At 32.4% G+C, this 57,671-nt stretch carries 57 protein-coding genes and 1 pseudogene (1 of these 58 running past the window's edge); 34 read left to right on the top strand and 24 right to left on the bottom strand.

Annotation, left to right across the window (positions count from 1 at the left end; genetic code table 11):
• The 4 genes from FLV_RS10020 to FLV_RS10035 form a co-directional block, all read left to right on the top strand.
• Positions 1-1,709 (top strand): gliding motility-associated C-terminal domain-containing protein (locus tag FLV_RS10020; RefSeq protein ID WP_243233462.1); only part of this gene is annotated, 1,709 nt, incomplete at its 5' end.
• Between the two features lie 147 nt (positions 1,710-1,856).
• A complete protein-coding gene (locus FLV_RS10025) occupies positions 1,857-2,774 on the top strand; it encodes a type IX secretion system membrane protein PorP/SprF (RefSeq protein ID WP_243233463.1) in 918 nt (305 codons plus the stop codon).
• Between the two features lie 18 nt (positions 2,775-2,792).
• Entirely contained in the window at positions 2,793-4,658 is a 1,866-nt protein-coding gene (locus FLV_RS10030; RefSeq protein ID WP_243233471.1) for an OmpA family protein, read from the top strand.
• A 360-nt stretch (positions 4,659-5,018) separates the two neighbouring features.
• Positions 5,019-5,870: a thymidylate synthase gene (locus FLV_RS10035; protein WP_243233482.1), complete on the top strand. Its 852-nt coding sequence runs from the start codon at positions 5,019-5,021 to the stop codon at positions 5,868-5,870.
• A 50-nt stretch (positions 5,871-5,920) separates the two neighbouring features.
• Here FLV_RS10035 and FLV_RS10040 read toward each other — a convergent pair whose 3' ends face one another.
• Complete coding sequence (locus tag FLV_RS10040; protein ID WP_243233483.1) at positions 5,921-6,217, bottom strand: isoamylase early set domain-containing protein; 297 nt, start codon at positions 6,215-6,217, stop codon at positions 5,921-5,923.
• A gap of 238 nt (positions 6,218-6,455) precedes the next feature.
• Between FLV_RS10040 and FLV_RS10045 the strand changes: the two genes are divergently transcribed.
• The 4 genes from FLV_RS10045 to FLV_RS10060 all read left to right on the top strand — a co-directional run bounded on the left by FLV_RS10045 (position 6,456) and on the right by FLV_RS10060 (position 9,302).
• On the top strand, positions 6,456-6,800 hold the full coding sequence (locus FLV_RS10045; RefSeq protein ID WP_243233485.1) for a 2TM domain-containing protein: 345 nt from the start codon (positions 6,456-6,458) through the stop codon (positions 6,798-6,800).
• A gap of 11 nt (positions 6,801-6,811) precedes the next feature.
• A complete protein-coding gene (locus FLV_RS10050) occupies positions 6,812-7,294 on the top strand; it encodes a dihydrofolate reductase (RefSeq protein WP_243233487.1) in 483 nt (160 codons plus the stop codon).
• A 555-nt stretch (positions 7,295-7,849) separates the two neighbouring features.
• Positions 7,850-8,581, top strand: coding sequence for a bifunctional demethylmenaquinone methyltransferase/2-methoxy-6-polyprenyl-1,4-benzoquinol methylase UbiE (gene ubiE / locus FLV_RS10055; RefSeq protein ID WP_243233497.1), 732 nt, complete (start codon positions 7,850-7,852; stop codon positions 8,579-8,581).
• A 1-nt stretch (position 8,582) separates the two neighbouring features.
• Positions 8,583-9,302: a porin family protein gene (locus tag FLV_RS10060; protein ID WP_243233501.1), complete on the top strand. Its 720-nt coding sequence runs from the start codon at positions 8,583-8,585 to the stop codon at positions 9,300-9,302.
• 9 nt (positions 9,303-9,311) lie between these two features.
• On the opposite strand, the gene FLV_RS10065 is transcribed toward FLV_RS10060, so the two are convergent.
• The gene (locus FLV_RS10065) at positions 9,312-10,040 is read right to left on the bottom strand and encodes a TrmH family RNA methyltransferase (protein ID WP_243233503.1); all 729 of its coding nucleotides are present in this window, start codon (positions 10,038-10,040) and stop codon (positions 9,312-9,314) included.
• A gap of 37 nt (positions 10,041-10,077) precedes the next feature.
• Here FLV_RS10065 and FLV_RS10070 point away from each other — a divergent pair, with 37 nt between their 5' ends.
• The 4 genes from FLV_RS10070 to FLV_RS10085 all read left to right on the top strand — a co-directional run bounded on the left by FLV_RS10070 (position 10,078) and on the right by FLV_RS10085 (position 15,407).
• The gene (locus FLV_RS10070) at positions 10,078-12,633 is read left to right on the top strand and encodes a BamA/TamA family outer membrane protein (protein WP_243233505.1); all 2,556 of its coding nucleotides are present in this window, start codon (positions 10,078-10,080) and stop codon (positions 12,631-12,633) included.
• 59 nt (positions 12,634-12,692) lie between these two features.
• Positions 12,693-13,760, top strand: coding sequence for a class II fructose-bisphosphate aldolase (gene fbaA, locus FLV_RS10075; RefSeq protein ID WP_243233516.1), 1,068 nt, complete (start codon positions 12,693-12,695; stop codon positions 13,758-13,760).
• Positions 13,761-13,841: 81 nt separating this feature from the next.
• Positions 13,842-14,696: an acetyl-CoA carboxylase, carboxyltransferase subunit beta gene (gene accD / locus FLV_RS10080; RefSeq protein ID WP_110346843.1), complete on the top strand. Its 855-nt coding sequence runs from the start codon at positions 13,842-13,844 to the stop codon at positions 14,694-14,696.
• A gap of 84 nt (positions 14,697-14,780) precedes the next feature.
• A complete protein-coding gene (locus FLV_RS10085) occupies positions 14,781-15,407 on the top strand; it encodes a hypothetical protein (RefSeq protein ID WP_243233528.1) in 627 nt (208 codons plus the stop codon).
• Between the two features lie 21 nt (positions 15,408-15,428).
• On the opposite strand, the gene FLV_RS10090 is transcribed toward FLV_RS10085, so the two are convergent.
• Positions 15,429-16,676: an ABC transporter permease gene (locus FLV_RS10090; protein ID WP_243233530.1), complete on the bottom strand. Its 1,248-nt coding sequence runs from the start codon at positions 16,674-16,676 to the stop codon at positions 15,429-15,431.
• Positions 16,677-16,841: 165 nt separating this feature from the next.
• Here FLV_RS10090 and purH point away from each other — a divergent pair, with 165 nt between their 5' ends.
• From purH to rodA, 6 genes are all read left to right on the top strand, one after another.
• On the top strand, positions 16,842-18,368 hold the full coding sequence (purH, locus tag FLV_RS10095; RefSeq protein ID WP_243233540.1) for a bifunctional phosphoribosylaminoimidazolecarboxamide formyltransferase/IMP cyclohydrolase: 1,527 nt from the start codon (positions 16,842-16,844) through the stop codon (positions 18,366-18,368).
• A gap of 55 nt (positions 18,369-18,423) precedes the next feature.
• The gene (locus FLV_RS10100; protein ID WP_007804822.1) at positions 18,424-19,452 is read left to right on the top strand and encodes a rod shape-determining protein; all 1,029 of its coding nucleotides are present in this window, start codon (positions 18,424-18,426) and stop codon (positions 19,450-19,452) included.
• Between the two features lie 105 nt (positions 19,453-19,557).
• The gene (gene mreC / locus FLV_RS10105; RefSeq protein ID WP_243233541.1) at positions 19,558-20,388 is read left to right on the top strand and encodes a rod shape-determining protein MreC; all 831 of its coding nucleotides are present in this window, start codon (positions 19,558-19,560) and stop codon (positions 20,386-20,388) included.
• Complete coding sequence (locus FLV_RS10110) at positions 20,381-20,887, top strand: rod shape-determining protein MreD (protein ID WP_243233542.1); 507 nt, start codon at positions 20,381-20,383, stop codon at positions 20,885-20,887. The genes mreC and FLV_RS10110 overlap by 8 nt, the downstream gene beginning before the upstream one ends.
• On the top strand, positions 20,884-22,863 hold the full coding sequence (mrdA, locus tag FLV_RS10115; RefSeq protein WP_243233544.1) for a penicillin-binding protein 2: 1,980 nt from the start codon (positions 20,884-20,886) through the stop codon (positions 22,861-22,863). The genes FLV_RS10110 and mrdA overlap by 4 nt, the downstream gene beginning before the upstream one ends.
• A gap of 17 nt (positions 22,864-22,880) precedes the next feature.
• Positions 22,881-24,116 carry a rod shape-determining protein RodA gene (gene rodA, locus FLV_RS10120; protein WP_243233549.1) on the top strand — a complete coding sequence of 412 codons (1,236 nt, stop codon included), beginning with the start codon at positions 22,881-22,883 and terminating at the stop codon, positions 24,114-24,116.
• Between the two features lie 57 nt (positions 24,117-24,173).
• On the opposite strand, the gene FLV_RS10125 is transcribed toward rodA, so the two are convergent.
• From FLV_RS10125 to ruvC, 8 genes and pseudogenes are all read right to left on the bottom strand, one after another.
• A complete protein-coding gene (locus FLV_RS10125; RefSeq protein ID WP_243233550.1) occupies positions 24,174-24,881 on the bottom strand; it encodes a PH domain-containing protein in 708 nt (235 codons plus the stop codon).
• Positions 24,882-24,986: 105 nt separating this feature from the next.
• Positions 24,987-25,355, bottom strand: coding sequence for an MmcQ/YjbR family DNA-binding protein (locus tag FLV_RS10130; RefSeq protein ID WP_243233551.1), 369 nt, complete (start codon positions 25,353-25,355; stop codon positions 24,987-24,989).
• A gap of 11 nt (positions 25,356-25,366) precedes the next feature.
• Positions 25,367-25,774 carry a GNAT family N-acetyltransferase gene (locus FLV_RS10135; RefSeq protein ID WP_243233992.1) on the bottom strand — a complete coding sequence of 136 codons (408 nt, stop codon included), beginning with the start codon at positions 25,772-25,774 and terminating at the stop codon, positions 25,367-25,369.
• Positions 25,775-25,806: 32 nt separating this feature from the next.
• Positions 25,807-26,871, bottom strand: a complete 1,065-nt coding sequence (locus FLV_RS10140; protein WP_243233553.1) for a DUF4421 family protein — start codon at positions 26,869-26,871, stop codon at positions 25,807-25,809.
• Between the two features lie 47 nt (positions 26,872-26,918).
• Entirely contained in the window at positions 26,919-27,695 is a 777-nt protein-coding gene (locus FLV_RS10145; protein ID WP_243233564.1) for a cyclase family protein, read from the bottom strand.
• A 55-nt stretch (positions 27,696-27,750) separates the two neighbouring features.
• Positions 27,751-28,128 (bottom strand): annotated as a pseudogene (locus FLV_RS10150) (GxxExxY protein).
• A 116-nt stretch (positions 28,129-28,244) separates the two neighbouring features.
• Complete coding sequence (gene hemW, locus FLV_RS10155) at positions 28,245-29,381, bottom strand: radical SAM family heme chaperone HemW (RefSeq protein WP_243233568.1); 1,137 nt, start codon at positions 29,379-29,381, stop codon at positions 28,245-28,247.
• 92 nt (positions 29,382-29,473) lie between these two features.
• On the bottom strand, positions 29,474-30,028 hold the full coding sequence (gene ruvC / locus FLV_RS10160; protein WP_243233570.1) for a crossover junction endodeoxyribonuclease RuvC: 555 nt from the start codon (positions 30,026-30,028) through the stop codon (positions 29,474-29,476).
• A gap of 111 nt (positions 30,029-30,139) precedes the next feature.
• On the opposite strand from ruvC, the gene FLV_RS10165 reads away from it, so the two are divergent.
• Positions 30,140-31,087 (top strand): lysylphosphatidylglycerol synthase domain-containing protein, encoded by a 948-nt coding sequence (locus FLV_RS10165; protein WP_243233993.1) that lies wholly within the window; start codon positions 30,140-30,142, stop codon positions 31,085-31,087.
• Positions 31,084-32,187, top strand: a complete 1,104-nt coding sequence (locus FLV_RS10170) for a glycosyltransferase family 2 protein (RefSeq protein ID WP_243233572.1) — start codon at positions 31,084-31,086, stop codon at positions 32,185-32,187. The genes FLV_RS10165 and FLV_RS10170 overlap by 4 nt, the downstream gene beginning before the upstream one ends.
• A 104-nt stretch (positions 32,188-32,291) precedes the next feature.
• Here FLV_RS10170 and FLV_RS10175 read toward each other — a convergent pair whose 3' ends face one another.
• Positions 32,292-32,777 (bottom strand): hypothetical protein, encoded by a 486-nt coding sequence (locus tag FLV_RS10175; RefSeq protein ID WP_243233573.1) that lies wholly within the window; start codon positions 32,775-32,777, stop codon positions 32,292-32,294.
• Between the two features lie 176 nt (positions 32,778-32,953).
• On the opposite strand from FLV_RS10175, the gene FLV_RS10180 reads away from it, so the two are divergent.
• Together FLV_RS10180 and FLV_RS10185 are read left to right on the top strand one after the other, a co-directional pair.
• The gene (locus tag FLV_RS10180; RefSeq protein ID WP_243233575.1) at positions 32,954-33,454 is read left to right on the top strand and encodes a DUF456 domain-containing protein; all 501 of its coding nucleotides are present in this window, start codon (positions 32,954-32,956) and stop codon (positions 33,452-33,454) included.
• 281 nt (positions 33,455-33,735) lie between these two features.
• The gene (locus FLV_RS10185; RefSeq protein WP_243233577.1) at positions 33,736-34,323 is read left to right on the top strand and encodes a DUF937 domain-containing protein; all 588 of its coding nucleotides are present in this window, start codon (positions 33,736-33,738) and stop codon (positions 34,321-34,323) included.
• An 18-nt stretch (positions 34,324-34,341) separates the two neighbouring features.
• Here FLV_RS10185 and FLV_RS10190 read toward each other — a convergent pair whose 3' ends face one another.
• The 6 genes from FLV_RS10190 to xrtF all read right to left on the bottom strand — a co-directional run bounded on the left by FLV_RS10190 (position 34,342) and on the right by xrtF (position 39,115).
• Positions 34,342-35,022, bottom strand: a complete 681-nt coding sequence (locus FLV_RS10190; protein WP_243233579.1) for a DedA family protein — start codon at positions 35,020-35,022, stop codon at positions 34,342-34,344.
• A 137-nt stretch (positions 35,023-35,159) separates the two neighbouring features.
• Positions 35,160-35,504: a heavy-metal-associated domain-containing protein gene (locus FLV_RS10195; protein WP_243233581.1), complete on the bottom strand. Its 345-nt coding sequence runs from the start codon at positions 35,502-35,504 to the stop codon at positions 35,160-35,162.
• A gap of 78 nt (positions 35,505-35,582) precedes the next feature.
• Positions 35,583-37,589, bottom strand: coding sequence for a TonB-dependent receptor plug domain-containing protein (locus tag FLV_RS10200; RefSeq protein ID WP_243233583.1), 2,007 nt, complete (start codon positions 37,587-37,589; stop codon positions 35,583-35,585).
• A 109-nt stretch (positions 37,590-37,698) separates the two neighbouring features.
• A complete protein-coding gene (locus FLV_RS10205) occupies positions 37,699-38,097 on the bottom strand; it encodes an HYC_CC_PP family protein (protein ID WP_243233584.1) in 399 nt (132 codons plus the stop codon).
• A gap of 45 nt (positions 38,098-38,142) precedes the next feature.
• Entirely contained in the window at positions 38,143-38,589 is a 447-nt protein-coding gene (locus FLV_RS10210; RefSeq protein ID WP_243233585.1) for an exosortase F system-associated membrane protein, read from the bottom strand.
• Entirely contained in the window at positions 38,579-39,115 is a 537-nt protein-coding gene (gene xrtF, locus FLV_RS10215) for an exosortase family protein XrtF (RefSeq protein WP_243233588.1), read from the bottom strand. Before xrtF ends, FLV_RS10210 begins: the two co-directional genes overlap by 11 nt.
• A 72-nt stretch (positions 39,116-39,187) precedes the next feature.
• Between xrtF and FLV_RS10220 the strand changes: the two genes are divergently transcribed.
• The 7 genes from FLV_RS10220 to rpe all read left to right on the top strand — a co-directional run bounded on the left by FLV_RS10220 (position 39,188) and on the right by rpe (position 46,270).
• A complete protein-coding gene (locus tag FLV_RS10220) occupies positions 39,188-39,643 on the top strand; it encodes a GAF domain-containing protein (protein ID WP_243233591.1) in 456 nt (151 codons plus the stop codon).
• Between the two features lie 104 nt (positions 39,644-39,747).
• Positions 39,748-40,371: a hypothetical protein gene (locus tag FLV_RS10225; RefSeq protein ID WP_243233592.1), complete on the top strand. Its 624-nt coding sequence runs from the start codon at positions 39,748-39,750 to the stop codon at positions 40,369-40,371.
• A 96-nt stretch (positions 40,372-40,467) separates the two neighbouring features.
• Positions 40,468-41,421: an energy transducer TonB gene (locus FLV_RS10230; protein WP_243233594.1), complete on the top strand. Its 954-nt coding sequence runs from the start codon at positions 40,468-40,470 to the stop codon at positions 41,419-41,421.
• A 123-nt stretch (positions 41,422-41,544) separates the two neighbouring features.
• The gene (gene rpsO, locus FLV_RS10235) at positions 41,545-41,811 is read left to right on the top strand and encodes a 30S ribosomal protein S15 (RefSeq protein WP_099710550.1); all 267 of its coding nucleotides are present in this window, start codon (positions 41,545-41,547) and stop codon (positions 41,809-41,811) included.
• A 160-nt stretch (positions 41,812-41,971) separates the two neighbouring features.
• Positions 41,972-44,107 carry a polyribonucleotide nucleotidyltransferase gene (locus FLV_RS10240; protein ID WP_243233597.1) on the top strand — a complete coding sequence of 712 codons (2,136 nt, stop codon included), beginning with the start codon at positions 41,972-41,974 and terminating at the stop codon, positions 44,105-44,107.
• A gap of 408 nt (positions 44,108-44,515) precedes the next feature.
• Complete coding sequence (locus tag FLV_RS10245) at positions 44,516-45,379, top strand: RNA polymerase sigma factor RpoD/SigA (RefSeq protein ID WP_007804760.1); 864 nt, start codon at positions 44,516-44,518, stop codon at positions 45,377-45,379.
• A 228-nt stretch (positions 45,380-45,607) separates the two neighbouring features.
• Positions 45,608-46,270: a ribulose-phosphate 3-epimerase gene (rpe, locus tag FLV_RS10250; protein ID WP_243233598.1), complete on the top strand. Its 663-nt coding sequence runs from the start codon at positions 45,608-45,610 to the stop codon at positions 46,268-46,270.
• On the opposite strand, the gene FLV_RS10255 is transcribed toward rpe, so the two are convergent.
• Both FLV_RS10255 and FLV_RS10260 read right to left on the bottom strand, forming a co-directional pair.
• On the bottom strand, positions 46,247-47,029 hold the full coding sequence (locus FLV_RS10255) for a DNA/RNA non-specific endonuclease (RefSeq protein ID WP_243233599.1): 783 nt from the start codon (positions 47,027-47,029) through the stop codon (positions 46,247-46,249). The two genes, rpe and FLV_RS10255, sit on opposite strands and share 24 nt — an antisense overlap.
• 81 nt (positions 47,030-47,110) lie before the next feature.
• Positions 47,111-49,297 (bottom strand): carboxy terminal-processing peptidase, encoded by a 2,187-nt coding sequence (locus FLV_RS10260; RefSeq protein ID WP_243233601.1) that lies wholly within the window; start codon positions 49,295-49,297, stop codon positions 47,111-47,113.
• A 202-nt stretch (positions 49,298-49,499) separates the two neighbouring features.
• On the opposite strand from FLV_RS10260, the gene surE reads away from it, so the two are divergent.
• The 5 genes from surE (at position 49,500) to FLV_RS10285 (ending at position 54,383) form a co-directional block, all read left to right on the top strand.
• A complete protein-coding gene (gene surE / locus FLV_RS10265; RefSeq protein WP_243233603.1) occupies positions 49,500-50,279 on the top strand; it encodes a 5'/3'-nucleotidase SurE in 780 nt (259 codons plus the stop codon).
• Positions 50,272-50,544, top strand: coding sequence for a hypothetical protein (locus FLV_RS10270; protein ID WP_243233605.1), 273 nt, complete (start codon positions 50,272-50,274; stop codon positions 50,542-50,544). The genes surE and FLV_RS10270 overlap by 8 nt, the downstream gene beginning before the upstream one ends.
• A 135-nt stretch (positions 50,545-50,679) precedes the next feature.
• On the top strand, positions 50,680-51,798 hold the full coding sequence (gene lpxB / locus FLV_RS10275; protein WP_243233606.1) for a lipid-A-disaccharide synthase: 1,119 nt from the start codon (positions 50,680-50,682) through the stop codon (positions 51,796-51,798).
• An 11-nt stretch (positions 51,799-51,809) separates the two neighbouring features.
• Complete coding sequence (locus FLV_RS10280) at positions 51,810-52,292, top strand: C40 family peptidase (RefSeq protein WP_243233607.1); 483 nt, start codon at positions 51,810-51,812, stop codon at positions 52,290-52,292.
• Between the two features lie 51 nt (positions 52,293-52,343).
• Positions 52,344-54,383, top strand: coding sequence for a ComEC/Rec2 family competence protein (locus FLV_RS10285; RefSeq protein ID WP_243233608.1), 2,040 nt, complete (start codon positions 52,344-52,346; stop codon positions 54,381-54,383).
• A 3-nt stretch (positions 54,384-54,386) separates the two neighbouring features.
• Here the strand turns inward: FLV_RS10285 and FLV_RS10290 are convergent, their stop codons facing one another.
• From FLV_RS10290 to FLV_RS10305, 4 genes are all read right to left on the bottom strand, one after another.
• A complete protein-coding gene (locus FLV_RS10290; RefSeq protein ID WP_243233609.1) occupies positions 54,387-54,839 on the bottom strand; it encodes a thioredoxin family protein in 453 nt (150 codons plus the stop codon).
• 225 nt (positions 54,840-55,064) lie between these two features.
• Positions 55,065-55,541 (bottom strand): thioredoxin family protein, encoded by a 477-nt coding sequence (locus FLV_RS10295; RefSeq protein ID WP_243233610.1) that lies wholly within the window; start codon positions 55,539-55,541, stop codon positions 55,065-55,067.
• A gap of 45 nt (positions 55,542-55,586) precedes the next feature.
• Positions 55,587-57,392: a peptide MFS transporter gene (locus tag FLV_RS10300; protein ID WP_243233612.1), complete on the bottom strand. Its 1,806-nt coding sequence runs from the start codon at positions 57,390-57,392 to the stop codon at positions 55,587-55,589.
• A 5-nt stretch (positions 57,393-57,397) separates the two neighbouring features.
• Positions 57,398-57,671, bottom strand: partial view of a peptide MFS transporter gene (locus tag FLV_RS10305; RefSeq protein WP_243233613.1) — the end only. The gene runs 1,271 nt beyond the window's last position; 274 of the gene's 1,545 nt are visible here — the last part of the coding sequence; its start codon lies off the right edge, out of view; its stop codon occupies positions 57,398-57,400.

The following is a 57,671-nucleotide window of genomic DNA, read 5'->3' on the forward strand; positions in this document are numbered from 1 at the left end:
TTGTACAGCCTACTTGCGCCATTCCAACAGGAACAATTACCATTGCTTCTCAAACCGGAATGGAATATAGCCTGAACGGAACAACTTATCAAACCTCAAATATATTTGCAGGACTTGCTCCAAATAATTACACCCTGTATGTTCGAAATAACCTCGACGGAACTTGCGCCACTAATTCAGGAGCAACAACTGTAAAAATCAGTACGGTACCAACTGCTCCGTCAATCCCAACAACCTTAAATGTTGTACAGCCTACTTGCGCCATTCCAACAGGAACAATTACCATTGCTTCTCAAACCGGAATGGAATATAGCCTGAACGGAACAACTTATCAAACCTCAAATATATTTGCAGGACTTGCTCCAAATAACTATACATTATATGTTAGAAATACTCTGGACGGAACTTGCGCTACTAATTCCGGAACAACAACTGTAAAAATCAATCCGGTACCAACTGCTCCATCAATCCCAACAACTTCAAGTGTTGTACAGCCTACTTGTGCCATCCCAACAGGAACAATTACCATTGCTTCTCAAACCGGAATGGAATATAGTTTGAACGGAACAACTTATCAAACCTCAAATATATTTGCAGGACTTGCTCCAAACAACTATACATTATATATTAGAAATACTCTGGACGGAACTTGTGCTACTAATTCCGGAGCAACAACTGTAAAAATCAATCCGGTACCAACTGCTCCATCAATCCCAACAGCTTCAAATGTTGTACAGCCTACTTGTGCCATTCCAACAGGAACAATTACCATTGCTTCCCAAACCGGAATGGAGTATAGTTTGAATGGGACAACTTATCAAACCTCAAATGTGTTTGCCGGACTTACACCAAACAACTACACCCTATATGTTCGAAATACTCTGGACGGAACTTGTTCAATTACATCAACAGGCGCAACCACTATAAATACAAATCCTTTATTACCTGTTAATCCAACTGTTTTAAATGTAATTCAGCCTACTTGTAACATTCCTTTTGGAACAATAGAAATCGTAAGTATGCCTGATGTAGAATATAGCATTGGCAATGGTTATCAGAACAATCCAGTATTTTCAAATTTGGTACCAGCCAACTATAAGATAAGTGTTCGAAACAAGAATAATATTACTTGTGAAACTTTTGGTTCTGATCAATTAATAAATGTAATACCATCAGATATTCAATTTGAATCGTCTTGGACTTGTCAATCTAACAAATATGAAATAACTGCTAGTCCGTTATCAAATTCATATGACCCTACTAATGTTGAATATATCTGGAAAGATAAAAACGAAAACATCATCGGAACCAATTCAAAAGTTTTAAATGTAACTGATGTTGTAAACGCTACCGCCGAAACAGAAACTTTTCCATTAGTGTATAACCTTACCATAAAATCAAATACAACTGGTTGTGAAACGACTTCAGGAATCACGATAGAATCTATTTACTGTGAAATTCAAAAAGGAATTTCTCCAGATGGAAACGGTTTAAATGATTTTTTTGATTTAAGATTAATGGAAGTAAAAAAGTTGGAAATATTTAATCGGTACGGAATTCGAGTATACAATCAATCTAATTATACTGATCAATGGAATGGGCAATCGAATAATGGTGAAGCACTTCCAAGCGCCACGTATTATTATGTTATAGAATTTAACAATGGTGAATCAAAAACAGGCTGGATTTATTTAATTAGAGACAATTAATAAACCCATTTTAAGATTAGGCTTCCTTTTTTTTAGAAAAACTGCTATAAGTAAAATCTCAATTAATAATGGTTTTACTTATGCAAACACCAATAAACATTAAGGTGGTAATTTAATACAACCACTAAAAAATAAATTTTACTGACTATGAATAAAATTTTACTGACTACCATATTGTTTTTAGTTCTTATTATTGATCTTAAGGCACAACAAGATCCACAATATACACAATACATGTATAATATGAATGTTATTAACCCTGCTTATGCAGGAACAAAAGAGCATCTTACCTTTGGACTACTATATAGGAAACAATGGATGAATATTGAAGACGCACCAACTTCTTTTACTTTTTACGGAGAAGGGGCTGCTGGAAAAAATATTGGACTTGGGTTATCAATTATTGCTGATGAAATTGGGCCAATAACTGAGCAAAATGTTTATGGAGATTTTGCCTATAAATTAAGATTAGGTGAAAATAGTAATTTATCGTTTGGAATTAAAGCAGGAGCGACATTTCAAAAAGTTGATTTCTCCAAAATCATTCCAACGTTACCAGATCCTTCAGAAGGGATTTTTGGCAAAAACAGTAATGATGTGACCTTAAATATAGGAACTGGTGTATTTTATTACACCGACAAATATTATGTTTCATTTTCAGTGCCTAATTTAATAAAATCAGCTCACCTGGATTATGATGGTAAAAAATATGGTTCAGATGTATCTCATTATTTTTTGACTGGAGGTTATGTTTTTGATCTGAATCCAAATCTAAAATTTAAACCATCTTTCTTATTAAAATCAGCATTTAATGTTCCCGCTTCACTGGATGTTTCTTCTAATTTTTTATATCAGGAAAAAGTTGAATTTGGCGCAACTTATAGACTGCAAGATAGCTTTGGTTTGCTAGTCAATTTTAACGTTACTCGCGATTTAAGAATAGGGTATGCTTATGACCACATTATTTCAGACTTAAACATTTCTGCCTCTTCATCTCATGAGATAATTCTATTGTATGACTTTTTACCTGTCAAAAAAGTTTCACGATCTCCTAGATTTTTCTAATATCATATTCTAATCAAAATGAAAAAAATCAATATACTATTATTTTTTATACTCTCAGGTTTTTCACTTTGGGCACAAAACAAATTCACAAAAGTTGCCGATAATTTATTTGAAAGGTTTGAATATGTTAAAGCCGCTAAAGAATACTCTCTTTTAGTCGAAAAAGGAAAGTCTGATGGCTATGTTTACAAGCAATTGGGAGAGTGTTATTATAATATGTTTAATACCGTTGAATCTGCTAAATGGTATGCTATGGCTATAAAAACAGAGCAAGATGCAGAAACGTATTTTAATTATGCGCAAATGCTAAAAGCAAATATTAAGTACGAAGAAGCCAATACTCAAATGAAGGTTTTTGCAGCAAAAGCTCCAACTGATCAACGAGCTATAGCATTTAATAAAAATCCAGATTATTTACCAAGTCTAATTGAAAAAGACAAACTTTTTGAAGTAAAATTTTTAGATATAAATTCTGAAAAATCTGATTTTGGAGCCGCACTTTATGGTGATGCTTTATATTTTTCTAGTGCACGAAAGGATAGTGGAAAAAAATACGGTTGGAATGAAGAGGTGTTTTTAGATATTTACCAATCAAATTTGAAAGCTGATGGAAGTTTTTCTGAACCTACGCCTGTTTCAGAGCTGAATACCACATATCATGAAGGACCTGTAAGTATAACATCAGATGGGAATACTATTTATTTTTCCAGCGAAAGTTTTAATTCTAAACTATATGAAAAAAATAATGCTAAACGGTTAAAGTTTGGACAAGTCCATTTATTTAAAGCTACAAAAAAAAATGAAAAATGGGATGCAATAACCGCAATGCCCTTTAATGATAAAAAATACTCAACCAGCAATCCATCAATTGACAAAGAGGGCAAAACTTTATATTTTTCATCTAATATGCCAGGTTCAATAGGCGGGACAGATATTTGGAAAGTACAAGTAAATAACGATGGAACGTATGGGACTCCCGAGAACTTAGGAGATAAAATTAATACTCCCGGAGATGAAAATTTCCCTTTTATAACAGATGATAATGTACTGTATTTTGCTTCCAATGGGTTAACCGGTTTTGGAGGATTGGATGTATTTATTGTGGATTTGAAAAAAAATGATTTCCCAATCAACGCAGGGAAACCAGTAAATACTGAAAAAGACGATTTTGCATTGACATATAATACAACCCGGAAGTTAGGTTATCTTTCCAGCAACAGATCTGGCGAAGATCATATTTATTCCTCAATACCAATTTGCAAAGGCAAAATAAAAGTTGTGGTTAAGAATTTGAATGACGACTCACTTTTACCAAATTCAAAAGTGCTTATTTTGGATGAAAACAATAACGTAATCGGAACTCAGGTAACCAATGAAAATGGTGAGGTAATTTATGATGTTGACTGCGAAAAAATATACATAATTGAAGCCTATAAAGATGGTTATGTTACAGCCAAAACTTCTTTAGAAAAATTAACCGGAGGCACTATTGTTGTTAATATTTCTATTAAGCCTATTGATGTCATTATTACCGAAACTGAAATTATTTTAAATCCAATTTATTTTGATTTTGATAAAAGTAACATCACCAAACAGGGAGCCGAGGAACTTGACAAGCTAGTTTATGTCATGTCACAAAATGATACGTTAAAGATTTATGTAAAATCGCATACAGACTCAAGAGGAGATGATAAATACAATTTAAACCTTTCAGATAAGAGAGCTAAATCGACCGTTCAATACGTAATTTCAAAAGGAATAGATGCATCTCGCATTTCAGGTAAAGGATTTGGAGAAACTGAACTCAAAATAGATTGTAAAAATAATTGTACAGAAGAACAAAATGCTATAAATAGAAGGTCTGAGTTTCTATTGGTGAAGTAATAAACGATTACAAAGCATTATTTTAAAAATAACAAAGCATTCCTTAATTATTTAGTCTCTGCAAACTTTTCAAAACTATAGCTTTTTCATAAAAAATTATAATCTTGAAAAGTAACTAATATATTAGTTTTCAATACAATATACAAAAACCACTTTGCTAAAAAACCAATAAAATACGGCAATAAAAAACTTAAAAATAAGAACATCTTTCAATACAATTAAAAAAGGACATAAGTTAAAACCTGAAATATTTAAAATAATACCAAGTGAATTTAAAAACAATATCCTAAATTTGAATTTAAATTAACTCGCATCAAAACGTTGTAAAACTCGACAGTTAAACAACTACACGAATAAGCTATGAAACAATACTTGGATTTAGTAAAACACGTTTTAGAAAACGGAAACCAAAAAGGAGACCGAACAGGAACAGGAACAAAAAGTGTTTTTGGTTACCAGATGCGTTTTGATTTAAGTGAAGGATTTCCAATGGTTACAACCAAAAAACTACATTTAAAATCTATCATTTACGAATTACTTTGGTTTTTAAAAGGTGATACCAATATAAAATATCTTCAGGAAAACGGAGTGAAAATTTGGGATGCATGGGCTGATTCAAATGGTGATTTAGGACCTGTCTACGGACATCAATGGCGAAATTGGAATAGCGAAGAAATCGACCAGATTTCTGAATTGATTACAGAACTAAAAACAAACCCTAATAGCCGAAGAATGTTGGTTTCAGCATGGAACCCTTCTGTTTTACCGGACACAAAAAAAACTTTTGAAGAAAATGTTGCTAATAACAAAGCCGCTTTACCACCTTGTCACGCTTTTTTTCAGTTTTATGTTACAAGTCCAGATATTGAAAAAGGCGAAACAAAAGGAAAACTTTCCTGTCAGTTATACCAGCGAAGTGCAGATATCTTTTTAGGCGTTCCTTTTAACATTGCTTCTTATGCATTATTGACTATGATGATTGCCCAGGTTTGCGATTTAGAATATGGTGAATTCATTCATACCTTTGGCGACGCACACATTTACAACAATCATTTTGAGCAATTGGAATTACAATTAACCCGTGAGCCAAAACCATTACCAAAAATGATTTTAAATCCTGAAATCAAAAATATCTTTGATTTTGACTATAATGACTTTACGCTTTTAGATTACGAACCTCATGCAGGGATAAAAGGAAGTGTTGCCGTATAATTAATAAAAAAAATCGCTTGAAAATTTCAAGCGATTTTTTTTATTAATTTTTATACTACTATCACACTATTTTCACTTCCTGCAAAATCGTTCCATTTATAAGAATCTGCTTCAGGTTCGTTAACATAGAGTCCGTCTACTACATATTTAAACTCATAAATAGCATCTTTTACCAAATCATAAGTAGCTTTAAAAGTTCCATTTTTTAGCTTACTGAGAGTTCCTTCTTCTATGTTCCAATTATTAAAATCTCCTACTACTGCTACTGAATCAGCGTCTTTGGCATCAATTGAAAAAGTAACTTTAACAACTGGCTTCGTTTTTATAAATTGCTTTTTTAAAGACATAACTATTTAACTTTTAGGTTTATACATCAAAGTTCGCAAAATCATTTGAGTAAACAATGCTTCTTAATATGATTTACGATAATAGCAATTACAAACATTATTTTTATAGTATTACTATTTTTAAGCTTCTAAATTTATTTTTTCGGATTTTCAGCCAATTTCGAAACAAATATTATTTATCCAAAATAGCGTGTTTTCAAAATAAATTATAACTTTATAACCTTATTTTGAAATAATTATGGAAAAAGAAGCGCATGAACAATACGAGTACGCTCGTAAAAGAATCAGACAAAAAAAGATACTATATTTTCATTTTGTTCTTTTTCTGTTAGGGAGTTTATTTTTATTTGTGGCTAATAGATTTTTTGGTTTTAGCATTGGAACAGAGCAAAATTGGTGCATTTGGATTATTACTTTATGGTTTTTTATCTTTATTTTGCACTTCATAAAAATCTATATTACGGATAGATTTATGAACAAGAAATGGGAAAGAGAGCAGATTGACCGATTAATTGCTCTTCAACAAAAGAGAATCAATCAATTAGAATCCTCTATCAACGACAATCCTGAAAATAAAATCTAGTTTAATACACTATGCTTATAATGATAGCGGCTGTTGCCGAAAACAATGCCCTGGGGAAAAAAAACAAATTAGTTTGGCATCTCCCAAATGATTTCAAAAGATTTAAATCTCTTACTACCAATCACCACATCATAATGGGAAGAAAAACTTTTGAAAGCTTTCCAAAACCTTTACCTAACAGAACCCACATTGTAATATCCCGCCAGGAGAACTATAACCCGGGAGGTTGTACAGTTGTTGACAATATTGAAAAAGCGATTGCACTTTGCCCGGAAAATGAAGATTCTTATATTATAGGAGGTGGAGAAATTTATACCTTAGGATTACAATATGCTGACATAATTGAAATAACACGCGTACATCATGCTTTTGACGCTGATGCATTTTTTCCTAAAATCAATGAAAGAGAATGGCAGTTAGTAGAATCTGAAGAAAATCTCAAAGACGAAACCCATCTTTATGATTATACTTATGAAACATACATTAAAAAATAAAAAAACATCCTCAATTGCTTGAGGATGTTTTTATTTTAATCCAATGATTAGAGCAATGACCTACTCCAGAAACAATATTTGATAACATAAAATAAAAATTACAAATATTAAAAATACTCCTGAGAGGAATATGATAACATTTGATATTTTTTGAGAGTACATCTCAAAAAAACCCTTAATACCAAATACCACGAAGGTACTAAAGGCAAAGAAAATTAAAATTTCCAAAAACAAATTTAATCCTAAGAACGTATTTTGCACTTTAAATATAATACTGCTCTCAAAAACAGCACTTTCAAAACAGCTTACAAGAACAAACGAGATGCTAAGCACAAGAAGCACCCATTTGATTTGGGTCATTGTATCTCTATTTATCATTGAAAAAATATTAACATTTTTACAGATGCTAAATTGACCAATAAATACTTCACCTACAATACCCACTTTTAGTGATTTTACAAAATAATCCCTAATATCTAAAAAACATTTTCTATCCTAATTAAGAAACACAATTGCAGTTAAATACTTTATGTTATATTTGCGTAAATAAAAAAAATGTCTGAAAAAATAACTCCGTACAAAAACTCAACATTAGGCAAAAAAGAACAAGTTGCACAAATGTTTGATACTATATCAGGAAACTACGATAATTTAAACCGTGTAATTTCGTTTGGAATAGATGTAAAATGGCGTAAAAAAGTTTTGAAAATAGTTTCTGATTCGAAACCAAAAATCATACTTGACATTGCTACCGGAACCGGAGATTTGGCAATTTTGATGGCACAAAGCAATGCCGAAAAAATTATTGGTTTAGATATTTCTGCCGGAATGCTGGAAGTTGGAAGAAAAAAAGTAGAAGAAAAAAAACTTTCAGACATTATTGAGTTAATCATCGGCGATTCTGAAAACATGCCTTTTGAGGATAATTATTTTGACGCTATAACAGTTGGATTTGGCGTTAGAAATTTTGAAAATTTAGAAAAAGGCTTTGCTGAAATTTTAAGAGTTTTAAAACCAAACGGTGTATTTGTAATTTTAGAAACTTCTGTTCCTGTGAAAACACCTTATAAACAAGGATATCGTTTTTATTCTAAAAACATACTCCCAATTATAGGAAAATTATTCTCGAAAGATAATTCTGCTTACGGATATTTATCAGAATCTGCAGCAGCTTTTCCGTATGGAGAAGCCCTGAACAATATTTTAAGAAAAATTGGGTTTATAGATGTTGTGGCAATGCCTCAAACTTTTGGAGTTGCAACCATATATTCTGCTTCTAAAAAATAGTATGAAAAAAACAGTAGTCTTAATTTTATTAGTATTATCGACACAAGGATACTCACAATTTGCTAAAAGCATGTTTAGCAAAGATCCTATTATTAACCTGGAAAACTGGCAAAAGCAACGCCTGTACTTTGGGTATTATTTAGGTTTTAACAGTTTTGACTTCAAATTTGATTATAAAGAAGTTGCACAGGATATTCAGGTAAAAAAAACAACAGGATTTAATGTTGGGGTTGTTGCAGATTTAAGGCTGCAGGAATATATCAACTTACGTTTCGAACCTGGTTTATACTACACAAAACGAGATTTACACTTTCCGGGAGTCGGAAATTCGGAAAATGATTATTTAAGAGAAGTCAATAGTACTTATATTCATTTTCCGTTACTATTGAAGTTTTCAGCTTTGCGTACCGGAAATATTCGTCCTTATTTAACCGGTGGGCTTTCAACCACTTTAAATTTATCGAGTAATTCAAAATCTAAGGATGATAATTTTGAAGGCACGTTTAGAACTAAATCATGGAGCTCTGCTTATGAAATCGGTTTTGGTATTGATATTTTTTCAGAATATTTTATTTTTTCACCTTCTATCAGAGGCATGTTTGGCATAACTGATGAATTAATTCGTGATAATAAAACACCTGAAAACCCAAATAGTCCTTGGACAGACAATATAGATTCAATGAAATCGAGAGCAATTTTAATAAATTTCACTTTCCACTAAAACAAAAACCTAACTATTTCGTTTAAACTCACTAAGAACAATAGCGGTAGCGGTGGCTACATTTAAACTTTCGGTTTTTTGCAGCTTACCAAATCTTGGAATTGTGAGTCGGCTTGTTACTATTTTTTCAATCTCTGCCGAAATACCATTGGCTTCATTCCCCATTATAATGATTCCGTTTTGAGGTAATGCAGATTGATAAATATTTTCACCATTCATAAAAGTTCCAAATACAGGCAATTTTGCGTTTGTTATAAAAGATTTCAAATCAACATAATTCACATTTACTCTGGCAATAGATCCCATTGTGGCCTGAACGACTTTTGGATTGTAAATATCTACAGTTTCTTTTGAACAGATAATTTGCTGGATTCCAAACCAATCGCAAAGCCTTAAAATGGTTCCTAAATTTCCAGGGTCCCGTATATCGTCTAGAGCTACAATTAAGCCTGAGTCGATTATAGGATTTTCGGCAGGGATTTTGAATACAGCTAAACATGTATTTGGAGTTGACAAAGCACTTATTTTTTTAAGATCTTGCTCTGTAATAAGAATACGTTTTGAAAATTCAACCGTTTCGAAATCATTTTGCGTGGTAAATAAATATTCTAATTCAAAATTGGACTGCAACAATTCCTGAATTACTTTTATTCCTTCGGCAAAAAATAATTGATTAGCAAAACGTTGCTTTTTTTGATGTAAACCTGATATAAGTTTTATTTGGTTTTTACTAATCATAAAATAATGTACTTTTGAATTAAATATTTAAAAACACTTGAAAAAGATTTTTACAAAAATAACAGCATTTATCCTAATAGCAATACTTATTTGCGCTTGTAATGCTGTGAAAAGAGTTCCAGACGGAAAAAACTTACTTACAAAAAATGATATTATTGTAAACGGCAAATCTACAAATGATGAAATTGCTTCTAATCAGATGTATCAAAAGCCAAACAATAATTTATTAGGATATCCCCTGCGCTTAAATTTATACAATCTGGCAAAATTAAATCCTGATTCTACCTATCAGGCAAAATTTAAAAACAATCCGGGCAAATATGAGCGTCAATCCAAAATATTATCTGCCAAACAAGTAGATCGTCTTGGACAATCTTTTTTATATAAAGGAATTCATGAATTCTTAAAAAAAACCGGCGAAGCTCCTGTAATTATTGATACTTCAAAAACTAAAAAAACCTTACTTCGTTTAAAATCTTATTACTTCAATAATGGATATTTTAATGTAGCTACCAATTACGACATTGACAGTATAGGTTATAAAAGGGCAAAAATCAATTATAATATTACAACAGGGCCTGTTTATACTCTGGATTCCATCAAACATAGTATTAGTACACCCGCACTGGATTCATTACATAAAACAAATCCGGAACCTTCTATATTAAAATCAGGAAATCAATTTAAAACCAGCGATTTTGAAGATGAAAAAAACCGTATTACTACCTATTTCAGAAATCACGGTGCTTACTATTTTCAGCCTACGTATGTTACTTTTGATGTTGATACCATTGGCAAAAAAAACAAAGCCGATATCAATTTAATCATTAAAGACAACAGCATACAAGAAAAGGATTCCAGCAGAACAGAACCTTTTAAATTGTATAAAATAAGCGATGTTAATATTTATACCGATTATTCTCCTGCCCGTGCAAAAAGCCAAATTAAGGACAGTACGACTTACAACAACTTTAATTTGTATAGTTACGATAGATTAAAATACAAACCACGTGCAATTACAGATGCTATTTTTATAACAAAAGGAGCCACTTATGCCGATTTTAGAACGACTCTTTCATCGCGTTATTTAAACAATCTGAAAATTTTTAATTATCCATCCATACAATATGAAGTTGACAAACGAGATTCAACAGCTCAATCGTTAATTGCAAAAGTTTATTTAACACCAAGAAAAAAATATAGTTTTGGTGCCACTTTAGATTTGACCCATTCTAATATTCAGGATTTTGGAATTGGAGCCAGTATTTCACAAACGATTCGAAATGTATTTAACAGGGCTGAAACTCTCGAAATTTCCGCACGAGTAAACGTGGGGTCTTCAAAAGATATGGCCAATCCTAATGATAATTTCTTTAATGTTTCAGAATACGGGGTTGACATGAAGCTAAATTTTCCCAGAATTTTAATGCCTTTTGGTACTGAAAAAATCATCCCGAAAAGTATGATTCCATCAACATCCATAGCAGCTGGTTTTTCTAAACAAAGAAACATCGGACTGGACAAAGAAAACTTTACAGGAGGCCTGTCCTATCTTTGGTCACCAAAAAGATACAATTCGGCAAAATTAGACTTACTTAATGCACAATATGTTCGCAACCTAAACCCTGATAATTATTTTAGGGTCTATACTTCGTCTTATGACGAATTAAACAATATTGCAAACGTGTATAATGTTACGGCATCTAATGTTGACAATAACGGAAATTTGAAAATAAATGAGGGAACAACAGGTTTCACAAATGATGTTATAAATAAAAGAACAGCATTAACACCATCAGATTCAGAATATAAAAATGTTGAAAGCATTGAAGAAAGAAGAGTTCGACTTACCGAAAATGACTTTATTTTGTCCACAAGTTATACCTTTACTAAAACGACTAAAAAAGATTTAGCAGATAATACTTTTTATCAGTTTAAAACTAAAATCGAGTCAGCCGGAACTTTATTATCTGCCATTTCAAGCGTGGGAAATTTGTCTAAAAACTCCAGAGGTAATTACGATATCTTTAATCTGGAATATTCAGAATACATAAAAACCGAATTTGACTACATCAAACACTGGGATTTTGGAAAAGAAAAAGTATTAGCGGTAAGAAGCTTTTTTGGAATCGCAATTCCTTTTGGAAACTCAGATTATATTCCTTTTTCGCGAAGTTACTATTCAGGAGGATCAAATGACAATCGTGCGTGGCAGCCTTACGCCTTAGGTCCCGGAAGCACAAATGCTGTAAATGATTTTAATGAGGCCAATATGAAACTTGCCCTTAGCGGTGAATTTAGGTTTAAAATTTTCGGAGATGTTAAGGGTGCGATTTTTGCAGATGCCGGAAATATCTGGAATGTGCTCGATAATGTAACTGACGAGAAGGCAAAATTCTCTGGCGTAAACGATTTAGTTGAAATTGCTTTGGGTTCCGGATTTGGTTTACGATACGATTTAAGTTTTTTTGTTATTCGTTTAGATTTAGGCTTTAAGACTTATAATCCGGCGCATGAGCCGGGTAATCGCTGGTTTAGAGAGTACAATTTTGGGCACTCGGTTTTAAATTTTGGGATAAATTATCCGTTCTAATGCTAATTAATTCTTATTTTTGCAACCTAAAAACCTAAAAACAACTAAAAAAAATTACAATGGCACACAATATTAAACCAGGAGTGGCAACAGGAGATCAGGTACAGGAAATCTTTAATTATGCTAAAGAAAAAGGATTTGCCCTTCCGGCAGTAAACGTTACCGGATCCAGTACAATTAATGGAGTTCTTGAAACTGCTGCAAAACTTAATGCTCCGGTTATCATTCAGTTTTCTAACGGAGGAGCACAATTCAACGCTGGAAAAGGATTATCTAATGCAGGTGAAAAAGCAGCAATCGCGGGAGGAATCGCAGGAGCAAAACACATTCATACTTTAGCGGAAGCTTACGGTGCAACTGTAATTTTACATACTGACCACTGTGCAAAAAAATTATTACCTTGGATCGATGGTTTGTTAGATGCATCTGAAAAACATTTTGCAGAAACAGGAAAACCATTATTCAGTTCTCACATGATCGATTTGTCTGAGGAGCCAATCGAAGAAAATATTGAGATCTGTAAAGAATATTTGGCCAGAATGAGTAAAATGGGCATGACATTAGAAATCGAGCTTGGTATTACAGGTGGTGAGGAAGATGGTGTTGATAACTCTGATGTAGACAGTTCAAAATTATACACTCAGCCAGAAGAAGTAGCTTATGCTTACGAAGAATTATCTAAAGTAAGCCCTAAATTTACAATTGCTGCTGCATTTGGAAACGTTCACGGTGTTTACAAACCAGGAAACGTAAAATTGACTCCAAAAATCTTAAAAAATTCTCAGGATTTCGTTCAAAACAAATTCAACACAGGTCATAACCCTGTAGATTTCGTTTTCCACGGAGGTTCAGGTTCTACACTTGAAGAAATCAGAGAAGGAATTAGCTACGGAGTTATCAAAATGAACATTGATACCGATTTACAATTTGCATATACTGAAGGAATCCGTGATTATATGGTTAAAAATCTTGAGTATTTGAAATCTCAAATTGGTAATCCGGAAGGAGCTGATGTTCCTAACAAAAAATATTATGACCCAAGAAGATGGGTTCGTGAAAGCGAAGTAACATTCAACGCAAGACTTGAACAAGCTTTTGCAGATTTGAATAACGTAAATACATTATAATAAAAAGTTGAAAGTTTCAGGTTTCAAGTTTCAGGTTTTCCAACTTGAAACCTGAAACTTAAAACAAAAAAAACATTCAATATGGCTTGGTTTAAAAGACAGGAAAAAGGGATTACGACCGCTACAGAAGACAAAATGGACGTTCCGAAAGGATTGTGGTACAAATCTCCTACCGGAAAAATTATTGATGCTGACGAATTAGCGAGAAATTTATTTGTTAGCCCTGAAGATGATTTTCATGTTCGAATTGGAAGCGCAATCTATTTTGAAATTTTATTTGACAACAACGAATTTGTTGAGTTAGATAAAAACATGACATCAAAAGATCCTTTGCATTTTGTCGATACAAAAAAATACGCAGAGCGATTAAAAGATGTAATGGAAAAAACACATCTTAAAGACGCTGTTCGTACCGGAGTAGGAAAATCAAAAGGAAAAGAACTTGTTGTTTGTGCGATGGATTTCGCCTTTATTGGAGGTTCTATGGGAGCTGTTGTGGGTGAAAAAATCGCAAGAGGTATTGATCATGCGATCAAAAACAAACTGCCTTTTGTAATGATTTCTAAATCTGGTGGAGCACGTATGATGGAAGCTGCTTACTCTTTAATGCAGTTGGCTAAAACGTCTGTAAAATTGGCACAGCTTGCCGAAGCCGGCTTACCGTACATCTCTTTGTGTACTGATCCAACTACCGGAGGGACAACTGCATCTTACGCTATGTTGGGAGATATCAACATCTCTGAGCCGGGTGCTTTGATTGGTTTTGCAGGTCCGCGTGTGGTTCGCGATACTACAGGAAAAGATTTACCTGAAGGTTTTCAAACAGCTGAGTTTCTTTTAGAGCACGGTTTCCTCGATTTTATTACACCAAGAAAAGATTTGAAAGATAAAATTAACTTGTATATTGATTTGATTCAGAATAATACAATTAGATAGTTTTAAAAAATATTAAAGTATTAAAATCTCATCCGCTTAATTGCAGGTGGGATTTTTTTATATCTTTATTTTAAATCTTAGTGTATGAAAAGAGTTTTTATTGGTTTTGTAATTTGTTTGTTCCTTAATTGCTCCAAAAAGGAAAATACAATTAGCAATACTACATATGTAATATCCAAAAAAGATATTATCACTAATATTTCCAACAAACCAAAAGACAAAAATATCCCTCCACCTCCCCCTATTCCAGGCTGGCTGTTTTACGGCACCAATACTTTTATTATTGATAAAGATTCAAAAATTTATTATTTTCAAAGAGAAAAAATTGGACGAATCTGTGGACATAAGTTTGATGATACAATTCCTCATTTCATAAATTTACAGCCAAAAGATTTAATAGAAATACCAAATAATATGATTTCCGATTTTATAAAATTAAATTATAAGGATAATTTTCGAAATATAACTTTTATAGCATCCTCATTAGACACTTTAAAAACTCAAAATTATTTTGATTTAATAAATGCCATTGAATCTTCATTAAACCAAGATGATTTATATTTCATAAGAAGAACAACTCAAGAGGAGGATACTGTTTTTAAGTATAAGAAAAACAATGATTATTACAATTCAGAAAACATTAAATGGGATGAAAAAAGAATTAGATTTCCTTTCATAAAACCAAAATTACAGAAAACGAACTTGCAATAATTAGACTAAAATCTTCAAAAACTACATTCCAGTTCGAATCGCTTCAACCGGATCTAAATTAGCTGCCGAAATTGCAGGCAAAATACCTGAAATTAACCCAATAAGACCCGCTAAAGAAGTTCCTAACATTATATTTCCAAAACTTAAAACAAATTCAAAATCGAGTGCTTTTGTTAAAACAAACGCAATTCCCCAAACCATCAATAAGCCAATGATTCCTCCAATTACAGAAAGAATTATGGCTTCGAATAAAAACTGAAATAAGATAAATCGGTTTTTAGCACCCAGCGATTTTTGAATTCCGATTAAATTGGTTCTTTCTTTTACAGAAACGAACATAATATTCGCAATTCCGAAACCTCCAACTAAAAGAGAAAACCCACTGATAATCCATCCCACAACATTCATCTGACCTAAAATTCCATCAATAAAATCAGTAAATCCGGAAAGCACATTGATAAAAAAGTTATCCATCTCCCCTGCTTTCATTCCACGAATAGCTCTAAGTTTTTGTGTCACTTCTGCCTTATAAGCCTCCATATCTACTCCTTTTTCCGGTTTCAAAATTATCATTGGTGTCATTGAATCACTATCACCATACATCCTGCGTAAAAAATTCGCCGGTAAGTAAACTGATGTATCATTACTATCTCCAAAAAAACCAGCTCCCTGTTTTGCAATAACTCCAATTACTGTAAAACGCTGCCCGTATAACCGAATATTTTTACCAATGGGATCACTTGAACCAAAAAGTCCATCGGCAATATCATATCCTAAAACTATAACTGCTGTTCCCGAATTCGATTCAGATTCATTATAAAATCTTCCTTTATCAAAACTCAAACCATCAATATCTCCCATCTCAAATGAAGATGGATTAACCTTCACATCTGCCACCGTCTTTGAATCATATTTTAAAGTTTCTTTATTCACCCAAAGCTGATACCCTACCTGATTTGTATTATTAAGAGAATTTTTCAAACTAATATACTCATCGTATTTCACATTTGGAAACTGCTCTCTTTTCCATTGTGGAATTTCAGAGGGTCCAAAGCTGAACTTCATTAGATAAATCGTATTTTTATCTAAACTGCTCAAATCTTTAGAAATCTTTCTATCAAGAGAATCCACAGCAGCAAGTACAGCAATGATCGAAAAAATACCAATGGTAACACCCAATAACGACAATAGCGTACGTAATTTATTATTTCGTAAAGCATTAATGGCAAAGCTCAGACTTTCTTTTAACAACCTAAGATAAAGTAGCATATTTTCATTTTTTTCGACAAAGTAAAATTCAATAAATTTAAATCAAAAACCTAATAAAAGGTAACTAACTCATCAGTAGTTTTTTTTAATATAATGTTACAAGAATTCCTTTAAATATATTATCAAAAAAAACTACTTTTGCAGTCTGAAAATTATAACTACACAATGAGCACAACTAAAACAATACAATCAGCATTAATTTCTGTTTTTTCGAAAGATGGATTAGAGCCTATCGTTAGAAAATTACATGAGCAAAACGTAACACTTTACTCAACTGGAGGAACTGAAGATTTTATTAAGAATCTTGGAATTCCGGTAGTTCCTGTTGAAGATATTACTTCATTCCCGGAAATCCTTGGCGGAAGAGTAAAAACGTTGCACCCGAAAATTTTTGGTGGAATTTTAAATCGTCAGGATAATGAAAGTGACGTTCAGCAAATGAAAGAATTTGATATTCCTCAGATTGATTTGGTAATTGTTGACTTGTATCCTTTTGAAAAAACAGTTGCTTCAGGCGCAAGCGAACAAGATATCATTGAAAAAATTGATATTGGAGGAATTTCATTAATCCGTGCTGGTGCAAAAAACTTCAAAGACACAGTAATTGTAGCTTCAGTAAACGAATACAGCTTGCTTTTAGATTTGATTACAGAACAAAACGGAGCAACAACTCTTGAAAACAGAAGATTGTTGGCTACAAAAGCATTCCACGTTTCTTCTCACTATGATGGTGCCATTTTTAACTATTTCAACACAGACGAAACCATTTACAAAGAAAGTATTGCAGATGGTCAAGTTTTAAGATACGGTGAAAACCCTCATCAAAAAGGATTTTTCTTTGGGGATTTTGACGCTATGTTCAAAAAAGTTCACGGAAAAGAATTGTCATACAACAACTTATTAGATGTTGACGCTGCAGTAAATTTAATTGCCGAATTTAAAACTGACGGACCAACATTCGCTATTTTAAAACACAATAACGCTTGTGGATTAGCTTCAAGAAAAACAATCAGCGAGGCTTATTTAGCCGCTTTAGCTTGTGATCCAACTTCTGCTTTTGGAGGTGTTTTGATTTCAAATACTAAAATTGATTTAGCTACAGCTCAGGAAATTAATAAATTATTTTGTGAAGTTGTTATTGCTCCAAGTTATGACGACGAAGCAATTGTAGTTTTACAAGAAAAGAAAAACAGAATCATTTTAGTTCAAAATGATGTTGAATTACCATCCCGCCAAGTAAGAACATGTCTTAATGGTTTGTTAATTCAGGACAGAAATAATATTACAGATACTAAAGAGCATTTAAAAACCGTTACAATTACAGAACCTACTGCTTCTGAAATTGAAGATTTGATTTTTGCTTCTAAAATCTGTAAAAACACGAAATCAAACACGATTGTGTTTGCAAAAAACGGAACATTAATTTCGTCAGGAACTGGCCAGACTTCAAGAGTTGACGCTTTGGTTCAGGCTGTTGATAAAGCAAAAGCTTTTGGATTTGATTTAACAGGAGCTTCCATGGCGAGCGATGCATTTTTCCCTTTTCCGGACTGTGTAGAATTAGCCAAAAAAGCAGGAATAACGGCAGTAATTCAGCCTGGAGGTTCGATAAAAGATGAATTAAGCATAAATTATTGCAACGAAAATAATCTTGCAATGGTATTTACAGGAACACGTCATTTTAAACATTAATTTGTTTAACTTTGTTCGATAATTATTTATAACATTTTAAACCCCTAAAAAACTTATGGGATTTTTTGATTTCATGACCGAGGATATTGCGATAGACCTTGGTACCGCAAACACTTTAATCATACATAATGATAAAGTTGTTATTGATAGCCCATCTATCGTTGCACGCGATAGAATTTCTGGCAAAATCATTGCTGTTGGTAAAGAAGCCAACATGATGCAAGGTAAAACACATGAAAACATCAAGACCATAAGGCCTTTGAAGGATGGTGTAATTGCCGATTTTGATGCTTCAGAAAAAATGATCAATATGTTCATTAAAAGCATTCCAGCTTTAAAGAAAAGAATGTTTACGCCAGCTTTAAGAATGGTTGTTTGTATTCCGTCTGGGATTACTGAAGTTGAGATGCGTGCAGTAAAAGAATCTTGTGAAAGAGTAAACGGAAAAGAAGTTTACCTGATTCATGAACCAATGGCAGCCGCAATTGGTATTGGTATCGATATCATGCAGCCAAAAGGAAACATGATTGTAGATATTGGTGGAGGCACAACAGAAATTGCTGTTATCGCTTTAGGCGGAATTGTGTGCGACAAATCTGTAAAAATTGCGGGGGATGTTTTTACAAATGATATCGTTTATTACATGCGTACACAACACAACCTTTTTGTTGGAGAAAGTACTGCAGAGAAAATAAAAATTCAGATTGGAGCTGCTATCGAAGATTTAGACGGACCTCCTGAAGATATGTCTGTTCAGGGTAGAGATTTACTTACCGGAAAACCAAAACAAGTAGATGTTTCTTACCGTGAGATTGCTAAAGCATTAGACAAATCGATTCAGCGTATTGAAGATGCTGTAATGGAAACTTTATCTCAAACACCTCCTGAATTAGCTGCAGATATTTATAATACAGGTATTTATCTTGCTGGTGGAGGATCAATGTTGAGAGGTCTTGATAAGCGTATTTCGCAAAAAACAGATTTACCTGTTTATATTGCTGAAGATCCATTAAGAGCAGTTGTGCGTGGAACTGGGATGGCACTAAAAAATATTGCAAAATTCAAAAGTATCTTAATCAAATAAGATAAAAACAATCAATACATTCTTAATTAGAGCCAAATTGAATCATTTGGCTCTAATAAAATTGGACCCAAAAGCATATCCTGAAACAAAATAACCGAACAAGAAATGCAGCAAATTTTTAATTTCATTATAAGAAACAGTAATCGATTGCTGTTTTTGCTGCTTTTAGGTATTTCGTTGGCACTCACAATCCAATCTCACTCTTTTCACAGAAGCAGAATGATTAGCTCTGCTAACTTTATTAGCGGCGGTGTTTATGAAAAAATAAACAACGTAAATGAGTATTTGAATTTGAGAACTGAAAATGACGAACTGGTACTTGAAAACGCAAGATTAAAAAGCCTTTTATTCAATATAGAAGACACCACCAAAGCACCAATGATTGACAGTATTAAAGGCGTCAAACCAGCTGACATCATTGTTTCTAAAGTAATTCACAACTCATACAGCACACACGAAAATTATCTGACTTTAAATTCCGGATCAAAAGAAGGCGTTAAACAAGATATGGGTGTAATTAACAGTTTAGGTATTATTGGTATCGTAGACAATACATCTCCAAATTACTCAACTGTGGTTAGTATTTTAAATATGAAATCACAGATTAATGCCAAAATAAAAAAATCAAATCACTTTGGTTCGCTTACTTGGAATGGAAAAAGCACTGGCTTCGTACAGTTGACAGATGTACCGAGACTGGCTTCCGTTAGAAAAGGAGATACGATTGTTACAGGAGGTCAATCAGTAATTTTTCCTGAAAACATTAATATCGGAACAGTTGATAAAATTTATACCGATAAAAAAACTACTTTCTATACCATCAATGTTAAGTTATTTAACGACATGACTAATTTGGGACATGTTTATATTATTAAAAGTAAGGACAGAGAAGAACTTATTAATTTAGAAAACAAAAACAAGGAAAAAGATGAATAGCGCATTGTTAGTCAATATTTTTCGATTTATTATGTTACTGGCAATTCAGATTGTTATTTTCAACAATATGAATTTCTTAGGATACATAAGTCCTTTTCCGTATATCTTATATATTATTTTATATCCTGTAAACAGTAATCGATCCGGTTTAATATTTTCTAGTTTTTTACTGGGCCTTACAATGGATATGTTTTGTAATTCAGGAGGAATTCATGCAGCAGCTTGTGTAATTTTATCGTACTATAGACCTTATATCTTTAAGTTTTCTTTTGGGTTAAGTTATGAATATCAAACTATAAAATTAAACGAATCCTTAACACCTGAGCGCTTCTCATTTATTTTGGTTTCCGTTTTATTACATCACATAGTCTTGTTTATTCTGGAAGCTTTTCAATTTAAATTCATTTGGGATATCTTACTCCGAACTTTATTCAGTTCTGTTTTTACCATACTCATTTCTATAATAATCATATATCTTATTAAGCCAAATAAACGATGAGAAAAGTCCTGCTGCCCACTTTAATTATTATTGCAGCATCTTTGCTAGTGATCAGGATATTTTATTTGCAGATTATTGATGATTCTTTCAAATTAAAATCAGAAAATAACGCCATCAAAATAAAATATGATTATCCTGAACGCGGATATATTTACGACAGATACGGAAAACTACTTGTCGCAAATCAGTCATCTTATGACATCATGGTAATTCCAAGAGATGTTAAAGAAGATCTTAATATTACCGAATTCTGCGAACTATTAAACATTACAAAAGAAGATTACGAGAAAAGAATAGCAAAAGCAAAAGTTTACAGTCCAAGACTCCCTTCTGTTTTTTTGCCACAACTTAACAAGACGGAATTTGCTGCTTTTCAGGAAAAAATACGAAAGTATGAAGGCTTTTATTTTCAAAAACGTTCTCTTCGTGATTATGAAGTAGATTATGGTGCTAATATTTTTGGAGGTGTTACTCAGGTAAACGAAAGCCAGATTGCAAAAAACCCTTACTACAACAGTGGTGATTTAATTGGAAAACAAGGAGTTGAAGAAAGTTATGAAGAAGTTCTAAGAGGTATAAAAGGTGTAAAATACATCCAAAAAGACAAATATAATCGTGAGATTGGTTCTTATAAAGATGGAAAATACGACACTATTGCTGTACAGGGAGAAGATATTACCTTAACGATTGATGCTGAACTTCAAAAATATGGCGAAGAATTAATGATTAATAAACGAGGCGGGATTGTAGCAATTGAACCTAAAACAGGCGAAATATTAGCACTTGTTACCGCTCCATCATACGATCCTGGAATTTTAGTTGGAAGACAGCGTTCTAAAAACTATACACTCTTATATCATGACTCCATAGCAAAACCTTTATACGACAGAGGGCTTCTGGCAGAATACCCACCGGGATCACCTTTTAAAATTTTAACAGGTCTAGTAGCACTACAAGAAGGTGTTATAGATGAAAACACTTCTGTTGCCTGTCATCACGGTTTTAGTTATGGTAGAGGCCGTTTTATGAGATGTCACTGTCAGGGTGGTCAATTACAGTTACACAGAGGTATTTATCAATCATGTAACTCCTATTTTGCAACAGCATACATGAAGACTATTAATAAATATACCAAACCTGCGGCTGCTGTAGATGTATGGAGTAATCACCTTAAAACTTTTGGATTAGGTCAATTTATGGGTTATGATTTACCAACAGGTAAAAGAGGAAAAATTCCGACGTCTAAAACCTATAAACGAATGTACCCAAATGGAGGCTGGAGAAGTACTGCAATCGTTTCTAATGCTATTGGTCAGGGAGAAGTTTTAATGACACCTATTCAACTGGCAAATATGATGGCAACAATTGCGAATCAGGGATATTATTACACTCCTCATATCATAAAAAAAATTGAGGGTAAAAAAATCGATTCAAAATTTACAACAAAGCATACGACATCAATTGATAAAAAATATTTCCCTCCTATCATAAGCGGTTTATTTGATGTTTACAACATGGGGACAGCCAGCAGACTAAAAGTAGAAGGAATTGATATCTGCGGAAAAACCGGTACAGCTGAAAATTTTGCTAAAATTGGCGGAAAAAGAGTGCAACTTGAAGACCACTCTATATTTGTTGCATTTGCACCAAAAGACAATCCAAAAATTGCGATTGCGATTATGATTGAAAATGGTGGTTTTGGAGCTTCTATTGCAGGACCTATTGCCAGTTTAATGATTGAAAAACATTTAAAAAGGAAAATTTCAAGAACAGATTTAGAAGTCAGAGTTCTAAACAAAAGCCTGCAAAGTGAATATGCAAAATTAGGAGGCCTTTCGGAAAGTATTAAAAAAGAACTAAAAATAAAGGACTCTATTGCAAATGTTGCTAAGCTAGAAATTAAACGAAAAGACTCTATTGCCAAAAGCAAAAGAATATTTCCAAAAATTAAAGCAGATTCTATCAAACGAAATTAATAAGGGATTCATTTAAAATGAAAAATCAAAGCATAAAAAATAATATTGACTGGATAAGTGTCATCATTTACAGTGTTCTGGTGATTCTGGGCTGGTTAAATATATATTCGTCTTCCTTATCTTCTACAGAAGGCACTTATGAGAAGCAGTTGATATTTATCGCCTGTACTATCCCATTAATTTTTATCGTTTTGTTTGTTGATGGAAAATTCTATGAAAAATATGCCAGTATTATTTTTGGTGTCTCTTTATTATCATTAGCCGGATTATTTCTCTTTGGAAAAACAATTGCAGGGCAGAGATGCTGGTATGCTATCGGAAGTTTCACATTACAACCTTCTGAATTTGCAAAGGCAGCGACATCATTGGCTTTGGCCAAATATTTAAGCGACACACAAATTAATCTAAAGGAAACTAATCGTCAAATTCAGGCACTTGCCATAATATTCCTGCCTGTGATTTTGATTTTACCGCAGCCGGATCCCGGAAGTGCTTTAATTTACAGTATTTTCATTATTGTATTATATCGGGAAGGTTTGCCTTCATGGTATGTATGGACAGGTTTTATAACTATCCTTTTATTTGTATTAACATTGGTTTTAGAACCTTATGTTGTTATTTTACTTGCATTGGCAGTATTAATTATCATTCATTTTAAAGGCAGGGCTGTTGATCGAAATATTATATTAAGCGGTATTCTTCTGGCTATTATTTCAGCCTTTGTATTTTCGGTAGATTATGTTTTTGATCATGTATTTAAACAACATCACAGAGACCGTTTCAACATATTACTGGGTAAAACTGTCGACATGAAAGGTATCGGGTACAATACGAACCAATCTGAGATTGCGATAGGATCCGGAGGCTGGCTTGGAAAAGGTTTTTTAGAGGGAACACAGACAAAAGGCGGTTTTGTCCCGGAACAGCACACAGATTACATCTTTACAACTGTAGGTGAAGAATGGGGGTTTGCCGGTTCATTTATTGTTATAGCCTTATTCGCCGGATTACTTTTAAGGGTGATTTATTTAGCCGAAAGACAAAAAACCAAATTCAGCAGGGTTTACGGATATTGTGTTGCCGGAATTTTATTCATTCACTTTTTTGTGAATATTGCCATGGTAGTCGGTGTTTTTCCTACGATTGGTGTTCCTTTGCCTTTCTTTTCTTATGGAGGTTCAGGGCTGTGGGGATTCACCATTTTACTTTTTATATTCTTAAAAATGGATGCCAACAAAGTCAACGAATGGTAGTCAAAAACTATAAAAATAAAAAATCCGAAGCTTTATAAACTTCGGATTTTTTATTTATTACATATAACTTAAAATCTCTTTTTTATACGTATCATATTCTCCCTGAAGAATCAAACCGTTATCCAGTAACTTTTTATAATTCTGTAATTTATCAAAAAGCTCTTCTTTAGACAATTCACTTAACTTGCGCTCTCCTGTTGATTGAGTTTGCTGAATTGGCTCAAAAGTTTCTGTATAAGACGGAGTTGCAGCCGGTATAATTTCTGCAAAATTCGTTACCTCTTCTGTTTCTACTTCTTCAACGGCATCTTCATATTCAGGCTCTTCCGTCTGAGTAATTTCTGCAGCCGGAGCAGATATAATAACAGGATTTTTAAGTAAATCTAATTGTTCTTTTGCGTAGGTATATATTTTTCTGGCCTGAATTTTCGGAATATAATCAATCGAAATTGACAAATCGGTATTGGTATTAAAGGAGAATTCAGAGCCCAAAATATTTTCTTTTACAAAAGCACCAGCAACATCATCCCAGGTATAATCTGTAAAATCCATCGAAAGACCTAAATTTTTAGGCTTACAAATAATAATTCTTTTATTTGTTAATACAATGCTATCCGGAAAAACAGTAATTGCAGGCTTTTTTTGAACTGCTATATATCCAACTTCTTCTCCTCTCATCAATAAATCATTGAGTTTCGAAGTAATTTTTTCAATTGCTTTCGGATCTTGCTCTTCGTTCAGAAACTTTTTAAATTGTTCTTTCATATTCTATAAGTTGCTAAGTTGCAAATTAATTGATTGTTACGTTTTTTGTCTTACCTACAAATGTAATGCCTAATTTTCTAATTGCTCCGCCTGTTCGGTAAAATTTTACCTCGGGTCGATAATTTCATTCTGAATTTTCTTTGTCAAACTTTTGAATACCAATTCATACGAATGATCTATGAGTTCTTTTACAAAAGCAGCAGGCAAATTTCCGTTTAACGAAACCGTATTCCAATGAACTTTACTCATGTGAAATCCCGGTTTTATCTCATCATATTCTGCCCTGAGTTCCTGCGCACGTTCCGGATCACATTTTAAATTGACCGAGGCTTCGTTTTTTTCCCATTGTGATAAAGAAGACAAAGCAAACATTTTTCCGCCCACCTTAAATACCAAAGTATCTTCATCAAAAGGAAAATGTTCTGTTACGCCTTTTTTAGAAAGACAATATTCGTAATACGTATCTAAATTCATTTTCCTAAATTTTAAAATTCATCTGATTTCTTTTCCATCATTTTTTCCGGGTGTTCCAAAGCTTTAAAACCAAATTTCTCATACAAGAAATGTGCATCTGTTGTTGCCAAACGCCAGATTTTAATATCTTTTAATATTGGCTCCTTCATCATATTCCCAATTAAAATTGATGAATAGCCTTTCCCACGATGTTCTTCTGCAATAAAAACATCCATTACATATCCAAAAACAACATAATCTGTAATCACACGGGCAAAACCAATTTGATCGTCATTTAAATAAATTCCAAAACAAACCGAAGCATCAATTGTAGTTTGTACTTCCTCAATGGTTCGGCCTGCAGCCCAATAAATATCTTTTAAGAAGTTTTGTATAAACGGGACGTTGAGTTTTGTTTTATCTGTAGAAACAGTAATCAGATTCATAATTTTTTAAAACATTTTAATATTGATTACATTTTAATTTTATCTCCAATTTTTTTAATTGGCTTACTAACAAAATCGGGAGCGTCAAAACGATATCCAAAATACAACAATCCATAAACTTTATCATTCGTAATAACTGTTGTTTTATCCTGATTATAAGAACTGTTTTCAAAATTTAAACTTGCCCCAAAAAGAATCCGTTCACTGTTATAACCTATTTTTATTCCGCCTTCAATATTTCTGGTAAAATATCTTTCTTTCTCAACGGTTTCAACACCCGAATCTATACTTTTATCATTTAAAAATTTCACCCCAATAGAAGGTGACAAATATGGTGCAATATAAAAGTTTTTGTGAATAATGAAATTGTAATAATAACCGGCTGCCAGCCGAATATCAAATTCTTTTTGTTTACCGTCAAGAGTTGCTGCTTTCGAAGTAATTCTGTTGTATGAATAAATCAGCGACGGAATAAAACTTCCGGCGCTCATTTTTTGCCATTCGGTAAATGAGGTGATACTTTTAAGCGAAAACTTTGGATTAAAAAGATACGATGTTGACATTTTGTATTGTACCGTTTTAAAATCCGGAAATTGAAGATATGGATCTTTCCCTTCAACCCAATCCGGATTAAAATCAGACATATTGGCTACATAATAACCTTTGGTTTTGCTATAATTAGCCGTTTGAAGCCATCTTCCTAAAAAGAAACGAAAGTTATAATCTGAAAAAGAAGATTTTCCTTTTAAATCTTCGTCTTTATTTCCTCCAAAAAATTTAGGGTAAAAACCATAGCTAAAACCAATAAATTTATAGTCAATACTTAAAAACAGTTTATAGCTGTTATTGGTTTCCAGATCCAGATTTGACCCTTTTTTATTGTTTAACAAATAGGCATCGGTTTGTGTACTTAGGTTTGCTCTAACCAATATTTTATCGGGATAATAAATAAAATTTACAGTGTCTTTTTGGGTCTTTTTCTGACCATAAACCATTGCATTATGAATAAGAAAAAACATCAGTAAAAATAAAAAAACCGAACAGTTTTGGTTAGTTTGTTTTGAATATTGATGTGCTTTTGCTTTCAACATAAGTAATTTCAATTGACAGATATAAAACTACTGATTAAAAATCACAATTAAAAGTTTGCAATAGCATATAAAACAGGTTTACTTGGACTAGCATCATTTTCAAAAGAAGCAATTTGCAGATTCAGCAAATAATTTCCATCTTCAATTTCGTTTGGCACAAAAATCATTTCTGTAATTGTTGCATCTAAACGAGCATCGTTATTTAAATTATGCGTGTCTTTTACATTCCAAAAAGCTTTGTGCGCCAACAATTTACCTTCATCATGCTCCCGATCAACACTTGGCAAGTCAATTAATAAATGCTGAATTTCGCTTTCGCGGATGAAAATTGCGGCTTCTTCAGATAAATAAGGTGGATTTGTATTTGAATATTTTTGGGATTTTTTATCTTTTTGATTGGTAAGTGTTCTTATAATTAAAGCCTCGATTGTCACATTGAGCGAAGTCACAATGCTTATCGCTTTCTCTACCTGATCTTTGGTAATTACCAAATCATCATCAATATTTTTAGGTTCAATTGTAATCAGTTTAGCAAAAAAGAAAAACTGCTGCAAAGACTGATTAATACTGTAGAATTCATTTGTAATATGTCCCAGACATTCTGTATGTGTACCGTGCCCATGCGGATTAAAGAAAATATTGTTGAAGTTTGTTGATGATTTCCCTTCAGAAACTTTCCCGATCCAATCGCCAAAAACCACAGGTTCAATAACCGGTTTTTCGATATACCAGGCAATTGGGTTTTCCTCTGTATTGGTTAATGGAATGGATATATCAATGGGTTTTGATAAATCAATTTCAAGGTTGTTGATTTTTGCTTTCATATAATGATTTAACCGCAAGGTTCGCTAAGAATTACGCAAAGATCGTAAGTTTTTATTAAAGATTGTTTGCGACTCTTTTGATTCCATTTTTTAGTAAAGAAACATTGAAATTAATTAACAAGCCTAGTTTGCAATTTGTTAGTTTTAAGTAAGTCAATAGCTGAGCAAAATGAATTTCATTTAAACAATCTACAGCCTTTATTTCCAAAATTAGTTTATTTTCTACCAAAATATCTAATCTGTAACCAACATCTAATTTTACTTCTTCATAAATTAGAGGGAGTACTTATTGTTTTTCTACTTTGAGATCTAATTTTTTCAATTCATAAAACAGACATTCCTCATAAGCACTTTCTAAAAGACCTGGCCCTAAAGTTTGATGAACCTTTAAAGCTGAATAAAACACAATTCGAGATAAATCATTTTCTGACATAAGTAGTTTCAATAAATATTAAAACTCAAATGTAAAATATTAAACAAAAAAACAATTAAATTCCTACATTAAAAATTGCATTCTTTGCGTAATTCTTAGCGAACTTTGCGGTTAAGCTACACTTCCAAATTTAGATAAAATAAATCTGAAGCAATTCCATCCGTCAAGAATTTTCCTTTAGAAGTTGGTTTTAAAATATTATTTTCAATCGAAAGCAAGTCATCATTTAAGAATTTTAAACTTTGCTTTTCTAAATAATTCAAATAATCCAAACCAAATTCTTTTTCAATTCTTTCCAATGAAACGCCCCAAATCGTTCTTAATCCCGTCATAATGTATTCATTATAACGGTCCGATTTTGATAAAATTTCAGTTTCAATCGGCAATAGATTTTCCTGAATTGATTTTATGTAGAGCGAATTATTAGCCACATTCCACCCTCTCTTTTCTCCATCATAACTATGTGCTGAAGGCCCGATTCCGATATATTTTTTTCCTAACCAATATGCCGAATTGTTTTTAGAGAAGTAATTTTCTTTGCCGAAATTCGATAATTCATAATGTATAAAATCATTTTTTTGAAGCATTTCAACCAAAATCATAAAATGATTTGAAGCTGCTTCGTCCTGCGGTTCAGCAATTTTTCCGGTTTGGATTAATTTACTCAAAACTGTTTTAGGCTCAACCGTCAAAGCATAACTCGAAATATGCGGAATACCAAAATCTAACGCTGTCTGAATATTTTGCTTCCACATTTCATCCGTTAATCCCGGAATTCCATATATTAAATCGAGGGATATATTATCGAAATATTGGGTAGCTTCTTCTAAACATTTTTTGGCTTCCGCCGAATTATGAGCGCGATTCATCATTTTCAGATCTTCTTCATAAAAAGACTGAATTCCGATGCTGAGACGATTTATTGAACTTTTGGATAATTCTAAAATGCGTTCTGAGGACAAATCATCCGGATTTGCTTCGAGTGTAATTTCGGGATTTTCGGCGACTTTATAATTCCTGTAAACTTCTGAGATCAAAAAGTTGATTTCTTCATTATTTAAAACCGAAGGCGTTCCTCCTCCAAAATATATCGTTTCTACAATCTCATGCTCAAACTCATTTTTACGCATGTTAATTTCTTTGGCCAATGCCAAAACCATATCGTCTTTCTTTTTCATCGAAGTTGAAAAATGGAAATCGCAATAATGGCAAGCCTGTTTGCAAAAAGGGATATGGATGTAGATTCCTGACATTTTTTAATTAGATAATTAGTTAATGTGTCAATTAGATAATTTATTCCATGTCAAAAGAATTATCTAATTTTCAAATTTTCTCAATTGACACATTATTTTTTAACTCGATCTTCATTTTGTTTTACAAAAGCGTCCCAGCCCGAATAACTTTTTCCTGCAACAACTTTTCCTGAATTAAAATGATGGCAGACCGCAGCCGCCAAGCCATCCGTTGAATCAAGATTTTTTGGCAATTCTTTTAAACCTAAAAGCTGTTGGAGCATTTTTGCAACCTGTTCTTTACTGGCATTTCCGTTTCCGGTAATGGCCATTTTTATTTTCTTAGGTTCGTATTCCGTAATTGGAATATCTCTGGAAAGTCCTGCAGCCATGGCAACACCCTGTGCACGTCCTAATTTCAACATAGACTGAACGTTTTTCCCGAAGAAAGGCGCTTCAATCGCAATTTCGTCAGGATGATGCGTTTCAATCAATTCGATGGTTCTTTCGAAGATGATTTTTAGTTTTTGGTAATGATTATCGTATTTAGAAAGCTGCAATTCATTCAATTGCAGAAATTCCATTTTTTTATTGGTTACTTTAATCAGCCCAAAACCCATAATCGTGGTTCCGGGGTCAATACCTAATATGATGCGTTCTTTTGTCAAGAGTTTTTTGTTTGAAGTTTAAAGTTTCATGTTTAGAAAATTGACATATTTTCTAATTTTCAAATTGGCACATTCTCATTGCCACATTCTCAAATTGATTACTTTTGCGGCATGATTTCAATTCCTCACAAAGCTAAACAATTCCTTGTTCTTCTAATCAAACTTTTGATTGTAGGTAGTGCATTTTACTTTATTTATAATCAGTTGGCGAATAACGATAAACTGGACTGGCAAAAATTCATAACCGTATTTCGTAAAAATCAGTCGGTTTTGGGAATTGCATTTATCTTACTTTTAAGCATTCTGAATCGGTATTTTGAAATTTTAAAATGGCAGAATTTAGCCAAAGTTATTCATCCGATTTCTTTAGGAGAAGCTACAAAACAGGTTCTTGCAGCATTAACAGCCGGAATTTTTACACCAAACGGAGTTGGAGAATATGCCGGAAAAGCACTTTATTTTCAAAAATCAGAAGCTAAAAAAGTCGTTTTTCTGAATTTAATCTGCAATGGAATCCAGATGATTTTAACCATTATTTTTGGTCTTTTCGGGTTACTTTATTTTAACGCTCAATACAATGTTATTACAACTAAAACCGTACTAATTTTGTTTGGTGGATTTTTAGCAATCTTAATGTTTTTATTTTCGATAAAAAAGATCAAAATTAAAGAATACTCAATAGAAAAATTAATTCGTAAGATTAATGAGATTCCGAAATCGATTCATCAAAAGAATATTGTTTTAGGAATCTGCCGTTATTTGGTTTTCTCGCATCAATATTACTTTTTGTTTTTAGCTTTTGATGTTCAACTTCCTTATTTAACATTAATGGCAGCCGTTACATCAGTTTATTTTTTAGCCTCTTCCCTGCCCACTTTTCAGTTTTTAGATTTTGCGGTAAAAGGAAGTGTTGCTATTTATTTTTTCAAAATTTTAGGTGTAAACGAATGGATAGTGGTTTTTATCAGTACGCTAATGTGGTTTTTAAATGTAGTTTTACCGGTTATTTTAGGAAGCTATTATGTATTGAATTTTAAAACAAAAAACACTACAGCATGAGTTTGGCTTTATTCGTCATATTAAGTATTTACACAATAAGTATTGGCTTGCTTATTTATGGTTTTGCCAAAGTAAAAAAATATGAAAAGACGAATTTAACACCACAAACGAATTTTACTATTATTGTTCCTTTTCGAAATGAAGCGGATAATTTACCCCATCTTTTAGAAAGTTTTTTAAGACTGAATTACCCGAATGATTTATTTGAAGTGATTTTGGTGGATGATAGTTCTAAAGAAAAGTTTCAGGTTTCAGGTTTCAGGTTCCAGGTTTCTGTGATTGATAATATTCGGGTTTCGAATTCGCCAAAAAAAGACGCTATTGCTACGGCAATGCAGCTCGTAAAAACCAATTGGGTAATTACTGTGGATGCAGACTGTATTGTGCCTGAAAACTGGCTGTTGACATTTGATAATTACATTCAGCAAAATAGCGTTTTTATGTTGGCCGGTGCCGTTTCTTACAACTGTAAAAACTCCTTTTTAGATTATTTTCAACAATTAGATTTAACAAGTTTACAAGGCGCTACGATTGGAAGTTTTGGTCTTAAAAAAGCTTTTATGTGTAACGGAGCTAATTTTGCCTACACAAAATCTTTGTTTGAAAGAGTAAACGGATTTGAAGGAAATGATAAAATTGCCAGCGGTGATGATGTTTTTATGTTGCAAAAAGCGGCTAATTTATTTCCTAATGAAGTTCATTATTTAAAAGCTGAAGAAACTATTGTGGTTACCAAACCAACAGAAAACTGGAAGTCTTTATTTTATCAGAGAGTACGCTGGGCAGCAAAAACAAGTTCATATCAAAGCAATTTTGGAAAGTTTTTAGGTTTAATTGTCTTTTTTGGAAACCTTGGTTTTGTAATTGGTTTTGTGTTTTTTTGTTTTAGGATTTGGTCTTTCAGACTTTTGGGTTTATATGTAATTTTAAAATTTGCTGTAGATTTTGTTTTGCTTTTTATCACCAATCAGTTTTTGACAAAAACCAGAATAAAGCATTTGATATTAAGCAGCTTATTGTATCCTTTTTTTAGTTCGGCTGTGGCTTTGTACAGTTTGTTTGGTTCTTATGAGTGGAAAGAACGTCGTTTTAAAATATAATTTTATTAGAATCCCGATGCCCTAGCCCTGATGGAAGCGACATCCTTTTTGTTTTTTCTTTAAAAACAAAAAGATACAGCGGACAGCAGGAATAGCTCCTTATTCTATTTAACATCTTTTTCCTTAAGAATTACAGGTAAAATAAATTGTGTTTTTACCGGAATTCCTCGTTTTATAGCAGGATTTACTTTTGGAAAATCAATTAATCGGGCACGAAGGATACTGTCAATTTTTATCGTGTCATAAGTCACTGAATCTTTAGGGAATTGTGGTTCAAAATTAATTGTAGCATCAGGAAAAACAGTTACTTTTACTTCTATAGTATCTAATTCCGGGTATAAAATCGAGAGTGTATCTATGTCTAATTTTTGCTGAATGAGCTGTGACATAATTTCGAAAAAACATTGTTGGCGCTTTTTTTTATCATTTACTTTCTCGCAATCTGCAACTGACGGGTATTCATCAACTTCTTTCCAATTGATTGATTTTAATTCTTTTTGAAGTAATTCTTTTTCAGAAGGCACCTGCTTCTCAAAGTATTGACAAGAATTGAAAAAGATAAAAGATAAAAAAAGATAAAACCGCTTCAAGATTTTGATGTTAATTGGACTAATAATGTAAAAATACAATTATTTTTTTGGGGAAGCTTTGTATTGCAAATATTCTTTCAAAGAGAATTTTCAGGTATTTTTCTATTACTTTTATAAATAATGTTCAAACAGATGAACATTCATAAAATTTATATTCAAAATTCACAAAAGACAGTATGGATTTATTATTAGTATTACTTGGTTTTATATGCATGATTATTGGAATACTAGGTAGTTTTTTACCTGTTTTACCGGGCTTATCCAGTTGTTGGATTGGTTTACTATTATTGTATTTAACCAAAGCTGTCGAAAACAATTACTGGGTTTTAGGCATCTCTTTTATAATTATGGTTATCATAACAATTTTAGACTACACGATTCCTGCAAAAGGAACTAAACGCTTTGGTGGCAGTTCCTACGGCATTTGGGGAACCAATATTGGTTTGATAGTTGGCATTCTCGCACCAATACCTTTTGGAGTAATTATTGGTCCGTTTGCAGGTGCTTTTATAGGCGAAATGTTGTACGATTCAAAAAATCACAAAAGAGCATTTAAGGCTGCGACAGGATCATTAATTGGTTTTTTAGCCTCTAGTTTTATTAATTTTTTATTTTGCGTTATTTATTTAGGCCTATTTCTTACTATTATCTGGCAAAATAAAAATTCATTGTTTTAATTGTATAATTAACATTTAAGTTTTTTCTTATTTTTCAAAACCTATTGGAATAAAAATAAAAATTATTTTTAAATAATTATCACTTTATTTTAAGAACTAAGCGTGATATTTATTGATATTATCCTTTTTTGTTAAATAAATTTAAAAAAAGATAAAACAAAATATTTAACTTATTTTTTGGATATGTTAATATATTTTATATTTTTATCATCATAATCGATAAAATACCACATTTAATCGATTATTGACAGCAAATAATTAATTAATCCAGTAATACAATTATGACCCCAAATCTACAAATTGAACTACGCCGTTTTATCTCTTCCAATGTTATCTCCAAACTAAATAAATTTTATTTCGAAAATGATGCCTTATTAATTAAGGCTATCGATGTTTCGTTAGGAACTGTTTTGATGGGATGCTATAACAATTTTGAGGAGAAAACATTAGAAGAAATGACTAATCTTGTCGAAAAATCAATATTTTACAAAGAAATTGATTTTACTTCTTCACGCATTTTGTCTGTGGATGATAACTACAAACTGGAAGGAAACCAACTTTTAGAACAGATTTTTACCACTAAAAAAGCCAGAATTACCGAAATGATTTCGAATGAAGTTGGCATTAAAAGCGAAACTGCACGTGAGGTTTTAAACTTTTCTACTTTGCTTATTATTTCCTACTTAAAGCACAATGCAGAAGTAACTTCAAGTCTAAAATTACTTTTAGACGAACAAAAAAGAGACATTCTCAACAGTATTCCTCCCGGAATTAAAATTATTTTAGGCTTTTCATGTTATGAAACTGTAGAAGAAAAAAATAATTCGCGTTTTGCAAGATCCATTTTTAATCTTTTTGGAAATATCTAATTTTTATTAAAGTAAAAATTAGATTTTCTCAATTGGTCTTTTCTTCAAAAGCTTCAATAAAACAGGAAATGTAGAAATAATTACAATGATAACAATTATATATTCAATATGATGTTTCAAATCAATTCCTTGTTTTAAAAACACGCCATATAAATAATGCCCGGAGAAGATTAGTATAAAAGACCATAAAAAAGAACTTAAAATATTATAAAACATAAATTTCTTTTTATCCATAGAAACTATACCTGCTATAATTGGGGCAAATGTCCTGAAAATTGGCAAAAACCTTGCATAAATAATAGCCTTACCTCCATACTTTTCGAAGAAGTCCTTCGATTGTAAGAGGTATTTCTTTTTAAACCAAAAGCTATCTTCTTTTTTAAATAAATAATAACCGCTTTTGGCTCCAAACCAATACCCGGTCATATTGCCTAAAACTCCCATGACCGCTACCAAAAGTGACAATAAGAAGACATTTAAAAAATCATTAGGAATAAAAATCATATTCTCTATGAGTTCGCGACTGTAGATTCCCGCTAAAAACAATAAGCTGTCTCCAGGCAGAAAAAAACCTGCAAAAAGTCCTGTTTCGGCAAAAACAATAAACAATACAATATACAAACCAATTTGAACTCCTCCCAGGCTTAAATTAATATAAAACTCAGGATTTATTAATTGCGTCCAGTCAAAATTATTCATATACTATATAGGTTTATCATTGAAATTATAAGGCTGTGAAAGTAACAATAATTTAGTTTAACTACAATAAAATATGATATTTTAAACATAAATTAACTATTAAAAAGCCCGGACATTAAAACCCGGGCCGTGAATAATTATTCTCTTTCATATTTACAACAAGAGTGTAAATTATCATAATCTTCCTTAGTTGCTTTTACTTCTTTGGTATCATGTCCTACTTTTGCAACTGCCTTATTTAGATCGGCTGTTGAGCATTTTTCTTCATTTAAAATAACGGTAAGCTGATGTGAGCTTATATCCCAATTGGCAGTTTTTACACCCGGAACGCTAAAGGCTGCTTTTTCGATTCGTTTTTTACATTGTTCGCAATTTCCGTTTACCGCTGTAGTATATTTTAAATTCTTATTTTTTTTAGTTTGAGCCTGAGCCGAAAACCCTAAAAAAGTTACTAATACTAATGTTACAATTATATTTTTCATTTGTTTATTATTTTTTATTAAAGTTGTTTTTATTTTAAAATTGTAATTGCCATTGATCTTTGACATTGGCATTAATCCTTATTTAATTTTGAATCGTAACCCTGCGTAATACATCTGCCCGAAAATTGGTGCATACGCTACAGAAGCATCAAAGTTAGTACCAAATGGATCATCTGCCCCTAAAATTGCTTTCTCCTGTTTGTAATTTCCAATGTTCTCTCCGCCAATATAAACTTCAAAAACTGGCGAAAAAACTCTGGTTACCTGAACATTCATAACAGCATAAGCTGGTGAAAAACCAGGAAACTGATCAGCCACAGGATTTGAAGCTGTATAAGGCAATTGCTGTTTTCCCGACCAATTAAAGGTATAATCAAATTTCCATTGTTTATCATTATTCAAATTGGTTTCGTATTCAAGATTTCCTAAAAAACGATGTTTTGCCTGCAATGGTCTCTGAAAAGTTCCTCTTAAATAATCTGTTTGAATGTCATAATATTTATAAGCGGTTCTCAAATTCAGATTATGAATTAGCTCATAATTAAACTCTACCTGTAAACTATTTGCAAATGAATTTCCTTTTAAATTATAAAACAAAACTTCCTGTGGACTTTGCATCAAATCAACAACTGCCTGGTTTTGAAAATCGGTTCTGTAGATATCGAAACCTGCTTCGGCATTTTTATTGAAAATTTTAAATTTCTGAGAAAAACTCAAACCATAATTCCATGCGATTTCCGGATTCAAACCATAAATTTTCCCGCTATTATCTAAAATCGAAAAAGTTCTCGAACTTGCAAAAAGCTGTTGATTTTCGGCAAAAATATTCGCCGAGCGTTTTCCTCTTCCTGCAGAAAAACGAACAACTCCATCTTTCCAGGGATTGTATCGCATGTGTAAACGAGGCGTTACGAAAAATCCTAAACGATTATGGTTATCTACTCTTCCTCCCAAAATCAAACTAAAATTATCCGTGTTATCATACGTATATTCAAAAAATGCCCCAACCGAATTATCAATACGGCTATAATCGTTTACATTTACAAATTCGCGATATTCATCATAAGTAAAATTTAAACCGGTCGAAAACTTATGCATCGTATTACTGATAATCGAATTAAAAATTAAATTCGAATAAAAACTATTCTGCTTAATATCATACAAATTCAGCCCAAAATAAGAGTTTTGATTATGACTGTTAAAAGCATTTTGAAAACCTATACTTTGATACGGCATGTCTTTAAAAACGTACCCAATTTTTGTCGAAACATCAAAACGTTCTGTATTGATTTCTGACCCCCAACGATTGGTCGTTCCACGATCTGTATCCTTGTCAAAATCAACTTCTCCGGTTTGTTTTTTATCATTCATATATCTGAAATTAATAAAACTTACCAAGCCGCTTTCGGGATTGTAATATTGATATCTGTTTAAAACATTGATTTGTTTTCCTAACGGATTATCCAGAAAACCATCATCGTTCATATCGTTTTTAGCCACACGGGCATTTCCATGAACAAACAAACTTGTCGCCCATTTATCTGATAATTTTTTATTAAAATGTGTATTCAGTTCAAAACGGGCATCGGTAGAACCATAAGCATTCAGAAAAAACGGAATATCATTTAAAGGCTTTAAAAGTTCTGTATTGATTTGTCCCGAAACACTCTCATAACCATTAATAACGCTACCGGCACCTTTGGTAATCTGAACACTTTCTATCCAGGTTCCCGGCGTAAATGACAATCCATACGCTTGAGAAGCACCTCGAACCGAAGGAATATTTTCTTCGGTAATCATTAGATACGGACTCGTTAAGCCCAGCATTTTTATTTGTTTAGTCCCGGTTAAAGCATCAGAAAAATTGACATCGATTGACGGATTAGTTTCGAAACTTTCTGCAAGATTACAACAAGCTGCTTTAAGCAGTTCTTTACTTGTAATTACAGAAGTGTTAGCAGTAAGTGTATAGGATTTCTTAAGTCCTTTTTGCTTTTTTGTGATTTTTACTTCCTCTAAGTCTTCTTGTGCAAACACAGAAACAGAAAGCAAAACCATCACAAAAAGCATGATATTTTTTTGCATAAAAAAAGATTTTAATATTATTTTAGAAACAGTTTTAGATTTTTTTCAATTGAGGAAAAATCTAACAGTAAAATACAAGCCATAGTGACTTGATTCTAAAACATTAAAATCAGGCGTAAAAAATATATTGATGATATAATTTATATAAAGGGGGCGCATTCGCATCAGAATAATACGAAATGACCTGTTTGCTTTTAAAATTTGGAATCGATAAAAAAGCAATTGGTTTGAATTCCTGAATTACTGCCGGAAAAGCAATCTGAAAAAAGAAAATCTTAAAAGTAGCATCATCTGATTGTTTTTCAAAATGAACTACTTTGTCTTTGCAACAGGAAGATTTTTTTTCTTTGGCACCACAGCATTTTTTTTCAGGAGAAACCGATACTGAAGTATTTAATGAAATTGAAGCTATTTTTCCCTGGCAATAATGCACATCAAAAGCAAACCCTATGTTGGAGACCAACAATAGGAACGCTAAAAATAATCCTGTGCATTTCTTTAAATTCATACTGCAAAAGTATTTAAAAAGCTTTAAAAAAAATCTAATAAAATGTTATTTTTTGAGATTTTGCTGCTGATAGTAAAATGCAGGAATAAACAGCAATACAAATATGGGCTGAATAATAAATCTTCTCACGTAAAAAAGAAGCCAGCTCTTATCCGGAAAATATCCGACAATAATAAGAAACGCACCAAAAAGCATTACCAAAAAGAAGAGGTATAAAATTGCACTAAAATTTAAAATCTCCTTGTCTTTAAAAAGTGTATAAATCAAAACAAGGGAAAGAATTGTATTTAAACCGTAACGAAATAACAGATTGCAAAACAATCTTAAAGTGTTTAATCGCGGTAATGTTTTATTGGTAAAATCAGATTCAAAATATTCTAAAAAAGGGTCATAAAATAATTGACTTTCAAAACTACGAATCAGTCCAAAACACAAAACAACAATTACTGTAATCAGAATTTTATCTTTATGTTCTAACAATCTATCTAGCATATTTTGAAAATTTATTCACCCAAAATACCCATAAGATAAAAACCAATCCGTAGATAATTAACGGAAAAAGAACACCATGCAAAAGATGCAGTTTTTCAGGATAACAGAACAACAAAACAGCTAATAATGCAATTCTGATTACATTTAAAATATAAATAAAAAGAGTTCCCGATAAAACAAACAATAAAGTTGTTTTAAGTTTCCCTGAAAAAGCAAGCACAAACGAAACAAATAAAATCATCACACTTACAGCATTACATCCTTCTACGATTCGGATAACATAAGACTTATTGTACCAAACTTCCAAATAAGATCCTAATGAACTTTTCTGAATCAGCACATCACAATTAAATACATCCATTAACCAATAGACATTAGAACCAACAGCAACAGTTATTTCGTCAATTTCATTTGACTCAAAACTATTCAGATAACTTTTATAAATTATGGTAAGCAAAATATAAGCGGCAAAAAAAGTCCCTATAAAAATAAGGAATGGCTTAAATTGAACTAAATATTTTTTCAAGGGATTTTTTTTTTCAAATTTATGTATTTTTTGAGTTCAGCTTTAAATACTTTTGTATAAAATTTTCACATCATGACATTTCAGGAATTACAACCCAAAATAAGCGCTATTGTAGCTGATGCAAATATAACTAGAGACGAAAAATTGTTGACAATCTGTCAATTATTAAATGTAAATATAAAATATTACAATTGGGTTGGTTTTTATTTTGCCAATCATGAAAACAAAACCTTGCATTTAGGGCCTTATGTAGGTGCAGAAACGGATCATACCGTAATTCCTTTTGGGAAAGGGATTTGTGGACAAGTTGCAGAAAGTAACGCAAATTTTGTCGTACCGGATGTTGCAGCTCAGGATAATTATATCGCCTGCAGTTTTACTGTAAAATCAGAAATTGTTGTACCTTTATTTGTAAACGGAGTAAATATTGGACAAATTGACATAGACAGTCATGTAATCGACCCTTTTACAGCAGCTGACGAACGATTTTTAGAATTTGTAAATCAAGAAGTTGCCCAATTATTCTAGAAATCCTATTTTTATTTTATTGTAAAAAATAGATCTGAATGAAAAAAAGCATTTTCATATTGTCCCTCTTTCTAATTTCAGTCAATCTATCTGCACAAATTAACATGGTCTCGAAAAAAATTTTTCTTGACTCATTATACCATGAAACTACACCCGAAAATTATGCTTACACCAGAGTAATTACCAATTATTCTCAGAAAAGTGTCCGTTACGTTGTTACCGACTTTTACAAAAACGGAAGAAAAAAAATGACAGGTTCTACTTTAGACCGAGACAATCTGAAAAAAGACGGAGAGTTTATTTACTATTACAAAAACGGAGCAAAGCAATCTGTTATAAATTATTCTGAAGATCATAAAATTGGCAAAGAAATTAATTGGTACAAAAATCAGAGTAAAAAATCTGAAAAACACAATCTTTGGAATCCCAAAACAAAAACATCTCAGACTTTAATAGTGAATTTTTGGGATGAAAATAAAAATCAAACCGTTGTTGACGGAAAGGGAGAATATGAAGAGGTTGATGGATTTATAACTCAAAAAGGAGAAATAAAAAACGGTTTAAAACAAGGTCTCTGGCAGGGAAATGATTTAGCCAAAAACATTTCGTTTACGGATAATTACGACAAAGGCATTTTAATTTCAGGAGTAAGTACAGATGCAAACAATGTAAAAACCTCTTACACTTCTTTAAGCGAGAAACCTGTGTCCAAGAAAAGCCTCAGATAAAATAAAATCAGCAAATATTTCAGAAGATTTAATTGAAATTTTTAAATTATAATAAAAATACTACTTTAGCACATCTAATCTATCTATGCTTCATTCATGAAAACAACAGTGCGCTTATTATTATTTTTAATTTCAATCAAATTATTCTCTCAAAATCCTGTTGCAGCAAGTAAACTAATTTATCTGGATTCACTATGGGCAGAGACTACAGCAGACAATTACAAATATACCAGACTTATTGAGGCGTATTTTTCTAACAAAGAAAAATATGTTTTCAAAGAATATTACAAATCCTTTGCGATAAAATCTATAGGAACAACTTTAAACAAAGATATTATAAAAAAAGACGGACAGTTCCTAACTTACTATGAAAATGGAAATAAAAAATCAATACAAAACTATTCCGACGGAAAGAAAATAGGAAAAGAATATAACTGGTACGAAAATGGGAACATCAAATCCGAATTAGAATATTCTCAGAATAAAAAAGGAGAAGAAGAATGGAAAATTAATAATTACTGGACCGCACAGAAAGAACAAAAAGTTACGAATGGAGATGGTGATTATGAAATTGTAACAGAACATCAACAAGAAAGCGGAAAAGTCAAAAATGGATTTCCAGAGGGTATATGGAAAGGAAAAAACCTTAAAAGCAAAACCACTTTTACTGAAACTTATGAAAATGGAAAATTAGTTTCAGGCATAAGTAAAGATTCTCTAAATATTGAATATCCTTATACTGTTTTGGATCAACGTCCAAGCCCCAAAAAAGGAATGAGTTCATTTTACAGCTATGTAGGCAAATCATTGTATATTCCAGTAGAAGCAAGAAACAAAGTATCCGGAAAAATACATCTGACTTTTATAGTTGACAAAGATGGAAGTTTAATTGAACCTAAGATATTAAAAGGCATTGGACATGGATTAGACGAAAGTGCAATCACTGTTATTAAGCATGCTAAAAAATGGAATCCCGGTATAAGAAGAGGAACTCCTGTAAGAGTTCTATACTCACTGCCAATTACCATACAAACAGCCAATAAAACATAAAACTCTTAATGGTTCTAAATTTAAATTTACCATTATCTTGTATTTCCAAAAATAAATAGTAATTTTGCACCCGTCTTACAAAAGTTGTATTGACATACATAAAAATCATTAAATAATATTGGAATGTATTTAAGTAAAGAAAAGAAAGAAGAGATTTTCGCACAACACGGTGGTGCAACAAACACTGGAAGCGCAGAAGGTCAAATTGCATTGTTCACGTACAGAATTTCACACTTAACGGAACACTTGAAAAAAAATCGTCACGATTATAACACTGAGCGTTCTCTTGTACTATTAGTAGGTAAAAGAAGAGCTTTGTTGGATTACTTGAAAAAGAAAGAGATCAACAGATATCGTGAGATTATCAAAGTATTGAATATCAGAAAATAATCAATATAGAAAAGAGGTGCGAGAGTGCCTCTTTTTGTTTTTACATTACAAGCATTTACAAGAAAAAAAGTTTGGTTTTTCATTAGGTTTTAGACAACAACTACACACAACAACTACAACACAACTAAAACCCATTGTATAATCAATAAGGAAAAAATTTATGATTCCACAATTATTTGTAGAAAAAATCGATTTAGGTGATGGCAGAAGCATCACAATCGAGACAGGACGTTTAGCCAAACAAGCAGACGGTTCTGTAGTAGTAAGAATGGGCGACACTATGATACTTGCAACAGCAGTTTCAGCTCGCACATCAAACCCAGGCGTTGATTTTTTACCATTAACGGTAGATTATCGCGAAAAATTCGCAGCAGCAGGTCGTTTTCCGGGAGGTTTCTTTAAGAGAGAAGCACGTCCAAGCGACAGCGAAGTATTAACAATGAGATTAGTTGACCGTGTATTACGTCCGCTTTTCCCAGATGATTACCATGCTGAAACACAAGTTATGATTCAGTTAATGTCTCACGACGAAGAAGTGATGCCAGACGCTTTAGCTGGTTTAGCTGCTTCTGCAGCATTAGCCGTTTCAGATATTCCATTTTACAACTTGATTTCTGAAGTTCGTGTTGCACGTATCGACGGAAAATTAGTAATCAATCCAAGCAGAGAAGAATTAGAAAAATCTGATATCGATATGATGATTGGAGCTTCTATGGATTCTGTAGCAATGGTTGAAGGTGAGATGAAAGAAATTTCAGAAGCTGAAATGATCGAAGCTATCAAATTTGCTCACGAAGCTATTAAAGTACAAATTCAGGCGCAATTGCGTTTACAAGCTGCTTTTGGTAAAAAAGAAATTCGTACTTACGAAGGTGAGAAAGAAAACGAAGAAATTTACAAAAAAGTAAAAGCTGCTGCATACGATAAAATTTATGCTATTGCAAAAGTTGGTTCAGCTAAACACGAAAGAGGCGCTGCATTTGCTGAAGTAAAAGAAGAAGTAAAAGCTTTATTTACTGAAGAAGAATTAGCTGCTGACGGTGATTTAGTTTCTAAATATTTCTACAAAACAAACAAAGAAGCTGTTCGTAATGTAGTTTTAGAATTAGGAGTTCGTTTAGATGGTAGAAAAACTACTGACATCAGACCAATCTGGTGTGAAACTGACTATTTACCAAGAGTTCACGGTTCTTCTTTATTTACTCGTGGAGAAACTCAGGCTTTGGCTACTGTAACTTTAGGAACTTCCAGAGAAGCAAACCAAATCGATTCTCCATCTGAACAAGGTGAAGAGAAATTCTACTTACACTATAACTTCCCTCCTTTCTCTACTGGTGAAGCAAAACCATTAAGAGGAACTTCAAGAAGAGAAGTTGGTCACGGTAACTTAGCTCAAAGAGCGTTAAAAAATATGATTCCTGTTGATTGTCCTTACACAATTCGTATTGTTTCTGAAGTTTTAGAATCTAACGGTTCTTCTTCTATGGCAACTGTTTGTGCCGGAACAATGGCCTTAATGGATGCTGGAGTTCAAATGGTAAAACCAGTTTCTGGAATTGCTATGGGATTGATTACTGACGGAGAGAAATTTGCTGTATTGTCTGATATTTTAGGTGACGAAGATCACTTAGGAGATATGGACTTTAAAGTAACTGGAACTGCTGACGGAATCACTGCTTGTCAAATGGATATCAAAATTGACGGATTACGTTATGATATCATGGAACAAGCTTTAGCTCAGGCTCGTGATGGACGTTTACACATTTTAGGAAAATTAACTGAGACAATCGCTGCTCCAAGAGTCGATGTAAAAGCTCATGCACCAAAAATCATTACCAGAACTATTCCTGGAAACTTTATTGGAGCGTTAATTGGACCTGGTGGAAAAGTAATTCAGGAATTACAAAAAGCTACCGGAACAACAATCGTTATTAACGAAGTTGATGAGCAAGGTGTTATCGAAATTTTAGGTACAGATCCTGCCGGAATTGAAGCAGTACTGGCTAAAATTAAGTCAATCACTTTCAAACCACAAATGGGAGAAGCTTATGAGGTAAAAGTAATTAAAATGCTAGATTTTGGAGCTGTAGTAGAATATACTGCTGCGCCAGGAAATGAAGTTTTATTACACGTTTCTGAATTAGCCTGGGAGCGTACAGAAAATGTAACTGATGTTGTAAACATGGGAGATGTTTTCCAAGTAAAATACTTAGGCGTTGATCCTAAAACTAAAAAAGAAAAAGTGTCAAGAAAAGCACTTTTACAAAGACCTCCACGTGAGGAGAAAAAAGAGTAATCAGATCTTAGTTTACTAAAGGTTTATTCATAGGAAACCCCAAATTCAAATAATGAATTTGGGGTTTTTCGTTTCAAAAAATTTCAACTTATGTTATTAATATCAAAACACATTCACTGAAACAAAAAACTTAATATACTTACCCCATACAGGCTTTAGGATTATTTTATAATGATAAAAAAAGTCATAAAAATACCGATCAATAACCAATTATAAATCTTCATAATAGCCAGACATTAAAGCACAAAATCTATTTTCAACCGTATAATCAGCAAGATAGATTGTTACATAGATAAAAAATAGCCGATAGATTTATTATTTTAAAAAAAATATCAACCCTTTGTAACTTTTTTGATACTTCTTACGTATAACTATTTGTACACTTTAAAAAAATAGGGAGACAACAACATGAGACAACTTAAAATCACCAAGCAGGTAACCAACCGTGAAACTGCATCGTTAGACAAATATCTACAAGAAATTGGAAAAGTTGACCTAATTACCGCTGATGAAGAGGTAGAATTAGCACAAAGAATAAAGGCCGGTGATCAAAGAGCATTAGAAAAACTAACAAAAGCCAACCTACGTTTCGTAGTATCTGTGGCTAAACAATATCAAAATCAAGGATTAACTCTTCCTGACTTAATTAATGAAGGAAACTTAGGTTTAATTAAAGCGGCTCAACGTTTTGATGAAACTCGTGGTTTTAAATTTATTTCTTACGCCGTATGGTGGATTCGTCAATCGATTCTTCAGGCTTTGGCAGAACAATCTCGTATTGTTCGTTTACCATTAAACAAAATTGGTTCTATCAATAAAATCAACAAAATGTACGCTTTATTAGAGCAATCTAACGAACGCCCACCTTCTGCTGAGGAAATTGCAAAAGAACTTGACATGACTGTAAATGACGTAAAAGAGTCTATGAAAAACTCTGGTCGTCACTTATCAATGGATGCACCTCTTGTTGAAGGGGAAGATTCTAACCTTTATGACGTTTTACGTTCTGGAGAATCTCCTAACCCAGACAGAGAATTAATTCACGAATCTCTTCGTACTGAAATTGAGCGTTCATTAGAAACATTAACTCCTAGAGAGGCTGATGTTGTTCGTTTGTATTTTGGTCTTGGCGATCAGCACCCAATGACTTTGGAAGAAATTGGAGAAACTTTCGACCTAACTCGTGAGCGTGTTCGTCAGATTAAAGAAAAAGCTATCCGTAGATTAAAACACACTTCAAGAAGTAAAATCCTTAAAACATACTTAGGCTAATTAGTCTTAAAGTTAGAAAGTTCATAAAGTCCAAAAGTCTCTTTTGACTTTTAGACATTTGACTTTCGACTAACAGCAAACAACAGTTTGATTGACTGTTCGTTTTTTGATTGATGATTGAAACTCCGGCTGATTACCGGAGTTTTTTATTTTTTATAATTACCTTTGCAAAAAATAAACTACAGGAGACACACTGCTGTGTGCCTCTACATTAAACAACTACACACAATGAAGAATACACTTATTGCTCCTTCTGTTCTTGCAGCTGATTTTGCTAATTTACAACGTGATATCGAAATGATCAACAACAGCCAGGCTGATTGGTTTCATATTGATATTATGGATGGAGTTTTTGTTCCGAATATCTCTTTTGGAATGCCTGTATTAGAAGCCATTTCGAAACATGCAAAAAAAACAATTGATGTACATTTAATGATTGTAGATCCGGATCGCTATATTAAAACTTTTGCAGACTTGGGAGCAAATATTTTAAGCGTGCATTACGAAGCCTGTACACATCTGCACAGAACTTTACAAGCTATTAAAGCTGAAGGAATGAAAGCAGGAGTTGCCATTAACCCTCATACCAATATCGATTTATTGGAAGATGTCATCAACGATATTGACTTAGTTTGTATTATGAGTGTAAATCCAGGATTTGGCGGACAATCATTTATTGAAAACACTTACGATAAAGTTAAAAAACTAAAAGCCCTGATTACTCGTAAAAATGCTTCAACTCTTATTGAAATTGACGGTGGTGTGACCAATAAAAATGCCAAACAATTAGCAGAAGCAGGAGCAGATGTTTTAGTTGCAGGAAGTTTTGTTTTTAAAGCAGAAAATCCGACAACAACTATTGCCGACTTAAAAGTCCTTACTGCTTTTTAAATTTTTTAAATTAGGAAAGAAATTGATTCCGGTCATTTTCTCTAAGGTTTCAACAGGAACTACAAACTCGTAAATTCCTTTTTGACTTTTTTCATTTGGAACTAAAAAAGCAATAGCCTTATGTTCTTTTCCTGATTTAGTCAAAACAATTTTATAAAAATATTTAGGAACAGAAACTTCTTCTGTTCCTATTTTTTTATCCGAATCCTTCAAAATTCCACCTGTAACAACATATACATTATTATATTTTTCTGCCCAATAACGTACTTTATTCTCTAAACGATTCCAGACTCCGCTATTAAATTCGTGATTTTGAGGCGAAATATTAGAGGTATAAAACGTATCATCATACGCTTTTTTATCAAACTCCATATCGCCTGCCGGACAAAGATGCCCTTTATCATATCCGGATTTTTTATAATTTCTCCAGTCTGCCGACCCGGTTGTTACTTTTGGATCTTCAATAAAATAAGGCCTTTTAAAATCATTATTTTTTAAATACTCCTTTTTTAACTCATACGCTACCCATTCAGCCTGTTCAAATTTTTCATTGTACGATAATGTATAATAATCGTGTTTTACAATTTGTCTGGTTGTAGAAGTTGGTAAATATGCAATTGAATAACCTGATTGAGAAAGATTTTGCGACTGATTTTCAAAAGTATTCTGAGCAAGCAGTGTTACTTTTTTTTCGCTCCCCTCTTTTTTACAAGAAAAAATAAATAACGTAATTAAAAATAAAACAAGTATTTTTTTCATATTTCTGCGATATACATTTTCAAAAAAAGCCCCATAAATTTAACAATATGGAGCTTTAACTTTTATCTAATTTCAAAAAAATTAAGATTTCACTAATTTGTCTTTTTTAATTTTAGAAGAATTCGTTTGTTTATTAATGTTGTTTTTAGACTGCAAATCATCTAATACATTCAAAGCCTCTTCTACATAAACATCTTTTGCTAAAGCCTGGTGCCATGCTTCTCTTTTTTCTTTTAAAGAAGCATCACTAGCCATTTCAAGATTTTCATAAGGCAATGATTTAAAAATCAAATTATTTTTATAGTCCGCAATTGGTTTATATTTTTTGCCTTCGCTTTCTACTTGTTCCTGTGTAGCTTTAAAACTTTTAATATTCAGACTATACGTATTTTCTTTGTTTTTAACATCAATCCATTTAGCATTATCTTCAATTAATTTAAACTGCGGATTTTGAGCAATTCTAAGTTTACTGTTTTGTATCGCCTGATTAAAATTTTCGTTTGAATTCCATACATTATAATTCGCAGGATCTATTTTATCCCAAGGCATTGCATTATCCATATCACGTTCTCCCATTTTTAAATAAGCATAACGATCAGGCATCACGACATCACTTTTTACTCCTTCTAACTGAGTTGAACCACCATTAATTCTATAGAATTTTTGAGCAGTTGCTTTCAATGCTCCAAAATCACCAAAATCACTATTACGAACAAACTGATTTAAATCGATAACGGTTTGTACTGTTCCTTTACCATAAGTTTGTTTACTACCAATGATAACACCACGCTTATAATCCTGAATAGCAGCAGCCAATATTTCAGACGCCGAAGCAGAGAAACTGTTTACCATTATTACCAAAGGACCATCCCACTCTATTTTTTTATCTTTATCATATAAAACCTCTTTCTTTTTTCCGGCAGATTTTACCTGAACAATTGGGCCTTCTTCTATAAACAGCCCTGCAATATCAACTACAGTCGAAAGTGATCCACCACCGTCATCACGCACATCAAGCACAATTCCGCTAATATCTTCTTTTTTAAGTCTTTCAACTTCCAATGCAATATCTTTACCGGCATCACGACCATCTTTATTTTCAAAATCGATATAAAACTTAGGCAGATAGATTACTCCATATTTTAACCCGTTTCTCTCTACAATACTTGATTTAGCGTATGTTTCTTCAATTTCAACTACATCTCTGATAATTGAGATAACTTTAATTGTTCCGTCAACTTTTTTTACCGTAAGTTTTACTTCAGTCCCTTTATGACCTTTAATTTTTTTCACAACATCATCAAGACGCATACCTACAACATCTACAGGCTCGTCATTTCCTTGTGCTACTTTTAGAATTAAATCACCGGCTTCAAGTTCTTTCCCTTTCCAAGCAGGCCCTCCTGAAATCAATTCATCAATTTGAGTAAAATCGTTTTTCTTGGTTAAACGAGCTCCAATTCCTTCTAATTTACCACTAATATTTACATCAAAACGATCTTTTTCCTCTGGAGCAAAATAGCTGGTGTGCGGGTCAAAGCGAGTCATAATTGAATTTACATACACAGAAAACCAATCTTGCTTGTCTAAATCTTTTATTACACTAAAATTATCATCTAATGATTTCAGAGAATTCTCACGCGTTTCTTTCTCAAGAGTCTCAAAAGATTTTATTTTATACGCAGGATCTGCTTTCTTTTTATCTTCCTCTAACTTTTGTTTTGTTACTAAAGAAGAAAGCGTTGATAATTTAATTTGCATTCTCCATCTTTCATTTATTTCAGCAGCATTTTTTGCATAAGGGATTTTCTCATAATCTGCATTAAAAGTTTCATCTATATTATAATTGAATGGTTGCGCCAACAGCACTTTGTATCTTTTTTTGCTTTCTTCCATACGTTTCATTAGTCTTGTGTAAGTAAGATTAAAAAACGTCAAGTCTTTATTAAGGAACTGATCATCCAGCATTAATTCATATTGCTTGAATTCATCAATGTCAGATTGTAGAAAAAATCTTTTTGAAGGATCCAGCGCCTCAATATAATCCTTGAAAATTCCTTTTGAAAAAACATCGTCTATAGGAGGTGGATTATAGTGCCCTTTTTCTATAACAAAAGCCAACAGCTCTAAAAGCATTTTGTCTTTATTAGGATCCGGATCTACAGTTTTATCTGCATTTACCCTGAAAGCAAACAAGGTTACAGACAAGCATAATACGGCTATGAGGATTTTATAATTTCGTTTCATAAATTTAATAATAGCATTCATCAATTTTTTAATCTAAGTTATGGTAAAAACCAAGCCAAAAAAGCCAAGTCTACTATAATTTTTTGTTAAAGATATGAAAATCTTTGAATCGCAAAAAAAGAAGATTATTTAGTTGACAAATTTTAATTTATTTGTTAGTATTCTAAGAAAATCTGTTGTTACATTTGTCTTCAAAATCTTATATTCACTATAATTCTTTACCATGAAAAACAAAAAGCCTTTAATATTAGTAACAAATGACGATGGTATTTCAGCTCCAGGAATCAGGACTTTAATCGATATTATGGCTGCTATTGGTGAAGTGGTGGTGGTTGCACCAGACAAACCGCAAAGCGCAATGGGACATGCCATAACCATTAATAATATGCTTTATCTGGACAAAATTTCTAAAGAAAATGAAGCAATTACACAATATAGCTGCTCCGGAACTCCGGTTGATTGTGTAAAATTGGCAGTGAATGAAATTTTGAAAAGAAAACCTGATTTATGTGTATCCGGAATCAATCACGGTTCAAATTCTTCTATAAATGTAATTTATTCAGGAACGATGAGTGCAGCAGTTGAAGCAGGAATTGAAGGAATTCCGGCCATAGGTTTTTCATTATTAGATTATAATTGGGATGCCGATTTTGAACCTATAAAAACTTTTATAAAAAAAATAGTTTTAGAAACTCTTGAAAAAAAATTACCCCCAGGTGTTATTTTAAATGTCAATTTCCCCAAATTAAAAGAAAAAGAAATCAAAGGCATTAAAATTTGCAGACAGGCAAAAGCACTTTGGGTAGAGAAATTTGATAAAAGACAAACCCCTTTTGGGAAAGACTATTACTGGCTTGCAGGTGAATTTGTAAACCAGGATAAGGGTGAAGATACTGATGAATGGGCATTAGAAAATGGATATATTTCTGTAGTCCCGGTTCAATTTGACTTAACTGCTCATCACGCCATCCAACAACTAAACACCTGGGATTTAAATGAATAAAAAAGACATACTCATAGGTTTTATTATTGGAATTTTCACTTCGTTACTTGGGAGTTACTTATTTATTGCCCTCTTTACAAAATTTGATATTTCAACAAGTCTACAAACTATAAAAGAAAATGGCTATTTCGGAAAAGTGATTACATTAGGTACTACTTTAGACCTGGCTGTTTTTGCATTTTTACTAAAAAAAGATAAGGAATTTATGGCCGGCGGGGTTATTTTAGCCGTGATTGTTTTGGCAATTTCAACTTTACTGACTTAAGTTACTATCTTTGCATTTCATTCCTTTAAAAAATACTATCGCCATACGCAATGAGCATGACCGTAACTTATTTTCAAACACCAGTGAAGATCTGCGAATTACACATGACCGATAAAAATCAATAAGTATCTACATATGAAATACTACATTATTGCAGGTGAAGCTTCCGGCGATTTGCACGGTTCTAATTTAATGAAAGCCTTATATGAAGAAGATCCTGAAGCTGAAATTAGATTTTGGGGAGGAAATTTAATGCAAAAAAAAGGCGGAACTTTAGTAAAACACTATCGTGAGTTAGCTTTTATGGGCTTTGTTGAAGTAATCTTTAATTTGAAAACCATATTAAACAATATTAAATTCTGCAAAAAAGATATTTTAGAATTCAAACCCGATGTCATCATTTTTATTGATTATCCGGGATTCAATATGCGAATTGCAAAATGGGCCAAAACATTACATTATAAAACTCATTATTACATTTCGCCTCAAATTTGGGCCTGGAAAGAAAACCGAATTACGGCCATAAAAAATGATGTAGACAAAATGTTTGTGATTTTGCCTTTCGAAAAAAGCTTTTACGAAGACAAACATGACTTTCCTGTAGAATTTGTTGGACACCCCTTAATTGATGCGATTCATAACCAGCCTGTTTTTGACGAAACTGTTTTTAGACAAGAAAATCAATTGAGTGACAAACCAATTATTGCTGTATTACCAGGGAGCCGCAAACAGGAAATTACAAAAATGCTAAGCGTAATGTTAAGCGTTGTTGATGATTTTAAAGAGTATCAATTTGTAATTGCCGGAGCACCAAGTCAGGATTTTGAATTTTACCAGCAGTTTATTTCGAATAAAAACATCAAGTTTATTTCGAATAAAACGTATGATTTACTTCGATCTTCAACAGCCGCTTTGGTAACTTCAGGAACAGCAACCTTAGAAACAGCACTTTTTAAAGTCCCGGAAGTGGTATGTTACAAAGGAAGCTGGGCATCCTATCAAATTGCCAAACGTATTATTACACTAAAATACATTTCTCTGGTTAATTTAATCATGGATGAAGAAGTTGTAACCGAATTGATTCAAAATGATTGTAACACTAAAAGAATCAAAGAAGAATTACAAAAATTATTAGAACCAATTCATCGTGAAAAATTGTTTAGAAATTATGATATTTTGGAGCAAAAACTAGGCGGAATTGGAGCCAGTAAAAAAACAGCAAAACTTATTGTTGCTGATTTAAAAAAACAATAAAATTTATCATTTTGAAAAAAGCTTTCTTACTAATACTGTTTTCTATTTTGTTAGCATCATGTAAAACCAGCTCAACTGCTGTTAGTAAAGAATCTAAACACGAGTCAAAATACATTGTAAATAATCTGATCGAAACAGCAACAGATAATATTGGCGTTCGCTATAAAGCTGCCGGCACCACCAAAGCTGGTTTTGATTGTTCCGGTTTAGTTTTTTCTACTTTTGAAAAAGAAAACATAAAACTTCCCAGAAGTTCCTATGAACAATCAAAAATTGGAAAAATAATCAAAACTGATGATGCCAAAAAAGGAGATTTAATTTTCTTTAAAACCAATAAAAGCAGACAGATTAATCATGTTGGACTTATAACAGAAGTTTCTCATGACGAAATAAAGTTTATACATTCCTCAACATCTAAAGGAGTGATTATTTCTTCTACAAAAGAAACTTACTATAAAAATTCATTTGTTCAGATTAACAGAATAGTCGAATAACTTTCAATTAAAAAAATCGATATTTTCCTACATTTTTAATACTTTTATACTATGAAAGTATTAAAATTTCCTTTGGCAAAAATTACAATTTGTTTCATAACAGGTGTCTTGACAGCCTATAATTGGCAACCAGATCTGTTTTTAATAAATTCTGCAGTAATTTTGCTACTGCTTACCTTTTCAGTCTCTTATTTATTATCCGGTAAAAACAGCAAATTTACCATCTTCTTTACCATAACGGCTTATCTTATATCCTTTTTTATTGGCTGTTTAACTTTACTATTTCATACGGCATCTTTTCAAAAAACAAATTATACAAATTGCAAAAAAGCTTATGAAAAACCACAAAACATAACACTCTGCCTCCGTGAAAAATTAAAAGGAAATGATTATAATGAGAGATATATTGCTTTAATTAACCAAATTGAAAATCAAAATTATTCAGGAAGAATTATTATAAACATCCAAAAAGACAGCTTACCTGATCGCCTTATAATTGGAAATATAATCCGTTTAAAAACAACCTTACAAAACAACCCTTCACCCAAAAACCCAAATCAGTTTGATTATGGTAAATACTTAAAAGACAAACAAATTTATGCACAGATTTACGCAACAAAATCGGAGCTTAGCATTAATAAAAAATTTAAAAAAGACATCTGGTATTATAATGCAAAATTACATACAAGAATTGTAAATAATCTTACCCGAAACGATTTTAATCAAACTGAAATGAATGTAGCCTTAGCACTCATTTTAGGACAAAGACAAGAAATATCACCTGAAATAGTTCAGGATTATCAATTTTCAGGAGCTACACATATTCTTTCGGTTTCCGGACTTCATGTAGGTTTTATAATGTTGTTTATTACTTTTATTCTAAAACCAATTGGGAATACACCAAAAGGTTCTTTTATAAAATTAATTGCTATTTTAACTTCATTGATTCTATTTGCAATAATCTCCGGTTTATCACCCTGTGTCTTGCGTTCAGTCGTGATGTTTTCATTTCTCGCAATTGGAAATTATTTGCACCGAAGCGATAATACCTATCATACTTTATTGGTTTCCATACTTTTGATATTACTTTTTGAGCCTTACTTTTTATTTGACATAGGTTTTCAACTCAGTTATTTGGCGCTGTTTTTTATTCTTTGGCTACAGCCATTATTAAAGAATTTATGGATTCCTAAAAACAAAATTGTACTAAACCTCTGGAATGTACTGACCGTTTCTTTTGCTGCACAAATTGGAACACTACCCTTATGTCTTTACTATTTCCATCAATTTCCGGGTCTGTTTTTTGTGACCAATATTGTTATTATTCCAATATTAACCTTCATCATGATTGCCGGAATACTAGTTATGATTTTGGCTGTTTTTAATATTGCTCCTCTGTTTTTAATTCAAATCTTAGAAAAAAGCATTTATCTATTAAATAAAATAATTCATTATGTAGCTTCTTTTGATTCGTTTGTAATAAAAAATATCAGTTTCAATAATTACTATTTATTTGCATTTTATCTCTGGATAATAATTAGCATAATTTGGGTAAAGAGACCAAATTATTTTAAATTAACCGGAGTTCTTATCTCGGTAATTATCTTACAGCTTTCCTCTTTATTCACTAAAAAAAACATACAAAGCCAACATGAAATTATTGTTTACAACATCAAGAAAAAAACAATAATTTCTGAAAGAAATGGAGAAAATGTTACTTTTTTTTGTAGTGATGATTTTTTTAAAGCCTCCTCAAAAAACAACATTTTAAATTCTTATCTGGTTGGCAATTTCAGCCACTTAAAAAAGAAAACAAAAATCAAGAACACCTTATATTTTAATAACAAAAAGATTTTTATCCTTGACAGTTCTGGTGTTTATCAAAAAAAGACACAACCTGATATTCTACTTTTAACCCAGTCCCCAAAAATTAATCTGAATCGAATTATAAACAATTTACATCCTAAAATTATTATTGCCGATGCATCCAATTCATATTCCATCCAAAAGTATTGGAAAGCGACTTGTCTCAAACAAAAAATCCCTTTTCACGCGACCAATGAAAAGGGATATTATAAATTGTTGAATTAAGTTTTATTCGCTTGGATGCAAAATAGCATCAGATTCAGCAATCCATGCTTTTGCTCCTCCCGGTTTGTATCCAATTTTACCAAGCGCCTGGAATGTAGTTTTATTTTTTCTAACTGAAGCACTTGCAAAACAAACTTCTGGCAAATCCTGAACCCCAAATGCATTTTTAAGTTTAATATTTTGCTCTTTATCACTGTCAGTTGCATTGATATCAGACAAATCTAATTTAACTAAAATAACATTATCTCTTGACCAAACTGCAAAATCGGGCGTTTTAAAAACTTCATTTTGAAGATTAGCCGGAGCACTCGAAGCCGTAAAAAAAATCAGCATTGGTTTATTCTCATCATTACTGGCAGCAATTGCAGCATCCATACTCGTCTTCCAAACTAAATTTTGGGAATGAAGAGTAATCGAACCTAAAAAGAAAATTAATAGGAGTAATTTTTTTATCATAGTATAAAAGATTTGGTTAGTTAGCAAAACGAAATTAACATTATATTTTAATTATACAAGATTTTTTATTACTAAAAATATACAATATGTTTTTTTTAATGCAATATTTTATCAAAAAACAACATTCTGCAAAACAACCAATAAAAACAACCATATTCCCTACTAAACAAAAAAATCCTCTCACTTTTGAACATGAGAGGATTCTTAATATTATAAAAAAAGATTTTACATTTTTTTAGATTTAATAATTGCGCCAGCAACTGCCAGCCAGCTTGTTGGACCTCCGGCAACGTAACCGGTATTCCCAAGACCATTAAAGTTTACTTTTCCATCTTTGCTTTCTGCGGTTGCAAAGTGAACCGTTGGGTATCCACGAACTCCAAAAGCCTGTTGCAATTCGGCGTTTTGATTAACAATCTCAGGATTTTGAGGCGTTTGAACAGCTCCTCTAGGATAATCCAACTCAACTAAAACAACATTTTCCTTAGCCCATTTTTTAAACTCAGGTGTTTTTAGAACCTCGTTTTGCAAACGAATACACCATCCACACCAAGTACTTCCTGTGAATAATATCATCAAGGGCTTTTTTTCTTTATTACTTATTTTAACCGCTTGTTTCATATCAGTATGCCAATTTAACTCCTGAGCTTCTACCACAAGAGAGCATAAAATAAAAAATGTCAGTAAAAATATTTTTTTCATTTGGTTTTAATTTTCTTCAAATTTAAACAGAATCAACACAGATACCTATCTTACCCCATGCATTAATTTCTTAATAACAGGCGTCATTAAAATTGAAAACAAAGCAACCAAAATTGATATAATCGTCAACATCCAAAAGAAGTAACTTAACCCGTGCTCATTGGCTATTTTATCAATATTCTCACCAAACATACCCGCACCTTTCATTCCGATAGCTACAGCCAAATACCAAACCCCGAACATAAAAGCAATCATACGGGCAGGAACTAACTTACTAACATACGAAAGTCCAACCGGCGAAATACAAAGCTCTCCCATAGTATGAAAAAGATAAACAAGAATTAACCAAATCATACTTACTGAAGCCGTTTTTGCTCCCGGCTCAATACCATTCGCTCCAAAAGCTACGCAAGCCATTCCTAAAGCCAATAATCCCATTCCAATTCCATATTTTAAATTAGCAGAAGGATTGTATTTGCTTTCCCACCATTTAGAAAATAATGGCGCAAGCGAAATAATAAATAATGAATTCAATGTAGAGAACCAAGTTGCCGGAACTTCTGTTAACGCAGTAGTTACCTTGTCAATTTTCAAAGTTTGCAGTGTTGCATCAGATAAAGACAAATAACCCGCAGTATAATAATCTTTAACCAACATCCAGATTGCTATTGCCCAAATAATGACAAAACTAATACTTAAAATAATATTTGCAATGGCGTATAATTTAAATGTCTGTTTAAACAATAAAATTAAAACCCAGGTTATAATAACCAAAGGCAAAATCGTAATTAATGAATTGACTACTAAAAAAATCACACTCCAATTTCCAACCAAAACACGGTCTGTATAATCACTGGCAAAAATGGTCAAACTGTTTGGAGACTGCTCAAAAATTGCCCAGAAGAAGATAGTTAGAAACGCAAAGAAAGTTACCGCTATTAATTTTTCTTTGGTAATTTTAGAATATTGTGTAAATCTATAAACCAACAGGATAATAAAAACGATCAATGCAGAAAGTATTGCAATTGAATTTCCGTTGTCTCCAAGAAAAGAAAAAAGATTCACTTTACCTCCTGATATTTTTGATGCAGGATCGTTTAAAAGCCATAACAATGCTACAATCGCAGAGAAAGCTATTGCTGCCAATTGCAATGGAGAGAAGGGATTTCTTTTGTCAGTATCCAAAGCTTCAGCTTTTGCTTTACTTTCTTTATTAGGCTTTAAGCCAATATCTCCAAAAATATTTTGAGACAACCAAAACTGCAACATTCCGAAAAACATAAAAATTCCAGCCAACCCAAAACCATAACTCCAACCCACTTTTTCTCCTAAATATCCGCAAAGCAAAATTCCGAAAAAGGCGCCTGCATTAACCCCCATATAAAATAAAGTATAGGCTCCATCTTTCTTTTCAGGACGGTCTTTGTACATTTCTGAAACAATAGAAGTCATATTTGGTTTGAAAAAACCATTCCCAAAAACCAACAACACTAATCCAAGGTAGATAGAAAATTCTGTTTCAACCGCCATAGAAGCATGCCCCAACGTCATTAAAACTGCACCTACTACAACAGCCCATCGAAAACCGATTACTTTATCAGCAAAATAACCTCCAAGCATGGTAGACAGATAAACCAATCCTACATAAGAACCGAAAAGTGCAGATGCATTTTCACGAGTCCATCCCCAGCCGCCATCTACAAAAGATGTGGTTAAAAATAATATTAACAACGAACGCATTCCGTAAAACGAAAAACGCTCCCACATTTCTGTAAAAAATAAAACGAATAAACCGGCAGGATGTCCTAAAACGGTACTTTTAAAAAATTGATCTGTATTGTTCTGACTCATTTATATTAATTATTTAATTCTTTATCTACTCCGTGCATTAGTTTTTTGATTATCGGCGAAAGTATTAGCAATAAAAGTCCAACCGCAATTCCTGTATAAAAAAGATATTCAAAAAGCACCAAATAACTTTGTTTTGCCAAATTTAAATCCGGAGCTGTACCATTTGAAGTGTCAACTGAAGCTATGTTTGCTAAAATAGAAGCAATAAATTCAGAACTTGCTGTAGCCAAAAACCAAACCCCCATCATGAATCCTACGATTTTTGCCGGAGATAATTTT

Origin of the sequence: Flavobacterium pectinovorum (genome assembly GCF_022802975.1) — a bacterium.
Classification (GTDB): Bacteria; Bacteroidota; Bacteroidia; order Flavobacteriales; family Flavobacteriaceae; genus Flavobacterium; species Flavobacterium pectinovorum_B.

Bases quoted from the DNA above. Each gene is read 5' to 3' on its own strand.
- FLV_RS10260 (WP_243233601.1), bottom strand. From the start codon at position 49,297: ATGAATGCTATTATTAAATTTATGAAACGAAATTATAAAATCCTCATA.
- FLV_RS10285 (WP_243233608.1), top strand. From the start codon at position 52,344: ATGAAAGTATTAAAATTTCCTTTGGCAAAAATTACAATTTGTTTCATA.
- FLV_RS10110 (WP_243233542.1), top strand. From the start codon at position 20,381: ATGAATAGCGCATTGTTAGTCAATATTTTTCGATTTATTATGTTACTG.
- FLV_RS10165 (WP_243233993.1), top strand. From the start codon at position 30,140: ATGATTTCAATTCCTCACAAAGCTAAACAATTCCTTGTTCTTCTAATC.
- rpe (WP_243233598.1), top strand. From the start codon at position 45,608: ATGAAGAATACACTTATTGCTCCTTCTGTTCTTGCAGCTGATTTTGCT.
- purH (WP_243233540.1), top strand. From the start codon at position 16,842: ATGAGCACAACTAAAACAATACAATCAGCATTAATTTCTGTTTTTTCG.
- FLV_RS10240 (WP_243233597.1), top strand. From the start codon at position 41,972: ATGATTCCACAATTATTTGTAGAAAAAATCGATTTAGGTGATGGCAGA.
- hemW (WP_243233568.1), bottom strand. From the start codon at position 29,381: ATGTCAGGAATCTACATCCATATCCCTTTTTGCAAACAGGCTTGCCAT.
- FLV_RS10060 (WP_243233501.1), top strand. From the start codon at position 8,583: ATGAAAAAAACAGTAGTCTTAATTTTATTAGTATTATCGACACAAGGA.
- FLV_RS10025 (WP_243233463.1), top strand. From the start codon at position 1,857: ATGAATAAAATTTTACTGACTACCATATTGTTTTTAGTTCTTATTATT.
- FLV_RS10295 (WP_243233610.1), bottom strand. From the start codon at position 55,541: ATGAAAAAAATATTTTTACTGACATTTTTTATTTTATGCTCTCTTGTG.
- rpsO (WP_099710550.1), top strand. From the start codon at position 41,545: ATGTATTTAAGTAAAGAAAAGAAAGAAGAGATTTTCGCACAACACGGT.
- mreC (WP_243233541.1), top strand. From the start codon at position 19,558: ATGCAGCAAATTTTTAATTTCATTATAAGAAACAGTAATCGATTGCTG.
- FLV_RS10195 (WP_243233581.1), bottom strand. From the start codon at position 35,504: ATGAAAAATATAATTGTAACATTAGTATTAGTAACTTTTTTAGGGTTT.
- FLV_RS10100 (WP_007804822.1), top strand. From the start codon at position 18,424: ATGGGATTTTTTGATTTCATGACCGAGGATATTGCGATAGACCTTGGT.
- FLV_RS10045 (WP_243233485.1), top strand. From the start codon at position 6,456: ATGGAAAAAGAAGCGCATGAACAATACGAGTACGCTCGTAAAAGAATC.
- FLV_RS10185 (WP_243233577.1), top strand. From the start codon at position 33,736: ATGACCCCAAATCTACAAATTGAACTACGCCGTTTTATCTCTTCCAAT.
- FLV_RS10245 (WP_007804760.1), top strand. From the start codon at position 44,516: ATGAGACAACTTAAAATCACCAAGCAGGTAACCAACCGTGAAACTGCA.
- accD (WP_110346843.1), top strand. From the start codon at position 13,842: ATGGCTTGGTTTAAAAGACAGGAAAAAGGGATTACGACCGCTACAGAA.
- ubiE (WP_243233497.1), top strand. From the start codon at position 7,850: ATGTCTGAAAAAATAACTCCGTACAAAAACTCAACATTAGGCAAAAAA.
- mrdA (WP_243233544.1), top strand. From the start codon at position 20,884: ATGAGAAAAGTCCTGCTGCCCACTTTAATTATTATTGCAGCATCTTTG.
- FLV_RS10210 (WP_243233585.1), bottom strand. From the start codon at position 38,589: ATGCTAGATAGATTGTTAGAACATAAAGATAAAATTCTGATTACAGTA.
- FLV_RS10200 (WP_243233583.1), bottom strand. From the start codon at position 37,589: ATGCAAAAAAATATCATGCTTTTTGTGATGGTTTTGCTTTCTGTTTCT.
- FLV_RS10220 (WP_243233591.1), top strand. From the start codon at position 39,188: ATGACATTTCAGGAATTACAACCCAAAATAAGCGCTATTGTAGCTGAT.
- FLV_RS10205 (WP_243233584.1), bottom strand. From the start codon at position 38,097: ATGAATTTAAAGAAATGCACAGGATTATTTTTAGCGTTCCTATTGTTG.
- FLV_RS10230 (WP_243233594.1), top strand. From the start codon at position 40,468: ATGAAAACAACAGTGCGCTTATTATTATTTTTAATTTCAATCAAATTA.
- fbaA (WP_243233516.1), top strand. From the start codon at position 12,693: ATGGCACACAATATTAAACCAGGAGTGGCAACAGGAGATCAGGTACAG.
- FLV_RS10300 (WP_243233612.1), bottom strand. From the start codon at position 57,392: ATGAGTCAGAACAATACAGATCAATTTTTTAAAAGTACCGTTTTAGGA.
- FLV_RS10225 (WP_243233592.1), top strand. From the start codon at position 39,748: ATGGTCTCGAAAAAAATTTTTCTTGACTCATTATACCATGAAACTACA.
- FLV_RS10130 (WP_243233551.1), bottom strand. From the start codon at position 25,355: ATGAATTTAGATACGTATTACGAATATTGTCTTTCTAAAAAAGGCGTA.
- FLV_RS10125 (WP_243233550.1), bottom strand. From the start codon at position 24,881: ATGAAAGAACAATTTAAAAAGTTTCTGAACGAAGAGCAAGATCCGAAA.
- FLV_RS10040 (WP_243233483.1), bottom strand. From the start codon at position 6,217: ATGTCTTTAAAAAAGCAATTTATAAAAACGAAGCCAGTTGTTAAAGTT.
- FLV_RS10140 (WP_243233553.1), bottom strand. From the start codon at position 26,871: ATGTTGAAAGCAAAAGCACATCAATATTCAAAACAAACTAACCAAAAC.
- FLV_RS10035 (WP_243233482.1), top strand. From the start codon at position 5,019: ATGAAACAATACTTGGATTTAGTAAAACACGTTTTAGAAAACGGAAAC.
- FLV_RS10085 (WP_243233528.1), top strand. From the start codon at position 14,781: ATGAAAAGAGTTTTTATTGGTTTTGTAATTTGTTTGTTCCTTAATTGC.
- surE (WP_243233603.1), top strand. From the start codon at position 49,500: ATGAAAAACAAAAAGCCTTTAATATTAGTAACAAATGACGATGGTATT.
- FLV_RS10190 (WP_243233579.1), bottom strand. From the start codon at position 35,022: ATGAATAATTTTGACTGGACGCAATTAATAAATCCTGAGTTTTATATT.
- FLV_RS10170 (WP_243233572.1), top strand. From the start codon at position 31,084: ATGAGTTTGGCTTTATTCGTCATATTAAGTATTTACACAATAAGTATT.
- FLV_RS10145 (WP_243233564.1), bottom strand. From the start codon at position 27,695: ATGAAAGCAAAAATCAACAACCTTGAAATTGATTTATCAAAACCCATT.
- rodA (WP_243233549.1), top strand. From the start codon at position 22,881: ATGAAAAATCAAAGCATAAAAAATAATATTGACTGGATAAGTGTCATC.
- FLV_RS10090 (WP_243233530.1), bottom strand. From the start codon at position 16,676: ATGCTACTTTATCTTAGGTTGTTAAAAGAAAGTCTGAGCTTTGCCATT.
- FLV_RS10030 (WP_243233471.1), top strand. From the start codon at position 2,793: ATGAAAAAAATCAATATACTATTATTTTTTATACTCTCAGGTTTTTCA.
- FLV_RS10050 (WP_243233487.1), top strand. From the start codon at position 6,812: ATGCTTATAATGATAGCGGCTGTTGCCGAAAACAATGCCCTGGGGAAA.
- FLV_RS10255 (WP_243233599.1), bottom strand. From the start codon at position 47,029: ATGAAAAAAATACTTGTTTTATTTTTAATTACGTTATTTATTTTTTCT.
- lpxB (WP_243233606.1), top strand. From the start codon at position 50,680: ATGAAATACTACATTATTGCAGGTGAAGCTTCCGGCGATTTGCACGGT.
- FLV_RS10290 (WP_243233609.1), bottom strand. From the start codon at position 54,839: ATGATAAAAAAATTACTCCTATTAATTTTCTTTTTAGGTTCGATTACT.
- FLV_RS10065 (WP_243233503.1), bottom strand. From the start codon at position 10,040: ATGATTAGTAAAAACCAAATAAAACTTATATCAGGTTTACATCAAAAA.
- FLV_RS10180 (WP_243233575.1), top strand. From the start codon at position 32,954: ATGGATTTATTATTAGTATTACTTGGTTTTATATGCATGATTATTGGA.
- FLV_RS10270 (WP_243233605.1), top strand. From the start codon at position 50,272: ATGAATAAAAAAGACATACTCATAGGTTTTATTATTGGAATTTTCACT.